This window comes from Gemmobacter lutimaris (assembly GCF_003570715.1).
Classification (GTDB): Bacteria; Pseudomonadota; Alphaproteobacteria; order Rhodobacterales; family Rhodobacteraceae; genus Gemmobacter; species Gemmobacter lutimaris.
Map to the genome: position 1 here is coordinate 166,290 of NZ_QXXQ01000005.1, position 55,386 is coordinate 221,675.

Annotated in this window: 55 protein-coding genes (2 of these 55 running past the window's edge); 28 read left to right on the forward strand and 27 right to left on the reverse strand. The window is 65.0% G+C overall.

Annotated elements, in window-relative coordinates; translation table 11 throughout:
• Positions 1-540 carry the 5' portion of an alpha/beta fold hydrolase gene (locus tag D2N39_RS11105; RefSeq protein ID WP_119134845.1) on the reverse strand. It extends 234 nt beyond the left edge of the window, so only the first 540 of its 774 coding nucleotides appear in the window; it begins with the start codon at positions 538-540; the stop codon falls past the left edge of the window.
• A 120-nt stretch (positions 541-660) separates the two neighbouring features.
• On the opposite strand from D2N39_RS11105, the gene D2N39_RS11110 reads away from it, so the two are divergent.
• Positions 661-1,032 carry a hypothetical protein gene (locus D2N39_RS11110; protein ID WP_119134846.1) on the forward strand — a complete coding sequence of 124 codons (372 nt, stop codon included), beginning with the start codon at positions 661-663 and terminating at the stop codon, positions 1,030-1,032.
• On the opposite strand, the gene D2N39_RS11115 is transcribed toward D2N39_RS11110, so the two are convergent.
• Positions 977-1,873, reverse strand: coding sequence for a DUF817 domain-containing protein (locus D2N39_RS11115; RefSeq protein ID WP_119134847.1), 897 nt, complete (start codon positions 1,871-1,873; stop codon positions 977-979). The two genes, D2N39_RS11110 and D2N39_RS11115, sit on opposite strands and share 56 nt — an antisense overlap.
• A gap of 95 nt (positions 1,874-1,968) precedes the next feature.
• Positions 1,969-3,261 carry a serine hydroxymethyltransferase gene (gene glyA, locus D2N39_RS11120; protein WP_119134848.1) on the reverse strand — a complete coding sequence of 431 codons (1,293 nt, stop codon included), beginning with the start codon at positions 3,259-3,261 and terminating at the stop codon, positions 1,969-1,971.
• Between the two features lie 204 nt (positions 3,262-3,465).
• Here glyA and D2N39_RS11125 point away from each other — a divergent pair, with 204 nt between their 5' ends.
• Positions 3,466-4,221 (forward strand): NAD kinase, encoded by a 756-nt coding sequence (locus D2N39_RS11125; protein WP_119134849.1) that lies wholly within the window; start codon positions 3,466-3,468, stop codon positions 4,219-4,221.
• Positions 4,222-4,312: 91 nt separating this feature from the next.
• Here the strand turns inward: D2N39_RS11125 and prpE are convergent, their stop codons facing one another.
• Together prpE and D2N39_RS11135 are read right to left on the reverse strand one after the other, a co-directional pair.
• Positions 4,313-6,205, reverse strand: a complete 1,893-nt coding sequence (gene prpE, locus D2N39_RS11130; protein WP_119134850.1) for a propionate-CoA ligase PrpE — start codon at positions 6,203-6,205, stop codon at positions 4,313-4,315.
• Between the two features lie 258 nt (positions 6,206-6,463).
• On the reverse strand, positions 6,464-8,743 hold the full coding sequence (locus D2N39_RS11135) for an NADP-dependent malic enzyme (RefSeq protein ID WP_119134851.1): 2,280 nt from the start codon (positions 8,741-8,743) through the stop codon (positions 6,464-6,466).
• A 248-nt stretch (positions 8,744-8,991) separates the two neighbouring features.
• On the opposite strand from D2N39_RS11135, the gene D2N39_RS11140 reads away from it, so the two are divergent.
• The 6 genes from D2N39_RS11140 to D2N39_RS11165 all read left to right on the forward strand — a co-directional run bounded on the left by D2N39_RS11140 (position 8,992) and on the right by D2N39_RS11165 (position 14,902).
• Positions 8,992-9,399 carry a cytidine deaminase gene (locus D2N39_RS11140; RefSeq protein WP_119134852.1) on the forward strand — a complete coding sequence of 136 codons (408 nt, stop codon included), beginning with the start codon at positions 8,992-8,994 and terminating at the stop codon, positions 9,397-9,399.
• Entirely contained in the window at positions 9,396-10,709 is a 1,314-nt protein-coding gene (locus D2N39_RS11145) for a thymidine phosphorylase (protein ID WP_119134853.1), read from the forward strand. The genes D2N39_RS11140 and D2N39_RS11145 overlap by 4 nt, the downstream gene beginning before the upstream one ends.
• Positions 10,706-11,902 carry a phosphopentomutase gene (locus D2N39_RS11150; protein ID WP_119134854.1) on the forward strand — a complete coding sequence of 399 codons (1,197 nt, stop codon included), beginning with the start codon at positions 10,706-10,708 and terminating at the stop codon, positions 11,900-11,902. Before D2N39_RS11145 ends, D2N39_RS11150 begins: the two co-directional genes overlap by 4 nt.
• Entirely contained in the window at positions 11,899-12,888 is a 990-nt protein-coding gene (locus D2N39_RS11155; RefSeq protein WP_119134855.1) for an adenosine deaminase, read from the forward strand. The genes D2N39_RS11150 and D2N39_RS11155 overlap by 4 nt, the downstream gene beginning before the upstream one ends.
• Positions 12,885-13,517 carry a uracil phosphoribosyltransferase gene (gene upp, locus D2N39_RS11160; RefSeq protein WP_119134856.1) on the forward strand — a complete coding sequence of 211 codons (633 nt, stop codon included), beginning with the start codon at positions 12,885-12,887 and terminating at the stop codon, positions 13,515-13,517. Before D2N39_RS11155 ends, upp begins: the two co-directional genes overlap by 4 nt.
• Positions 13,518-13,582: 65 nt before the next feature.
• Positions 13,583-14,902, forward strand: coding sequence for an SPOR domain-containing protein (locus tag D2N39_RS11165; RefSeq protein ID WP_158589807.1), 1,320 nt, complete (start codon positions 13,583-13,585; stop codon positions 14,900-14,902).
• A 93-nt stretch (positions 14,903-14,995) separates the two neighbouring features.
• Here D2N39_RS11165 and D2N39_RS11170 read toward each other — a convergent pair whose 3' ends face one another.
• The 3 genes from D2N39_RS11170 to D2N39_RS11180 all read right to left on the reverse strand — a co-directional run bounded on the left by D2N39_RS11170 (position 14,996) and on the right by D2N39_RS11180 (position 18,229).
• A complete protein-coding gene (locus D2N39_RS11170) occupies positions 14,996-16,021 on the reverse strand; it encodes a hypothetical protein (RefSeq protein WP_119134858.1) in 1,026 nt (341 codons plus the stop codon).
• Positions 16,022-16,088: 67 nt separating this feature from the next.
• A complete protein-coding gene (locus D2N39_RS11175; protein ID WP_119134859.1) occupies positions 16,089-16,583 on the reverse strand; it encodes a GNAT family N-acetyltransferase in 495 nt (164 codons plus the stop codon).
• Entirely contained in the window at positions 16,580-18,229 is a 1,650-nt protein-coding gene (locus D2N39_RS11180) for an AMP-binding protein (protein WP_119134860.1), read from the reverse strand. The genes D2N39_RS11175 and D2N39_RS11180 overlap by 4 nt, the downstream gene beginning before the upstream one ends.
• Before the next feature lie 100 nt (positions 18,230-18,329).
• Here D2N39_RS11180 and D2N39_RS11185 point away from each other — a divergent pair, with 100 nt between their 5' ends.
• Positions 18,330-19,268: a DMT family transporter gene (locus D2N39_RS11185; protein WP_233557119.1), complete on the forward strand. Its 939-nt coding sequence runs from the start codon at positions 18,330-18,332 to the stop codon at positions 19,266-19,268.
• On the opposite strand, the gene D2N39_RS11190 is transcribed toward D2N39_RS11185, so the two are convergent.
• The gene (locus tag D2N39_RS11190) at positions 19,265-19,852 is read right to left on the reverse strand and encodes a thymidine kinase (protein ID WP_119134861.1); all 588 of its coding nucleotides are present in this window, start codon (positions 19,850-19,852) and stop codon (positions 19,265-19,267) included. The genes D2N39_RS11185 and D2N39_RS11190 overlap by 4 nt on opposite strands.
• Positions 19,853-20,343: 491 nt before the next feature.
• Here D2N39_RS11190 and D2N39_RS11195 point away from each other — a divergent pair, with 491 nt between their 5' ends.
• On the forward strand, positions 20,344-20,799 hold the full coding sequence (locus D2N39_RS11195; RefSeq protein ID WP_119134862.1) for a hypothetical protein: 456 nt from the start codon (positions 20,344-20,346) through the stop codon (positions 20,797-20,799).
• A gap of 52 nt (positions 20,800-20,851) precedes the next feature.
• Here D2N39_RS11195 and D2N39_RS11200 read toward each other — a convergent pair whose 3' ends face one another.
• On the reverse strand, positions 20,852-22,222 hold the full coding sequence (locus D2N39_RS11200) for a DEAD/DEAH box helicase (RefSeq protein WP_119134863.1): 1,371 nt from the start codon (positions 22,220-22,222) through the stop codon (positions 20,852-20,854).
• A 248-nt stretch (positions 22,223-22,470) separates the two neighbouring features.
• On the opposite strand from D2N39_RS11200, the gene D2N39_RS11205 reads away from it, so the two are divergent.
• Positions 22,471-23,424 (forward strand): hypothetical protein, encoded by a 954-nt coding sequence (locus D2N39_RS11205; protein WP_119134864.1) that lies wholly within the window; start codon positions 22,471-22,473, stop codon positions 23,422-23,424.
• On the opposite strand, the gene metG is transcribed toward D2N39_RS11205, so the two are convergent.
• From metG to D2N39_RS11220, 3 genes are all read right to left on the reverse strand, one after another.
• On the reverse strand, positions 23,421-25,136 hold the full coding sequence (metG, locus tag D2N39_RS11210) for a methionine--tRNA ligase (RefSeq protein ID WP_119134865.1): 1,716 nt from the start codon (positions 25,134-25,136) through the stop codon (positions 23,421-23,423). The two genes, D2N39_RS11205 and metG, sit on opposite strands and share 4 nt — an antisense overlap.
• 133 nt (positions 25,137-25,269) lie before the next feature.
• Entirely contained in the window at positions 25,270-26,022 is a 753-nt protein-coding gene (locus D2N39_RS11215; protein WP_119134866.1) for an SDR family NAD(P)-dependent oxidoreductase, read from the reverse strand.
• Positions 26,023-26,101: 79 nt separating this feature from the next.
• Entirely contained in the window at positions 26,102-27,322 is a 1,221-nt protein-coding gene (locus tag D2N39_RS11220; protein ID WP_119134995.1) for an MFS transporter, read from the reverse strand.
• Positions 27,323-27,480: 158 nt separating this feature from the next.
• On the opposite strand from D2N39_RS11220, the gene D2N39_RS11225 reads away from it, so the two are divergent.
• Genes D2N39_RS11225 through D2N39_RS11235 form a run of 3 tightly spaced genes read left to right on the forward strand, consistent with a single transcriptional unit; the run spans position 27,481 to position 29,610 of the window.
• Positions 27,481-28,521 (forward strand): aldo/keto reductase, encoded by a 1,041-nt coding sequence (locus D2N39_RS11225; RefSeq protein WP_119134867.1) that lies wholly within the window; start codon positions 27,481-27,483, stop codon positions 28,519-28,521.
• A 58-nt stretch (positions 28,522-28,579) separates the two neighbouring features.
• On the forward strand, positions 28,580-29,107 hold the full coding sequence (locus D2N39_RS11230) for a hypothetical protein (protein WP_119134868.1): 528 nt from the start codon (positions 28,580-28,582) through the stop codon (positions 29,105-29,107).
• On the forward strand, positions 29,095-29,610 hold the full coding sequence (locus D2N39_RS11235; protein WP_119134869.1) for a lipocalin family protein: 516 nt from the start codon (positions 29,095-29,097) through the stop codon (positions 29,608-29,610). The genes D2N39_RS11230 and D2N39_RS11235 overlap by 13 nt, the downstream gene beginning before the upstream one ends.
• Here D2N39_RS11235 and D2N39_RS11240 read toward each other — a convergent pair.
• Entirely contained in the window at positions 29,598-30,461 is an 864-nt protein-coding gene (locus D2N39_RS11240) for a helix-turn-helix domain-containing protein (RefSeq protein ID WP_119134870.1), read from the reverse strand. The two genes, D2N39_RS11235 and D2N39_RS11240, sit on opposite strands and share 13 nt — an antisense overlap.
• Before the next feature lie 98 nt (positions 30,462-30,559).
• Between D2N39_RS11240 and D2N39_RS11245 the strand changes: the two genes are divergently transcribed.
• Positions 30,560-31,459: a fatty acid desaturase gene (locus D2N39_RS11245; RefSeq protein ID WP_119134871.1), complete on the forward strand. Its 900-nt coding sequence runs from the start codon at positions 30,560-30,562 to the stop codon at positions 31,457-31,459.
• Here the strand turns inward: D2N39_RS11245 and D2N39_RS11250 are convergent.
• Together D2N39_RS11250 and D2N39_RS11255 are read right to left on the reverse strand one after the other, a co-directional pair.
• Positions 31,456-32,142 carry an NUDIX hydrolase gene (locus D2N39_RS11250; protein WP_119134872.1) on the reverse strand — a complete coding sequence of 229 codons (687 nt, stop codon included), beginning with the start codon at positions 32,140-32,142 and terminating at the stop codon, positions 31,456-31,458. The two genes, D2N39_RS11245 and D2N39_RS11250, sit on opposite strands and share 4 nt — an antisense overlap.
• Positions 32,120-32,509 carry a DUF983 domain-containing protein gene (locus tag D2N39_RS11255; protein ID WP_119134873.1) on the reverse strand — a complete coding sequence of 130 codons (390 nt, stop codon included), beginning with the start codon at positions 32,507-32,509 and terminating at the stop codon, positions 32,120-32,122. Before D2N39_RS11255 ends, D2N39_RS11250 begins: the two co-directional genes overlap by 23 nt.
• A 233-nt stretch (positions 32,510-32,742) precedes the next feature.
• Here D2N39_RS11255 and D2N39_RS11260 point away from each other — a divergent pair, with 233 nt between their 5' ends.
• The 4 genes from D2N39_RS11260 (at position 32,743) to D2N39_RS11275 (ending at position 34,971) form a co-directional block, all read left to right on the forward strand.
• Positions 32,743-33,393, forward strand: a complete 651-nt coding sequence (locus D2N39_RS11260) for an EF-hand domain-containing protein (protein WP_119134874.1) — start codon at positions 32,743-32,745, stop codon at positions 33,391-33,393.
• Positions 33,394-33,456: 63 nt separating this feature from the next.
• The gene (locus D2N39_RS11265; RefSeq protein ID WP_119134875.1) at positions 33,457-34,062 is read left to right on the forward strand and encodes an RNA polymerase sigma factor; all 606 of its coding nucleotides are present in this window, start codon (positions 33,457-33,459) and stop codon (positions 34,060-34,062) included.
• A complete protein-coding gene (locus D2N39_RS11270; protein ID WP_147373470.1) occupies positions 34,059-34,445 on the forward strand; it encodes a dihydroorotate dehydrogenase in 387 nt (128 codons plus the stop codon). Before D2N39_RS11265 ends, D2N39_RS11270 begins: the two co-directional genes overlap by 4 nt.
• Before the next feature lie 4 nt (positions 34,446-34,449).
• Positions 34,450-34,971, forward strand: coding sequence for a periplasmic heavy metal sensor (locus D2N39_RS11275; protein ID WP_119134877.1), 522 nt, complete (start codon positions 34,450-34,452; stop codon positions 34,969-34,971).
• Positions 34,972-34,991: 20 nt separating this feature from the next.
• Here the strand turns inward: D2N39_RS11275 and D2N39_RS11280 are convergent, their stop codons facing one another.
• Positions 34,992-36,371, reverse strand: coding sequence for a diguanylate cyclase (locus D2N39_RS11280; protein WP_119134996.1), 1,380 nt, complete (start codon positions 36,369-36,371; stop codon positions 34,992-34,994).
• A gap of 132 nt (positions 36,372-36,503) precedes the next feature.
• Here D2N39_RS11280 and D2N39_RS11285 point away from each other — a divergent pair, with 132 nt between their 5' ends.
• From D2N39_RS11285 to D2N39_RS11310, 6 genes are all read left to right on the forward strand, one after another.
• Positions 36,504-36,782 (forward strand): DUF3572 domain-containing protein, encoded by a 279-nt coding sequence (locus tag D2N39_RS11285; RefSeq protein ID WP_119134997.1) that lies wholly within the window; start codon positions 36,504-36,506, stop codon positions 36,780-36,782.
• A gap of 32 nt (positions 36,783-36,814) precedes the next feature.
• Positions 36,815-37,522: an HAD family hydrolase gene (locus D2N39_RS11290; RefSeq protein ID WP_119134998.1), complete on the forward strand. Its 708-nt coding sequence runs from the start codon at positions 36,815-36,817 to the stop codon at positions 37,520-37,522.
• Between the two features lie 97 nt (positions 37,523-37,619).
• Positions 37,620-39,179: a trimethylamine methyltransferase family protein gene (locus tag D2N39_RS11295; RefSeq protein ID WP_119134878.1), complete on the forward strand. Its 1,560-nt coding sequence runs from the start codon at positions 37,620-37,622 to the stop codon at positions 39,177-39,179.
• 58 nt (positions 39,180-39,237) lie between these two features.
• A complete protein-coding gene (locus D2N39_RS11300; protein WP_119134879.1) occupies positions 39,238-40,974 on the forward strand; it encodes a DUF4153 domain-containing protein in 1,737 nt (578 codons plus the stop codon).
• Positions 40,975-41,027: 53 nt separating this feature from the next.
• Complete coding sequence (locus tag D2N39_RS11305) at positions 41,028-41,624, forward strand: heme NO-binding domain-containing protein (RefSeq protein WP_119134880.1); 597 nt, start codon at positions 41,028-41,030, stop codon at positions 41,622-41,624.
• Positions 41,624-42,622, forward strand: a complete 999-nt coding sequence (locus D2N39_RS11310) for a GGDEF domain-containing protein (protein WP_119134881.1) — start codon at positions 41,624-41,626, stop codon at positions 42,620-42,622. The genes D2N39_RS11305 and D2N39_RS11310 overlap by 1 nt, the downstream gene beginning before the upstream one ends.
• Positions 42,623-42,628: 6 nt before the next feature.
• Here the strand turns inward: D2N39_RS11310 and D2N39_RS11315 are convergent, their stop codons facing one another.
• From D2N39_RS11315 to D2N39_RS11335, 5 genes are all read right to left on the reverse strand, one after another.
• Complete coding sequence (locus D2N39_RS11315; RefSeq protein WP_119134882.1) at positions 42,629-43,867, reverse strand: mandelate racemase/muconate lactonizing enzyme family protein; 1,239 nt, start codon at positions 43,865-43,867, stop codon at positions 42,629-42,631.
• A 315-nt stretch (positions 43,868-44,182) separates the two neighbouring features.
• Positions 44,183-44,965, reverse strand: coding sequence for a 3-oxoadipate enol-lactonase (pcaD, locus tag D2N39_RS11320; RefSeq protein WP_119134883.1), 783 nt, complete (start codon positions 44,963-44,965; stop codon positions 44,183-44,185).
• Positions 44,966-44,968: 3 nt separating this feature from the next.
• Positions 44,969-45,946, reverse strand: a complete 978-nt coding sequence (locus tag D2N39_RS11325) for a threonine ammonia-lyase (protein WP_119134884.1) — start codon at positions 45,944-45,946, stop codon at positions 44,969-44,971.
• A complete protein-coding gene (locus D2N39_RS11330; RefSeq protein ID WP_119134885.1) occupies positions 45,943-46,767 on the reverse strand; it encodes an alpha/beta fold hydrolase in 825 nt (274 codons plus the stop codon). Before D2N39_RS11330 ends, D2N39_RS11325 begins: the two co-directional genes overlap by 4 nt.
• On the reverse strand, positions 46,764-47,438 hold the full coding sequence (locus tag D2N39_RS11335) for a haloacid dehalogenase type II (protein WP_119134886.1): 675 nt from the start codon (positions 47,436-47,438) through the stop codon (positions 46,764-46,766). Before D2N39_RS11335 ends, D2N39_RS11330 begins: the two co-directional genes overlap by 4 nt.
• A gap of 127 nt (positions 47,439-47,565) precedes the next feature.
• On the opposite strand from D2N39_RS11335, the gene D2N39_RS11340 reads away from it, so the two are divergent.
• The 3 genes from D2N39_RS11340 to D2N39_RS11350 all read left to right on the forward strand — a co-directional run bounded on the left by D2N39_RS11340 (position 47,566) and on the right by D2N39_RS11350 (position 51,988).
• Positions 47,566-49,347 (forward strand): ABC transporter transmembrane domain-containing protein, encoded by a 1,782-nt coding sequence (locus D2N39_RS11340; RefSeq protein ID WP_199725241.1) that lies wholly within the window; start codon positions 47,566-47,568, stop codon positions 49,345-49,347.
• A 120-nt stretch (positions 49,348-49,467) separates the two neighbouring features.
• Complete coding sequence (gene lysM / locus D2N39_RS11345) at positions 49,468-49,920, forward strand: peptidoglycan-binding protein LysM (RefSeq protein ID WP_119134887.1); 453 nt, start codon at positions 49,468-49,470, stop codon at positions 49,918-49,920.
• 181 nt (positions 49,921-50,101) lie between these two features.
• On the forward strand, positions 50,102-51,988 hold the full coding sequence (locus D2N39_RS11350) for an acyl-CoA synthetase (protein WP_119134888.1): 1,887 nt from the start codon (positions 50,102-50,104) through the stop codon (positions 51,986-51,988).
• Between the two features lie 6 nt (positions 51,989-51,994).
• On the opposite strand, the gene dtd is transcribed toward D2N39_RS11350, so the two are convergent.
• The 5 genes from dtd to D2N39_RS11375 form a co-directional block, all read right to left on the reverse strand.
• Entirely contained in the window at positions 51,995-52,435 is a 441-nt protein-coding gene (gene dtd / locus D2N39_RS11355) for a D-aminoacyl-tRNA deacylase (RefSeq protein WP_119134889.1), read from the reverse strand.
• The gene (locus tag D2N39_RS11360; RefSeq protein ID WP_119134890.1) at positions 52,432-53,355 is read right to left on the reverse strand and encodes a carbohydrate kinase family protein; all 924 of its coding nucleotides are present in this window, start codon (positions 53,353-53,355) and stop codon (positions 52,432-52,434) included. Before D2N39_RS11360 ends, dtd begins: the two co-directional genes overlap by 4 nt.
• Before the next feature lie 205 nt (positions 53,356-53,560).
• Positions 53,561-54,295: a helix-turn-helix domain-containing protein gene (locus D2N39_RS11365; protein ID WP_158589808.1), complete on the reverse strand. Its 735-nt coding sequence runs from the start codon at positions 54,293-54,295 to the stop codon at positions 53,561-53,563.
• A gap of 120 nt (positions 54,296-54,415) precedes the next feature.
• Positions 54,416-54,706, reverse strand: coding sequence for a hypothetical protein (locus tag D2N39_RS11370; RefSeq protein WP_119134892.1), 291 nt, complete (start codon positions 54,704-54,706; stop codon positions 54,416-54,418).
• A gap of 131 nt (positions 54,707-54,837) precedes the next feature.
• Positions 54,838-55,386 carry the 3' end of an SNF2-related protein gene (locus D2N39_RS11375; protein ID WP_199725242.1) on the reverse strand. It continues 966 nt past the right edge of the window, so only the last 549 of its 1,515 coding nucleotides appear in the window; its start codon lies beyond the right edge, outside the window; it ends in the stop codon at positions 54,838-54,840.

Sequence of the window (55,386 nt, forward strand, 5' to 3'; positions counted from 1 at the left end):
AAGAACATCTAGGTTCAACCGCCAGCGCGGTCCGCCTTCGGCCTTCAGGTCCAGGGATTGCAGGAAAAAGGCGCGCAGCGGTGCCTCGGGCACGGTTTCCGCAAGCCTGCGGTCAGCCTCGCCGCGTGTGGCAAGGTCGTTCAGATTCAGCCCACGCATCGCAGTGATGTATTGCGTCTGGTCATGCGCATAGGGCACGGGTGCGATGTCAGCCACTACCAGCCGCCGCACCAGGCCCGGATGGGTCAGCGCCAGCATCATGGATGCCTTGCCCCCCATCGAATGCCCGATCACATCGGCCTGCCCGCCATGCGCCGCGATCACCTCGGCCAGATCGGCGGCCATGTCGGGGTAGCTGTGGGTCGGGAAACGCGGGCTTTCACCATGATTTCGCATATCCACCGCCAGCACCGTGCGCCGTTCCGACAGGCGGCGGGCGATGACGTTCCAGTTCCGCGCCGAGCCGTAAAGCCCGTGCACAATAAGGATGGGCGGCAGGTCCGAGGCGGTTACGGCGGGGTAATGGATCGTGTTCAGCATGGCACAGAAATAACCGAGCCTTCCTGCGGCCGCCAGAGCGGTTGATGCCTTGCGCCTGCAAGCGTAATCTGCCGCGCAAGGGCGGTGCCAGACCGCCGGGCAAGGGCAGACGAGGCACAGATGGGCGCGATTACCATTCAGCAGATGGCAGACCGGGTTGCGGGGCTGATGGAGGACCGGCTGCGCATCAAGGGCAATGGTCTGGCAGAGAAACTGGGCCGCGGCGGGCGTCGCCTGCCGCGCAAGGTCCGGGTCGCTGCGGAGCGGCTGGCCGAGGCGGCGCATATGTCGCAAAACCCGAAGCTTCTGTTGCAGGTGGACGAAGGCGAGGTGGCTGAAGCCTATGACATCTGCCTCCGCCATCTGTCGCCGCTGGGGGCGTCGGCCCGCCGCAAGGGCGCGATGATGTCGATCTTTGCGCAGGTGGCCTTCGGTCTTATCGTTGTGGCCGGGCTGGTTGTGCTGGTTCTGAAGATGCGCGGGCTGATGTAGGGGGCGGCGACTGCGGATACAGGGCGGAGCGGCTGACCAGCGTAACCGTGACGAAAGCGACGTAAAGCAGCAGATACCAAGAGCCCAGCTTCGCAAAGCTGACGATCTGGCCCGCGACCTGGCCGGAATAGAGCCAGGTTCCCGTGGCCGTTCCGATGTTCTCGGCGAGCCAGAGCGCCAGGCTCGACAGAAAAGCCGCCACCGGCAGCGGCATCCACCAGTCGCGGTCCGAGATGCGGAACCAGATTCGCGTGCGCGCAAACAGCAGCACGGATCCAGCGAAAAGCGCGACCCGGATGTCGGGCAGGAAATGATGCGCGAAGAAATTCACATAGATGGCCAGCGCAAACACCACGGTCAGCCAGAACGGCGGATAGGGGGCAAAGCGCATGTCGAACAGCCGGATGACCCGCGCCATGTAGCTGCCGACACTGGCATACATGAACCCGGAAAACAGTGGCACGCCCCAGAGCTTGAACAGGCCTGGCTCGGGGTAGGACCATGATCCGGCGCCGACCTTGAACCATTCCATCGCGGTGCCTGTCAGGTGAAACAGCAGGATGACGCGGGCTTCCTCCCATGTCTCCAGCCCTTTCCACAGAAATATGGCCTGCGTGGCGACGGCAAACAGGAACAGCGCGTCATAGCGATGCAGGGCCCAGTCAGGCGACCAGATCGCACGGGTGGCGAGAATGGCGATCAGCAGCAGGCCGCCAAACAGGCAAGCCCAGCCCTGTTTCAGAACGAACATCACAAGTTCGGCCAGACCGAACGGCAGCCGTGCGCGCGCCCAGTCGCCAAGACGGCGTTCCAGCCGGGTGCTGTGCGGGGCATGGGGCATCGGGATTACTCGGAACGCCGGGTCAGGAGGCAAAACTTTTCAGGAAAGTTTTTGCAAGAAATTCGGGGCCCCGGCGTGCCGGGGCCCCGCGCCGGTCAGAGACCGGGATAGAGCGGGAAGCGGGCGCAGAGTTCGGCGACTTTGGCGCGCACTGCGGCCTCGACCTCGCCATTGCCATCCTCGCCATTCGCGGCAAGACCATCGACCACTTCCACGATCCAATCAGCGATCAGGCGGAATTCGGCCTCGCCGAAGCCGCGGGTGGTGCCCGCCGGGGTGCCCAGACGGACACCCGAGGTCACGGTCGGCTTTTCAGGGTCGAAGGGGATGCCGTTCTTGTTGCAGGTGATATGGGCGCGGCCCAGTGCCTTCTCGGTCGCATTGCCCTTCACGCCTTTCGGGCGCAGGTCCACCAGCATGACGTGGGTGTCGGTGCCGCCGGTCACGATGTCCAGCCCGCCCTTCATCAGCTGGTCGGCCAGCGCCTGCGCGTTGACCACCACCTGCGCGGCATAGGCCTTGAACTCGGGCCGCAGCGCCTCGCCGAAGGCCACCGCCTTGGCTGCGATGACATGCATCAGAGGGCCGCCCTGGATGCCCGGGAAGATGGCCGAATTGACCTTCTTGGCGATATCCTCGTTGTTTGTCAGGATCATGCCGCCACGCGGGCCGCGCAGGGTCTTGTGCGTGGTGGTGGTCGCCACATCGGCATAGGGGAAGGGCGAGGGATGCTGACCGCCAGCCACGAGGCCCGCGAAATGCGCCATGTCCACCATCAGGAAGGCGCCCACCTTGTCGGCGATGGCGCGGAATCGGGCGAAGTCGATCTGGCGCGGCACGGCCGAACCGCCGGCGATGATCAGCTTGGGCTGGTGCTCATCGGCCAGACGCTCGACCTCGTCATAGTCGATGCGGCTGTCCTGCTGGCGCACGCCATATTGGACGGCGTTGAACCATTTGCCCGACTGGTTCGGCGCGGCGCCGTGGGTCAGGTGACCGCCCGAGGCGAGGTTCATGCCCAGAATGGTGTCGCCCGGTTTCAGCAGTGCGTTGAACACGCCCTGGTTGGCCTGCGAGCCCGAATTCGGCTGGACGTTCGCGAAGGTGCAGCCAAACAGCTTGCAGGCGCGCTCGATGGCAAGGTTTTCCGCCACGTCGACGAACTGGCAGCCGCCGTAGTAGCGCTTGCCCGGATAGCCCTCGGCATATTTGTTGGTCATCACCGAGCCCTGCGCCTCCATCACGGCGCGGCTGACAATGTTTTCCGACGCGATCAGTTCGATCTCGTCCCGCTGGCGGCCGAGTTCGTCGGTGATCGAGCCGAACAGCTCGGGGTCGCGGGAGGCGAGGGTTTCGGTGAAGAAACCGGGATCGCGGATGTCGGTCATGGGCGTCTCCTGACAAGGAAGGGCGGATTCGCGGTCATTTAGACCATGCCCCAAGCGACAGGGAAGGGTAGAAACCGACATGGACCCGAATTCAAACGAACAGAATGTCGCCTATCGGAAACTTTTCCGTCGCGCTGCACCGCAGAGGCTTGAGTTTGCGCCTGCCGCCCCGCAAGACTGGCGGAAGGATCGAGGAAGGATGCCATGCGGATCAATTTCCGGGCCAGTACAAGCGCTTCGGCGCTGTCCGCCTATACAGCGCTGAGCGACCGCTATGACGATGCGCCGATCCGGTCTGCGGATGTCATCGTGGCATTGGGGGGCGACGGCTTTATGTTGCAGACCCTGCACGAGACGCAGAGCCTTGGCCTGCCGGTCTATGGCATGAATTGCGGCACCATCGGCTTTCTGATGAACGCCTATTCCGAAGAGGCGCTGGAAGACCGGCTGCGCGCGGCGGAAGAGACGGTGATCAATCCGCTGGCCATGCATGCCGTCACCGCCTCGGGGCGCGAGCATCATGCGCTGGCGATCAACGAGGTGAGCCTGCTGCGCGCGGGGCCGCAGGCCGCCAAGCTGAGGATCAGCGTGGACGGACGCGAGCGGATGGCCGAACTGGTCTGCGACGGGGCGCTGGTCTGCACACCGGCGGGATCGACCGCCTATAATTACTCGGCGCATGGACCGATCCTGCCGATCGGTGCCGATGTGCTGGCGCTGACCGCGATGGCCGCCTTCCGGCCCCGCCGCTGGCGCGGGGCGTTGCTGCCCAAGACGGCGGTGGTGCGGTTCGATGTGCTGGAGGCAGCGAAGCGGCCGGTCATGGCGGATGCCGACAGCCGGTCTTTCCGCGATGTGCTGAGTGTGGAGATCCGGTCGGAGCCAAGCGTCTGTCATCGGCTGCTGTTCGATCCGGGGCATGGGCTGGAAGAGCGGCTGACGCACGAGCAATTCATGTGAAACGGCGGCACTTCTGGCCGCCGTTGCAGGAGTATTTTTGCAAGAAGCAAAGGGCAAGGCGCGCGCCCCGTGGCAGGGGCGCGGCTGCGCGTCAGCCTTTGGCGAGGCCGAGGCTTTGCAGGGCGAGCCTGATCTCGTCAAGGATCGCCGGGTCGTCGATGGTCGCGGGCATCTTGTAATCTTCATTGTCCGCGATCTTGACCATGGTGCCGCGCAGGATCTTGCCCGAGCGGGTCTTGGGCAGGCGATCCACCACGACGGCGCGTTTGAAATCGGCCACCGGGCCGATACGGTCGCGCATCAGTTTGATGCAGCCTTTCACCACCTCGTCATGCGGGGTGTTGGCGCCTTTCTTGAGGCAGAGGAAGCCGAGCGGCGACTGGCCTTTCAACGTGTCGCTGACCCCGATCACCGCGCATTCGGCCACATCCGGATGCGAGGCGAGCACCTCTTCCATGGCGCCGGTCGAGAGGCGGTGGCCCGCGACGTTGATCACGTCATCGGTGCGCGCCATGATGTAGAGATAGCCGTCCTCGTCGATATAGCCCGCATCGCCGGTTTCATAATAGCCGGGGAAATGGCTGAGGTAGCTTTTCTTGAAGCGGTCATCGGCGTTCCACAGCGTCGGCAGGGTGCCGGGGGGCAGCGGCAGTTTCACCGCGATGGCGCCGAGCGTGCCTGCGGAGACCGGGTGGCCGCCTTCGTCCAGTACCTGCACGTCATAGCCCGGCATCGGCACCGAGGGCGAGCCAAGCTTGACGGGAAGTTCCTCGATCCCCAGCGGGTTGGCGGCGATGGCCCAGCCGGTTTCGGTTTGCCACCAGTGGTCGATCACCGGCACGCCGAGGTGCTTTTGCGCCCATTGGATCGTGTCGGGGTCGGCGCGTTCACCGGCAAGGTAGAGGGCCTTGAGGTGCTTGAGGTTATATTCGCCGATGAATTCTCCTTCGGGATCATCGCGGCGGATGGCGCGGAGCGCGGTGGGGGCGGTGAAGAAGCTTTTCACCTTGTTTTCGCTGATGACGCGCCAGAAGGTGCCTGCATCCGGTGTGCCGACGGGTTTGCCCTCGAAGACGACGGTCGTGCAGCCGGCGATCAGCGGGCCGTAGCAGATATAGCTGTGACCGACGACCCAGCCCACATCCGAGGCGGCCCAGAAGACGTCGCCAACGCCCACGTCATAGACGGCGCGCATTGTCCAGTTCAGCGCGACCAGATGGCCTGCGGTGGGGCGCACCACGCCCTTGGGCTGGCCGGTCGTGCCAGAGGTGTAAAGGATATAGGCCGGGTGATCGCCCTCGACCGGCACGCATTCGGCCGGCTCCACCCCGAACTGGAAGGTGTGCCAGGCCACATCGCGGCCCTCGACCAGTTTCGCCACTTCCTGTTCACGCTGGAAGATCACGCAGAAATCCGGCTTGTGCGTGGCCAGTTCGATGGCGCCGTCGAGCAACGGCTTGTAATGTACGATGCGGTTCGGCTCGATCCCGCAGCTTGCCGCGATGATCGCCTTGGGTTTGCAATCGTCGATCCGCACGGCGAGTTCATTGGCGGCAAACCCGCCGAACACGACCGAATGGATGGCGCCAAGACGGGCACAGGCCAGCATTGCCTCCAGCGCTTCGGGGATCATCGGCATGTAGATGATGACGCGGTCGCCCTTTTCCACACCCTTGGCGCGCAGGGCGCCGGCGAGGCTGGCGACGCGGGTTTGCAGCTCCTTGTAGGTGATACCCTTGCGCAGGTGGGTGACGGGGCTGTCATGGATGATGGCCAGCTGATTGCCGCGCCCGGCGAGGACATGGCGGTCCACGGCGTTCCAGCAGGTGTTGACCTGCGCATCGGTGAACCATTCGTACAGGGGCGCGCGGTCGGCATTCAGGGCGCGCGACGGCGGTTTCACCCAGTCGATCGCCCCGGCAGCCTTCATCCAGAAGCCTTCCGGGTCTGCCTTCCAGCTTTGGTAGATTTCCCTGTATGCCATGGTATGCACCCTCCTCCGGTTTGACGGATTGTTACGCGACGTCCGGGTATTGCCGCAACGGTGTTACCGGTCACGACCGCAGGTGCAGGCCAGAAATTTGCAGAAATATGCGATCCAGCATCGGCAAAGTTATGCAAACTCCCTGCAAATGCCTAATTTTGTTGGATCGCAGGGGAAGTTTGCAAATTCTTCAGGGTTTGCAGTTCCAGATGCCGGACTGGGTGAGTCGGCGGCCGCTTGCTTCGGCCGCCATCCCTGTCATCCGTAATGCGCCACCGGTGTTCCGGCGAGGGCTGAAATGTTCAAAAGCCCGCGCGGCGTGATCGAGGGCGTCACGATATGCGCCTTGTTGCCCATGCCCATCAGAATCGGCCCGACCTCCAGCCCGCCCGCCTTCATCCGCAGCATGTTGCGCGCGGCATTGGCCGCATCGGAATAAGCGAAGATCAGGATATTCGCGGTCCCTTCCAGCCGACAACCGGGGAAGATGCGGGCGCGCAGATCGGCGTCCAGCGCGGCGTCAATGCTCATCTCGCCTTCATAGATGAAGCTGCGGGTCTCCGCATCCAGAAGTGCCAGAGCCTCGCGCATCCGGCGGCCCGAATCGCTGTCCAGATTGCCGAAGTTGGAATGCGAGCACAGCGCGACCTTGGGTGTCACGCCAAAGCGTTTGGCATGGCGGACGGCGCCCAGCGCGGTCTGGGCGATCTGTTCAGGGGTGGGGATCGGGTTCACCTGGGTATCGGCGATGAACAGCGGCCCGTCCTCAAGGATCATCAGGCTGAGCGCACCATGTGCCGACAGGTTACCCCGGCCCAGAACCTGCGAGATGTAGTTCAGATGCCAGAGATATTGTCCGAAGGTGCCGCAGATCAGGCTGTCGGCATCGCCACGATGCACCGCGATGGCGCCAATGGCGGTGGTATTGGTGCGCAGGATGGCGCGGGCTAGATCGGGTGTAACGCCGCGCCGGGCCATAAGCTCGTGATAGCTGCCCCAGTAATCGCGGTAACGGGCGTCGCTTTCAGGGTTGATGACCTCGAAATCCCGGTCCGGGCGGATCGGCAGGCCCGCGCGTTCGCAGCGCCGGGCCATGACCTCGGGGCGGCCAATGAGGATCGGCTTGTCGGTCATTTCCTCCAGCATCGCGTTGGTCGCACGCAACACGCGCTCATCCTCGCCCTCGGCAAAGATGATGCGGCGTTCGGCATTGCGCGCGGCCTCGAACACCGGGCGCATGATCAGTGCCGATTTGAAGACCGAGCCGTTCAGCCGTTCACGATAGGCGGCAAGGTCGTCGATGGGGCGGGTGGCGACGCCCGACTCCATCGCGGCTTTCGCCACCGCGCTGGCGACGACGCCGATCAGCCGGGGGTCGAAGGGTTTGGGGATCAGGTAATCCGGCCCGAAACTGAGCTTTTCGCCACGATAGGCGGCGGCGGCTTCGGCGCTGGTGGTGGCGCGGGCCAGTGCCGCGATGCCTTCGATACAGGCAAGTTGCATCGCGTCATTGATCTGCGTCGCGCCAACGTCCAGCGCCCCCCGGAAGATGAAGGGGAAGCACAGCACGTTATTGACCTGATTGGGAAAATCGCTGCGGCCGGTAGCGATGATCGCGCCGGGGGCGACGGCGCGCACCTCGTCGGGCAGGATTTCCGGCGTCGGGTTGGCCAGCGCAAAGATGATCGGGTTTTCCGCCATGCGCGCCACCATTTCAGGTTTCAGCACGCCGGGGCCGGAGAGGCCGAGGAACATGTCGGCGCCGTCGATCACCTCGCCCAGCGTGCGCTTGTCGCTGGCTTGGGCATAGGCGGCCTTTTGCGGGTTCATGTCGATCTCGCGGCCCTCATGGACCAGACCGTGAATGTCGCAAAGCCAGACGTTTTCGCGCTTCACCCCGAGTTTCAGCAGCATGTTCAGACAGGCAATGCCCGCCGCCCCGCCGCCGGTGCTGACGATCTTTATGTCCTCGAAGCGTTTGCCCGCGACATGCAGCGCATTGGTCGCGGCGGCGCCCACCACGATGGCGGTGCCGTGCTGGTCGTCATGGAACACAGGGATGTTCATTCGCTCGCGGCACAGCTTTTCCACTACGAAACAGTCGGGGGCCTTGATGTCCTCAAGGTTGATGGCGCCAAAAGTCGGTTCCAGCGCGCAGACGATATCGGCCAGCTTCACCGGGTCCGGTTCATTTAGTTCAATGTCGAAACAATCAATATTGGCGAATTTCTTGAAAAGGACGGCCTTGCCCTCCATCACCGGCTTGGAGGCCAGCGCGCCGATATTGCCAAGGCCTAGGACGGCAGTGCCATTTGTCACAACGGCTACCAGATTTCCCCTTGTGGTGTAACGGCTTGCGGTGGATGGATCGGCCTTGATCTCAAGGCAGGCTTCGGCCACACCGGGCGAATAGGCGCGCGACAGGTCGCGGCCATTGGCCAGCGGCTTGGTTGCCCGGATCTCCAGCTTTCCCGGTTTGGGGTATTCGTGATAATCCAGCGCGGCCTGACGCGCGCTGTCCTGGCGGGTCTCGTCCATTCCGTCCTCCCGAAATCTGGTTTAGGGTTAAACCAGATTCTCCACTCAATAAAAAGCGGCATTGCGCGCTGCATGGCGCCTATGCGCCGGATGCCGCATCTGCTCCCTCCCCATACTGTGCCGTCAACGCCGGGTCGCCGCAATCGCGGAAAACCGCAAGTGGGCAGGCGCCCGGCCGGGGCGGCGGCTTGCGCGCGACGCGGGGCTGCCGCACAATCCGACCTGTTGGTCAAATTCGTGAGGCACCCATGTCCACCCCCGATCCTGCCCTGCTGCATGCCGCGACGGCGGTGCGCGAGAATGCCTATGCGCCCTATTCGCGCTTCAAGGTGGGCGCGGCACTGCGCGGGGCCTCGGGCGCTGTCTATGCCGGCTGCAATGTGGAAAACGTGGCCTACCCCGAGGGCACCTGTGCCGAGGCGGGCGCCATTGCCGCGATGGTCGCGGCGGGGGAAACCCGGTTCACCGAGGCGCTGGTGATCGCCGACAGCCCGGACCCGGTGCCACCCTGTGGGGGCTGCCGTCAGAAGCTGGCCGAATTTGCGGCGGGCGATGTGCCCGTCACGCTCTGCACCACCGAGGGGGCGCAGATGCGGACCAGCGTGGCCGAGTTGCTGCCCGGTCGTTTCAGTGCCGTGCACATGGACCGCACATGACCGACGCCCGCGCGATCATCGCCACTTTGCGCGACGGCGAGCATCCGGGGGCCGAAGACCTGCGCTGGTTCGCACACGGCCTTGCCTCGGGCGAGGTGACGGATGCACAGGCCGGGGCCTTTGCCATGGCGGTGGTTCTGCGCGGGCTGGGCGAGGCGGGGCGCGTGGCGCTGACGCAGGCGATGCGCGACAGCGGCAAGGTGCTTCGCTGGGATCTGCCCGGCCCGGTGATCGACAAGCATTCTACCGGGGGCATCGGCGATTGCGTATCGCTTCTGCTGGCGCCTGCGTTGGCCGCCTGCGGGGCCTGCGTGCCGATGATCTCGGGCCGTGGCCTTGGCCATACCGGCGGCACATTGGACAAGCTGGAGGCAATACCGGGGTTCCGCACCGGATTGGACGAAGCGGCGCTGCGGCGGCAGCTTGGTCAGGTGCGCTGCGCCATCGTCGCCGCCAGCGCCGACATCGCCCCGGCGGACCGGCGGCTTTACGCGATCCGCGATGTGACCTCGACGGTGGAAAGCATCGACCTCATAACTGCCTCGATCCTGTCGAAGAAGCTGGCGGCGGGGTTGCAGGCGCTGGTGCTGGATGTGAAGGCCGGGTCAGGGGCCTTCATGAAAACCGGGGCCGAGGCGGAGGCTTTGGCCCGCGCGCTGGTCAGCACGGCGAACGGGGCGGGGTGCAAGACTTCCGCCTTGATTACCGACATGACGCAGCCGCTGGCCCCCTCGGCCGGCAATGCGCTGGAGGTGATCGAGGTGATGGAGGTGCTGACCGGCGGCCCGCTGCGCACCCGCCTTGGGGCGCTGACCGCAGCCTTGGGCGGCGAGGTGCTGGCGCTGGCCGGCCTTGCCACCGATGCTGTTGAGGGCGAGGGGCTGGTGGCCGAGGCACTGGAAAGCGGGGCCGCGGCGGAATGTTTTGGCCGGATGATCGCCGCACAGGGTGGGCCTGCCGATTTCGTGGACCGCTGGCCCGACAGGCTGCCCTCCGCCCCCGTCATGCGCCCGGTTCCGGCACCCGAAGCGGGCTTTCTGGCGGCGGTGGATGGGTTCCGTCTGGGCGAGGCCGTGGTGCATCTGGGCGGTGGCCGCTTGCGCGATGGTGACCGGGTGAATCCGGCTGTTGGCCTTGCGGGGCTGCCCGAGATCGGGACCGAGATTTTCCGCGGCCTGCCTCTGGCGGTGGTGCATGCGCAATCCGAGGCTGCGGCAGAGGTGGCTGCGGCGGCGGTTGTTGCCGCTTGTCGGATCAGCGAGGATCGGCCAGAACCGCCGCCCTTGGTATGGAAGAGGATCGCCGCATGAGCCGCGCGTTTCTGGTTGTTATGGATAGTCTGGGCATTGGCGGTGCCCCGGATGCCGCCGCCTTTGGGGACGAGGGCGCGAATACCGTCGCCCATATTGCCGAAGCCTGTGCGGCGGGGCGGGCCGAACAGGGCCGCAGCGGGCCCTTGCGGATGCCGGTGCTGGATGCGCTGGGGCTGGGGGCGGCGCTGCAACTGGCCTCGGACGCGCGGGTGCCGGGGCTGGGCGCGGTGCCGACCGGCCTTTGGGGCGCGGCAACCGAGGTTTCGCATGGCAAGGATACACCCTCCGGCCATTGGGAGCTGGCGGGTGTGCCAGTTCCCTGGGACTGGAGCTATTTTCCCGAAACCGTGCCCGCCTTCCCGCAAGACCTCGTGGCCGAGGTCTGCCGTCTGGCGGGGACTGACGGGATCCTTGGCAATTGCCACGCCTCGGGCACCGAGATCATTGACCGGCTGGGCGCCGAACACATGCGCAGCGGCTGGCCGATCTGCTATACCTCGGCGGACAGCGTGTTCCAGATCGCCGCGCATGAGGAAAGCTTTGGCCTCGACCGGCTGATCGCGCTGTGCGAGGGGCTGGCACCTCTGCTGCATGCCCGGCGTGTGGGGCGCGTAATTGCACGGCCCTTCGTCGGCCAGCCGGGCAGCTTCAGCCGCACGGCCAACCGCCGGGACTTTGCCATCGCGCCGCCCGCGCCCACGCTGCTGGACTGGGTGCAGGATGCCGGGCGCCCGACCCATGCCATCGGCAAGATCGGCGACATCTTCTCGCATCGCGGGATTGGCAAGCTGCACAAGGGCAAGGACGACGCTGCACTTTTCGATCATCTGGATCGGCTGGCGGATGAGGCGGAGCCGGGCAGCTTGATCTTTGCGAACTTTGTCGAGTTCGACAGCCTGTATGGCCACCGCCGCGACGTTTCAGGCTATGCCCGCGCGCTGGAATGGTTCGATGCGCGGGCAGGGGGCTTTCTGGCCCGGTTGCGCCCCGGTGACATGGTGCTGTTCACCGCCGATCACGGCAATGATCCCACATGGCGTGGCACCGAACACACGCGCGAACGGGTGCCTGTGCTGATTGCCGGTCGGGGCGCGGGCAGCCTTGGGCTTTGCGCCTTCGCCGATGTCGCCGCGAGCATTGCCACCCATCTGGACATCCCGGCGCAAGGGCCGGGGCGGAGCTTCCTGTGACGCTGAAAGAGCAACCCAAGATAGAATTGCACCTGCATCTGGAAGGTGCGGCCCCGCCCGCCTTCATCCGGGGGCTGGCGGCAGAAAAGCGCGAGGATATCTCGGGCATCTTCGACGAAGGCGGCGGTTATGCCTGGCGTGATTTCCGGCATTTCCTGCGCGTCTACGAGGCTGCGACCTCGGTTCTGCGCAGCCCCGAGGATTACCGTCGCCTCACGCTGGCCGTGCTGGAAGAAAGCGCCGCCCATGGCGTGATCTATAGCGAAACCTTTCTCAGCCCGGATTTCTGCGGTGGCCGGGATGTGACGGCATGGCGCGATTATCTGGCCGCTATCGAGGATGCGGCGGCAGAGGCCGAGGCGAAAATGGGCATCACGCTGCGCGCCATCATCACGCCGATCCGTCATTTCGGCCCGGAAAAATCGCGGGACGTGGCGATCTGTGCTGCTGAAACCGCCGGGCGTTTCGTCACCGGCTTCGGCATCGCCGGGGATGAAATGATCTGCGAGCCGAAAGATTTCGCATGGGCCTTCGATTGCGCCCGCGAGGCCGGGCTGGGGCTGACGGCGCATGCCGGGGAATGGCGCGGACCACAGCACATCCGCGACACACTGGCGGCGCTGGCACCAAGCCGCATCGGCCACGGTGTGCGGGCTATCGAGGATCTGGCGCTGGTCGATGAACTGGCCGAACGCGGCACGGTGCTGGAGGTTTGCCCAGGCTCGAATATTTCGTTGGGAATCTACCGCGACTGGCGCAAGCACCCGATCGGGCAACTTTATGACCGGGGCGTCAAGGTCACGGTGTCCACCGATGATCCGCCGTTCTTCCACACCACGATGACCCGCGAATGGGACCGGCTTGCCGATGCCTTCGACTGGGATCAGGGCGTGTTCGACACGCTCAACCGCACCGCGCTTGACGCCGCCTTCTGCGACCGCGACACCAAAGAGAAACTTGCCAAGAGACTGGAGCCCCGCGCATGACCGAACATCTGACTGTCGTGAACCACCCGCTGGTGCAGCACAAGCTGACCATCATGCGCGACAAGAATACCTCGACCGCCGGGTTCCGTCGCCTGCTGAAAGAGATCAGCCTGCTGCTGGCCTATGAGGTGACGCGCGAGTTGGACATGACCACCACCCGCATCGAAACGCCGCTTCAGCCGATGGATGCCCCCACGCTGGATGGCAAGAAACTGGCGCTGATTTCCATTTTGCGGGCGGGCAACGGGCTGCTGGACGGTATTCTGGAGCTCATCCCGGCGGCGCGCGTGGGCTTTGTCGGATTGTATCGTGACCCGGAAACGCTGCAACCCGTGCAGTATTACTGCAAGGTGCCGGACCGTCTGGATGAACGCATCTGCATCGTGGTTGATCCCATGCTGGCGACCGGCAATTCCAGCGTCGCGGCGATTGATCTTCTGAAACAATCGGGGGCCAAGAACATCCGATTCCTGTGCCTTCTGGCGGCGCCCGAGGGGGTGCAGCGCATGAGAGAGGCGCATCCCGACGTTCCAATCGTCACAGCTTCGTTGGATAGCCACCTGAACGACCATGGATATATTGTCCCTGGGCTAGGGGATGCGGGCGATCGCATGTTCGGCACAAAATAAGCCATTACCTCTTTACCCGAGAACAATCCTGTTGCATGATTCGCCTACTCTATGAGGGGGTCTTCATGCTTCGCAGGTTTGTCGCCGCTGCGGTTTTTTCAGTGTTGTCTGGTGTAACTGTCGCCCAGGCGCAAACAGTGTCGCAGATCGGCGGGCCGCGTGAATTGCCGCCTCCGGGGTTCAAGGGGCAGATGTATGTCGATAGCAGGGGCTGCGTGTTCCTGCGGGCCGGGCTGAACGGTGTCACCAACTGGGTGCCGCGCGTCAGCAAGGATCGCAGGGCGCTGTGCGGCTACCCTCCGACCATGGCCACGCTGGGCAAGCCCGTGCCGGTGGCACCGCAACAGGAGGCTGCGCCGCGTGTGGCTGTCGCGGCGCCTTCGCCGCGTGCCACCGGGGCACCGATGGCGACCGTGGCCACTGTGACCACCCCGCCGCGCATCCGCGCCACTTCGGCCCGGCCGGTTGATCCGGCGCTGCTGCGCGGTGTGCCCGCGCCGGTCGCCATGGCGCATCCGGTGCCGCCTGCCTCGGTCCTCGTGGCGCAGGCGCCGGTTGCCCGTGCGGCCGCCGCGCCGGTCGCGGTCCAGAGCCTTGGGGCCGTGCCCAGTGGCCGCAAGATTGCCTGCTATGCCTCGGCCCCGGTGCCGAAGCTTTACGCGCTGTCCAATGGCGGCACGGCGGTTCTGTGCACCCGTGGCGATGGATCGCTGAATGGGGCGCATGCGCCGATCTATGCCCGTGTTGCACAGGGGGAAGGCCGCCGCGTTGGTGCGGGCCTTTATGAATCCGCTGGCGCCACGGTGAGCCGCGGGGCGATGACGGTCAATGACATCGGCAGTTCCGACCGCGCCACGGTGATCGTGCGCCGTGCCGATGTGACGGAGGAGTTCCCGGTTCCGAAAGGCTACAAGAGCGCGTGGAAAGACGACCGCCTGAATCCCCATCGCGGGGTTGGCACGGTTTCGGGGCAGGCTGCACAGGACCAGATCTGGACCCGTGACGTTCCGGCGCAACTTGTGGCGGATCAGGCATCGGGCAAGACCCGCCGTCTGGTCGTGGTTTCGACCAAGAACAAGGCGGCCCCTGTGCGCAAGGTTCAGGTTTCCTCCATGGGTGCCACGCGGGCTCCGGCCAAGGTTGCAACGCAGGCGACGGCCGGGCGCATGTTTGTGCAGGTCGGCACCTTTGGCGTGCCCGCGAATGCCGAGGGTGCGAAGGCCCGGCTGCGCGCCGCAGGCCTTCCGGTCGGCACTTCGCGTATCAGCAAGGGCGGCAAAGCGCTTCAGATCGTGCTGGCGGGGCCGTTTGGCGATGCCGGTTCGGCACAGGCAGCCTTGGGGGCTGCACGGCGCGCGGGCTTTGGCGACGCTTTCATCCGGTAATTCTCCGCAGGCAAAAAACGGGCAGAATAACCCTGCGCCCCCACCGTATGCCGGTTGGGGGCGTCTTTCTTGGTGCGGTGCGGTGGGGCTGGGCTATTCGGCGCAGATCGCCTGAAGGCTGATCCAGTCGCCATCCTTCAGCAAAGGGGCGGGCACCTCTGTTGCGAAGGGATCGGCCTCGATCAGCGGCAGCACGCTTTCGCCGCTGGGATCCAGCGCGCGGGCATAGGGGGCAGAGGCGACGCCTGCCTCGGCGAAGCGGGCCAGCAGCCGTTCTTCATCTACCGGCGCGGGCGTTTCGGTCAGTAGCTGACGGCCATAGCCTTCGATCGCGCCCGGTGCCAGCCGGCCGGTGGTCAACAGGCCGAAGGTCGCGCGGACCCCGGCATAGTCCAGCAGGGGCAGCATCGGATCTGTGTCGCTGATGCGCTCGGCTTCGGCGAGGATGAATCCGGCGGCCACCTCAGGGCCGTTCTGGTTCTCGATCAGCGAGCGGTGCAGCGCGATGATGCGACCCGGCAGATGCAGCGACCGCGCCGTGCCGTCGCGCAGCACAACAAGCTGCGGCGGGTTTTCCCCGAACAGGCGCGCTGACAACTTTTCCAGCGCCGACAGGCCCGAGACATCGGAACAGGGCGCCCCCGTGACGCGCGACAGATCGGCCAGGGCGGTGCGACCGATGGATTTGCGCATCGTCGGCGGCACCATGGCGGCGGTATGGTCAATCATTGCGCCGGGCACAAAAACCGCACCTGCCAGCAGAACCAATGCCGTTCCAACCAGAAGCAGCGAGCCGCGCAATCGTCCCGGCCGGGGGCGGGCGGTGGCAAGGGTATGCCGCACCTTCTCCAGCGCGGCGATCATGGTCGGATCATCCAGTTCCAGCGTTTCCAGCGCGTCGCGTCCTGGAGAGAACAGGGCAGGCGTTTCACCCGGATTGAGCCGTTCGACCGCCGGAAGCGACCAATGCGACAGCGCGGCCTCGGTGCGCGGATCGGACAACGTCAGCGAGGCTTCACCGAAAGCCACGATCACCTCGCGCCGCTGCATCTCTGGCGCCTCGCGCCACAGCCCCGGACTTTCGAGCTTCTGATACTGCTTCAGCGCCGTCGTGCGCATTTATGGCCTTCTTGCCGCATTTCAGAGCAGTTTATCGGGATTGTCCCGTGGTCACAACCGCCTCGGTTCAAAGCGGACCGAAGGCAGGGGCAAAGCAGATGTCGCCCGTCGGGGCGGGGGTGGTGAAGGCCCGTGACAGCAGATATTCGGGCGGCACGCCGGGGAGGCGACGGGCAGGGTCTGCCACAAGGCCGAAGCGACCGTAATAGGCCGGACCGCCAAGGATCACGACGCCACCATGTCCCTGTGCCTGCAAAGCTGCCAACGCAGCCCGCATCAATGCCTGACCGATACCCTGCTGCTGGCAGCGCGGCGCGACGGATACGGGCGCTATACAGGCCCAACCCGGCGTGCCGCCGATGGTGACGGGCGAGGCGGCGATATGGCCGGTCAGGCCATGGCCATCCTCGCAGACCAGCGACAGCAGCAGATCGCCCGAAGTCCGCAGCGCCGCCACGATTTCCGCCTCGTTGCCATCGGCATGGGGGGCAGTGGCGAAAGCTTCGGCAATCAACCTGCTGATCGCCGCCGCCTCGTCCGCACCTTCGAGGCGTGGGGTCACGCCGTCACGCCCTGTTGCTGCGCCATCAGCTTGGCCACGGCGCGCAACTCGAACTTCTGGATCTTGCCGGTGGAGGTTTTCGGCAAGTCGCAGAACACCACCGCCTTGGGCGTGGCAAAGCCCGCCAGACGGGCGCGACAGAACTTGATGAGCTCCTCCTCGGTGACCTCGGCGCCGGGTTTCAGCTCGACGAAGGCGCAGGGCACCTCGCCCCATTTTTCATCCGGTTTCGCCACCACGGCGCAGAGGCTGACGGCCGGGTGATGCATCAGCGCGCCCTCGACCTCGACCGAGCTGACATTCTCGCCGCCTGAGATGATGATGTCCTTCGCGCGGTCGGTGATCTTGATATAGCCGTCGGGATGCTGAAGCGCGATGTCACCCGAGCGGAACCAGCCGCCGCGGAAAGCCTCGGCCGTGGCCTGCGGGTTCTTGTAATAGCCTTTCATCACCAGATTGCCGCGCATGGCGATTTCCCCAAGATGGGCAGAATCGCGCGGAACCGGGGCGCCATGGGTGTCGTGCACCTCGGCCGCCTCAAGCATGGCCATGGCGACGCCGGTGCGGGCCTTGAAGGCGGCGCGGTCCTCTCCGGTCTTGCCCTCCCATTCCGGCTGCCAGAGGCATTCGGTAGCGGGGCCGTAGGTCTCGGTCAGGCCATAGACCTGCGTCACGTTGAAGCCCAAGGGCTCGATCGCGGCGAGCGTGGCGGCGGGGGGCGGCGCGCCGGCGGTGAAGACCTCGACCACATGGCCGAAGGGGCGGCGATCTTCGTCCTTCGCATTGATGATGGTGTTCAGCACGATGGGCGCGCCGCCGAAATGGGTGACGCCCTCATCGGCGATGGCGTCATAGATCGCCTTCGCGGTCACGTCGCGGCAGCAGACCAGCGTGCCGCCCATCATCGGCACCAGCCAGGGCTGCACCCAGGCATTGCAATGGAACAGCGGCACGATGGTCAGCACCTTGGGGAAAAGCTGCATCCGCCAGGCGATGACATTGGCCATGGTCGCGAGATAGGCGCCGCGATGGTGATAGACCACGCCCTTCGGCCGCCCGGTGGTGCCGGAAGTATAGTTGATGGCGAGGCTTTCCCATTCATCCTCGGGCAACACCCATTGGAATTCTGGATCGCCTTCGGCCAGCAGTTCCTCGTATTCAAGGTAATGCCCGCCGGGGGTAAAGCCCGCCTCACGGTCGCAGACCTCGACGATCTGGGGGGCGTGGCCCTCCATCTTCTTGATAGCGGCCTCGGCCAGCGGCAGCAGCGCGGTATCGACCAGCACGATCTTCGCGCCGGCATGGCCGAAGATATAGCCCACCGTATCGGCATCCAGCCGGGTGTTGATCGTGTTGATGATCGCGCCGCAGGCCGGCACGCCGAAATGCGCCTCGGCCTGCTGCGGGATATTCGGCAGCAGCGTCGCCACCACATCGCCCGGCGCGACCCCGCGCCGCGCCAGCGCCGAGGCGAGCCGCGTCGCGCGGTCGAGATATTCGGCATAGCTGCGCCGCGTCGATTTCCAGACCAGAGCGGTGCGTCCGGCATGCACGTCGGCGGCGCGCTTCAGATGCGACAGCGGCGTCAGCGCCACATGGTTCGCGGCATTCTTTTCCAGTCCGGTCTCGTCAACCAGCCAACCCATAGCGCGCTCTCCTCCCGAACTGGCGGAACATGTCGTTTTCCGGCGCGCAGTTTGCGGCGGGTTCAGGGCATTGAAAAGAGGGGAAGAAAGGAATTGCGCGATGACCACCGCTAACATGGCTGCGGCAACCGACCGCACGCCCGACCGCACGCTGGCCGCGGCCGGAATGGTGCTGGTCTATGCCACGCTGATCGGCTTCACCGACAATTTCGTGCGCCTGATCGCGGCAGAGGGCGGGTTGTGGCAGTTCCATGCCACACGCTCGTTCATGGCCTGGGCGATCCTGCTGTTGCTGATGGTGCCGCTGCGCCTGCGACTGCGACCGAAGAACCTTCGGGCGGTGGTGGCGCGCTCGGCCATCCATGGCAGCGGCATGGTGATCTATTTCGGCGCGCTGGCTTTCCTGCCGGTGGCACAGGTGGCTGCGGGGCTGTTCACGGCGCCGATCTTCGTGTTGCTGATCTCGCGCTTCATCTATGGCCATCCCATCGGGCCGGTGCGGGTGCTGGCCGTGGCGGTGGGTTTTGCCGGGGTCGTCATGGTGCTGGGCCCCGAGGCCATGCGGGGTGCTTCTGTCGCGGCTTTTCTGCCGGTGCTGGCAGGGGCGCTTTACGCGCTGGGCAATATCGCCACGCGGGAATGGTGCGCCGGTGAAAGCGCCGAGACGCTGCTGGGGGGATTCTTCGCCGCGCTGGGGGTCCTTGGCCTGATCGGCATGGCGGCGCTGACGCTGATCCCCGTCGAAGTGCCCGAAGGCACCGCAGGATTTGTGCTGCGCGGGCCGGTCTGGCCCAGCCAGAGCTTTCTGTTCTGGACCTTCGTGCAGGCGGCCGGCTCGCTTCTGGGTGTTGGCATGATGATCAAGGCTTACCAACTGGCAGAGGCCAGCCGGGTGTCGGTCTTTGAATATGTCATCCTGCCCGCCTCGGCCGGGTGGAGCTGGCTGATCTGGGGCGAAACGCAAAGCCTGCTGGCGCTGACCGGCATGGCGCTGATCGCGGCGGCGGGGATCATGATTGCCTTGCGGGCGCGGCGCTAGCCGCTGCTGTCGCCCATCGCCTCGCGCCAGTGGCGGCGGCACAGGCTCTGATAAGTCTCGTTGCCGCCGATCTGCACCTGATCCCCGTCGCGCAGGGCGCTGCCATCGGGGGCACGGCGCACCACCATGGTTGCCTTCTTGCCACAATGGCAGATGGTGCGCACCTCGCGCATTTCATCGGCCCAGGCCAGAAGTGCGGCCGATCCGGGGAACAGGTTGCCCTGAAAATCCACGCGCAGCCCGTAGCACATCACAGGCACACCCAGATCATCGACCGCGCGGGCGAGTTGCCAGACCTGCGCCTTGGTCAGGAACTGCGCCTCGTCGATGAAAACGCAGGCCACCGGGCCATGTTGCAGCCGCGCCGCGATCCGCACGAACATGTCGTCCTCGGGGCCGAACATGTCGGCAACCTCACCGATGCCGATGCGGCTGGCGATGCGGCCGGTTCCGGCCCGGTCATCCAGCCGCGCGGTCAGCAGATAGGTCTGCATCCCGCCTTCGCGGTAGTTGTGCGAGGCTTGCAGCAACGCGGTCGATTTGCCCGCATTCATGGTGGAATAGTGGAAGTAGAGCTTTGCCATGCCGCCCGATAGCGAAAAGCCCCGCTTGTCACAAGCGGGGCTTCGGCACGGATACAAGCATTCACTCGTCCAAAATCGCATCGGGCGCCAGAAGCGCCGGCACTGGTTAAACAAGGCTCCCCCTGAGGAGGGGCGGGCGGGGGCACGCCGGGAGGTGGATTTGACGCAGCCAGCGCCACACCCGGACGGAACAAGGGCAGGGGGCGGCAGGCCGCCACACTCGTTACGTCACGTCCACGAGGGAGGACGCGCCGACACTCGTTACTGACGGGCCCGCCGCGCAACCACCAGGTTTCCCGGCCGGTTTCCCCGTGGGGCAATGGCACGGCGGACCCCCACCCGCTCCGACGCTGGGGACGCCGGAAGCTCACTCACTAACGTTCCGGGCTTGCCGGAACTGGATTATGAATGACAAAGCCCTGCCGTCCGATTAATGGGAAAAGAAATGGTGATTTCCCCCAAATGGGGGATGTGGAAGGATTTCGGGTTTCATGTCGATCGACTCCTATCTGAAAAAGCATACCGAGGCGCTTGTGAAGGACGTGGGTATCGAGGCAGCCTGTGACCTGACCGGAAAATCGAAGGCGACCATCGGGCGCTACTATTCCGAACAGGATGAGCACAGCGACCGTTTCATGCCGATCGACGTGGTGGCGCAGCTTGAGGCGGCGGCCCGCTATCCGCATGTGACCTCTGCTCTGGCGGAACTGCGCGGTATCACCTTCAGCTATGATGCCGAACGCCGTAACGCGCAGTCGGCAGGCATCAATTCCGATGTGGTGGCGCTGGCGCAAAGGTTCGGGATGCTGATGGCGGAATACAACAATGCCATCGCCGATGGCCGCATCTCGGTGAACGAGGCGAAGCGCCTGCTGCGGGAAACGCTGGCGATCCAGCAGGTCTTGCTGGAGATGAAGCTGAACCTTGAGGAAGAAGCCGGGCATTGAACCCTTGGCACAAAGTAAAAGGCCGGGCAGAACGCCCGGCCTTTTCCTTTTATCAGCCGCGAGCGGGGCGCCGGGGCGGGGCAGAGCCGCCTGCCGCCTTGCGCGCGGGCTTCTGGCCCTGAGGGCGGGCACCACCGGGCTTGCCCGCCGGTTTGCCGCCTTGCGGTTTCGCGCCCTGCGGCTTTTGACCCTGCGGTTTCTGCCCCTGCGGACGCCCGCTGCCGCCGCGGCGCTGCTGGTTCTGCTGCGCCCGCGCGACCTTCAGCGCATTGGCCTCTTTCACCGCATCCATCGCCCAGGGAGCGCCGCCGATCACGGGCACGGTTTTCTTCAGCAGCGTCTCGACCTGCTTCAGCTCATCCATCTCGGCCGGAGCGCAGAAGCTGACGGAACTGCCGCCAGCCCCGGCGCGCGCGGTGCGGCCGATGCGGTGGACGTAGTTTTCCGGCACGTTCGGCATGTCGTAGTTATAGACGTGGCGCACCGTCGGAATGTCGATGCCGCGCGCCGCCACATCGGTGGCAACCAGCACATCCATCGTGCCCTCGCGGAAATCGGCCAGCGCGCGCTCGCGCTGGTTCTGGCTGCGGTTGCCGTGGATCGCTACCGCATTGAAGCCCCAGGTCACCAGCAGCTTCGCCAGCTTGTCGGCGCCGTGCTTGGTGCGGGCAAAGACGATGGCTGCCTCGCCCGGATGCTTTTGCAGATAGCTTTCCAGGAGCTTTGCCTTGTCACCCTGCGGGGTGAAATGCACGCCCTGCACGATCTTTTCCGCCGGTTTGCCGGGGGGCGAGACCTGCACGCGGACCGGATCGCGCAGATAGGTATCGGCGATTTCCTCGATGTCCTTCGGCATGGTGGCGCTGAACAGCAGGGTCTGGCGGCGCAGCGGCAGGAATTTGGCGATCTGGCGCAGCGAATGGATGAAGCCCATGTCCAGCATGTGATCGGCCTCGTCCAGCACCAGATAGCCGCAGCTGTCCAGCCGCACATCGCCGCGCTCCAAGAGGTCGATCAGCCGGCCGGGGGTGGCGATCAGCACATCGGTGCCCTTGGCCAGCCGTTCCGACTGCTTGTTGATCGAGGCGCCGCCCACCACCATGGTCAACTTGACCGGCGTCCCCTTGGTGAAGGCAAAGATGTGGTCATAGATCTGCTGCACCAGCTCGCGCGTAGGGGCAAGGATCAGGGCGCGCACATTGCGCGGCCCCGGCGGGTGGGTGATGTCCAGCAGGCGGTGCAGCAGCGGCAGGCCGAAAGCGGCGGTCTTGCCGGTGCCGGTCTGCGCCAGACCCATCAGGTCGCGCCCCTTCATCACCTGCGGAATGGCCTGCGCCTGAATCGGCGTGGGCGTGGTGAAGCTGGTGCCTTCCAGCGCCTTGAGGAGTTTCGGCGAAAGGCCGAGATCAGCGAAAGTCGTCATATGTCGTTCCAATAGTCTTTGGGATGCCGCAACGGGCATCCGCGAGGGGTGGCGGGTCGCCTCGTGCCGGGGGAACCCCCGTTCACCGTCGAAACCGCGGTGCCCCTGCGTGACTTGTGGGAACCATGGCCGCACCCCGTTCAGGCTCACGCGGCCGGGTGTCGGACAAGGCGCAGATGGGGCAGGGCGGCGCGAATGTCAAGCCTTTGCCGCTTTGCGGGGCGGGACCGTCGCGCTAGAAAAGGACCATGACCGACGCCCGCATCCGCCTGCACCTGCCTGCCCATATGCTCGACAACGGGGCGGCACGGATGCCGCAGTTCTATCGCCGCGCGCTGGAAGGGCTGTCGGGCCTTGGCGTGCGGGTGGAGCTTTGTCACCGCGACATCGACCGCCTGCGCGCTGGCCCCGAAGGCGGGCATCTGGATCTGGTCCATGCGGCGGCGGTGGGGCGGGGGCAGGCGCTGACGCTGGGCACCGCATATCTGGACCGTTTCTTCTATGCCGACCCCGAGGGGATCTTCTTTGAAAGCAGCACGATGCGGGCGCGGTTCCGCCCAGATACCGTGCCCGAGGATCGCGCGGCGGAATTTCTGGCCGATCTGCGCGCGCAATATGTGACGCCACGCCGGTCGCGCCACATCCAGCCCGAGGCGCAGGTGGCCTTCCCCGGCGGGCATATCGCGCTGTTCCTGCAAGACCTGTCCGACCCGGTGGAACGCGCGCGCCACATGACGGCGGCGGAAATGGTCGAGGCGGTGCTGGCGCATCGGGACGGGCGAATGCTGGTGGTGAAGCCGCATCCCCGCAACAGCGGGCCGGAGACCGAGGCGATCCTGCGCCGCCTGACCGGCGTTCCGGGCGTGCAGATCACCGAGGCCAATCTGCACGACATTCTGGCGGGGGCGGCGGTTTCGGTCTCCATTTCCTCCTCCGTCGGGCTGGAGGGGATGCTGCATGGCGTGCCTGCGGTGTTCTTCGGGCAAAGCGACCTGCATCACTGCGCGGTCACGGTGACCCGCCCCGAGGACTGGCCCGCCGCACTGGACGCGGCGCTGGTGACGCGCTGGCCCTTTGCGCAATTCCTGCTGTGGTTCCTGCGCCGCCGCAATATCGACGCGCGCCGCCCCTTCCTGCCGAAACTGGTGGAGCGCATCCGCGCGGCAGGCTGTGACCCAGCCGCGCTGGGTCTCCGCGATTAGCGGGTGCCCGCGAAACGCTGTTGCCAGTCGGCGCGTTCCTCGTCGGTGATCTTGCGGAACAGGTTTTCCGGCACGGTGAAGGCGTGGCCCGCAGGCAGGGCGCGCAGGGCAGCGCCGATGTCGGCGGGCCAAGTCCAGTCGTCCGAGCCCATGGCATCCATCATCGCTTGTGCCGCATCGGGGATGAAGGGTTGCGACAGGATCGCATAGACCCGGATCAGGTTCAGGCTGAGGCGGATCATCGCCTCGGCCCGTGCCGGATCGGTCTTGATCGCGCTCCACGGGGCGGCGGCTTGCAGGTATTCATTGCCGATCACCCAGATCGCCCGCAATTCGGCCGCCGCCTTGCGGACCTCGATCGCGTTCATATGGGCCTCGTAATCGCGGATGCGCGCGCCCAGATCGGCGATCAGCGCGGTTTCCTCGGGGCCGAAGTCGCCGCCTTCCGGCACCGCCTCGCCCAGTTTCGACTTGGCGAATTTGGTGACGCGGCTGACGAAATTGCCCAGAACGTCGGCCAGATCCTTGTTCACGGAAGCCTGGAAATTCTCCCATGTGAATTCGCTGTCGGCGCTTTCGGGCGCGTGGCTGAGCAGCCACCAGCGCCAGTAATCCGAAGGCAGGATCGACAGCGCCTGATCCATGAACACCCCGCGCCCGCGCGAGGTGGAGAACTGGCCGCCATCATAATTCAGGTAATTGAAGGACTTGAGGTAATCGACCAGCTTCCATGGCTCGCCCGACCCCAGAATGGTGGCCGGGAAAGACAGGGTGTGGAAGGGCACGTTGTCCTTGCCCATGAACTGATAATAGGTCACGTCGTCGGCGCCCTTGTCGGTGCGCCACCAGCGTTCCCAGTCGGCGTCGGCCTTGCCATTGGCATCGGCCCATTCGGCGGTGCCGGCGATATATTCGATGGGGGCATCGAACCAGACGTAGAAGACCTTGCCTTCCATCCCCGGCCAGGGCTGATCGCCCTTCATCACCGGGATACCCCAGTGCAGGTCGCGCGTGATGCCACGATCCTGCAAGCCGTCACCATCGTTCAGCCATTTCTTCGCGATGGAGGTGGTCAGCACCGGCCAGTCGGTCTTGCTGTCGATCCAGGCTTCCAGCTTGTCGCGCAGGGCGCGCTGCATCAGGTAAAGGTGCTTGGTTTCCCGCACCTCAAGATTGGTGGAGCCGGAAATCGTGGAATGCGGGTTGATCAGGTCGGTCGGGTCAAGCTGCTTGGTGCAGTTGTCGCACTGGTCGCCCCGCGCGCTGTCATAGCCGCAATTCGGGCAGGTGCCCTCGATATAGCGGTCGGGCAGGAAGCGGTTGTCGTCGATGGAAAAGATCATCTTTTCCGATACTTCGCGGATCAGCCCGTGATCGGCCAGTTGCCCCGCGAAATGCTGGGTCAGCTTGTGGTTCCGTTGGCTGGAGGAGCGGCCGAAATGATCGAAGGACAGCCGGAAGCCACGTGCCAGATCGGCCTGAACCTCGTGCATCTCGGCGCAGTAATCGGCGACCGGCTTGCCGGCCTTGGCGGCGGCCAGTTCGGCCGGGGTGCCATGTTCGTCGGTCGCGCAGATGAACATGACCTCGTTGCCGCGCGCGCGCATGTAGCGGGCGAACAGGTCGGCGGGCAGTTGGCTGCCCACCAGATTGCCCAGATGCTTGATCCCGTTGATATAGGGAATAGCCGAAGTGATGAGAATCCGAGCCATGCCGCGTCCCCTTTTCCATTGCGGCAGCATCCTGTGCCGCGGGCCTTTCCATTGCGGCGCCGCCAAGCGCCACAGGCCTTTCCGTTCCGCCGCTGTTTAGCGCCGCAGACGAGGCGGGAAAAGGGCTTTCGGCCTATTGCGCGCAGTATCCGCCGTCGATCAGGTGATACGATCCGTTGATGAATTTCGCCTGATCCGACAAGAGGAACAGCGTCAGCGCCGCAACCTCGGCCGGTTGTCCCAGCCGCCCGACCGGATGCGCAGCCACCAGCGCCTCTTTCGCGCCCTCGGGCAGGTTGGCCAGCAGGGGCGTGTCAATGAAGGCAGGGCCGACGGCATTCACCCGGATGCCCTTGGCGGCATATTCCAGCGCGGCGGTGCGGGTCAGCCCAAGCAGCGCGTGTTTCGCCGCCACATAGGCGCCCGCATTGGCAAAGCCGACCGAGCCGAGAATCGAGGCCATGTTGACGATGGCGCCGCCGCCGGATTTCAGCATCTCGGGGATGGCGAAGCGCAACCCGTAGAACACGGCGTCAAGGTTCACGCCCATGACCTGCCGCCAGCCCTCCAGCGGATACTCGCCCAAAGGCGCCATCGGCCCACTGATTCCCGCGTTGTTCACAAGCAGGTCCAGCCGGCCACCGGCCACCACTGCCTCGGCCACCAGCCGTTCGACCACAGCCGGGTCCGAGACATCGCCCGCGCCGGGCAGGGCCTGCCCGCCCGCCGCGACGATCCGGTCGGCCACGGCGGCGGCGGTGTCGGGGTGCAGGTCGGCCACAATGACCCGCGCCCCGGCGCGACCCAGTTCCAGCGCGATGGCCTCGCCAATGCCGGAGCCCGCGCCGGTTACAAGGGCCGTCTTGCCGCTAAAGGAAATCTGCATTTCTGCCTCCTGTCACTGATTGCGCGGGCAGTATGGCACAGGCGTCAGGCGAGAGCGTTGATCCGGCGCAAATGGCCGATCACTCTCCCGTGCGGTCGCGTTTCAGAAGACGCCCGATCAGGAACGAGGTGCGCGGTTCATAGGTATAGGCGGTGCGGGTCTTCGACGGGCGCACCCGCATCCGGGCGAAGCCGAAGACGATCAGCCCGGCATGGGCAATCCCGATCATCACGAACATCGCTTCCGGCCCGAAATGTTCAATCACCAGCGAGGCGACATAGGGGCTGGCGATGGCGCCCACCGCGTAAAGGAACATCAGCGCGGCGGAAAGCTCCACCCGTTCCTGCGGCTCGGCGTAGTCATGGGCGTGCGCGGTAGAGATCGAATAGACGGGTAATGTGGCAAAGCCGAACAGCGCGGCGGCAGCAAAGACACCGGAAATGCCGGAGGCCGCCAGCGCGATGGTGGCGCCACAGGCGAAGATACCCGCAACCGAAATCCAGATCAGCACCGACCGGCGGTCATAGCGGTCAGCCAGCCAGCCGACCGGAATTTGCGCCACTGCCCCGCCCAGCACATAGGCCGCCAGAAACAGCGCGATCAGATCGGCACCCAGACCGACCTCCAGCCCGTAGACCGGGCCGACCATGCGGAAGGCCGCGCCTGTCACGCCCGATACCACCACCCCCATGCTGGCCAATGGCGATTTGCGCCATGCAAGACCGGGGCGCAGACGGGGGGCCAGCGGGGTGGGGGGCGCCTCGCTGCGGGTCAGGGTCAGCGGGAAGATGGCACAGCAGCACAGCAGCGCCAGCAGGTTGTAGGAAACGTAGGAGGCAGGCTCCAGCACGCCGATCATAAGCTGCGCGCCAAGGCTGCCCGCGATGTCCACAACCCGGTAAACCCCCATGGCGCGGGCGCGGGTCGCGTTCGTCACCTTGTCCTGCAACCATGCCTCGATGATCGTGTAACAGCCTGCAACACAAAGGCCCGAAGCCATCCGCATCACCGACCAGGCCAGCGGATCAACGATGAGCATATGCGCCAGAATGCCGATGGTCCCCGCCGCCGTGAAGGCCGCGAAGGCGCGCGAATGTCCGACAGACCCCATAAGCCGTGGCGCCCACCAGCAGCCAATGAAGAAGCCGAAGAAATGGGCTGAGCCCAGCAGGCCAAGCTGTTCGGTGGAAAAGCCGAGGCTCGCGCCCGAAATCGCATCCAGCGGCGCGACCCCGCCCGAACCGAGTTGCAGCAGCACGACAGCGAGGAACAGGGCGGCAAAAGAGATCAGCAGGCGCATCGGCTCGTCATTCCGGCAGGGCTTGGCGGGCAGGTTGGCCCGGATTGCGCGCGGATGACAGGGCGAAATGATCACAGTTTGTAACAGCGCGTGAGGTGGCGCAGGTCTTGCCACTGCTGCGATCCGCTCTAAGCTGATGCCCGACAAGGAGAAACGTGATGAAACAGGTTGCACTGGGCCGCAGCGGGCTCATGGTTTCGGAACTCTGCCTCGGCACGATGACCTGGGGCACCCAGAACACCGAGGCCGAGGCTTTTGCCCAGATGGATATGGCGACAGAGCGCGGCGTGACCTTCTGGGACACCGCCGAAATGTATCCGACCAACCCGGTCAGCGCTGAAACCGTCGGCGGGACCGAGACGATCATTGGCAACTGGTTCGCTGTGCGCGGCGGGCGTGACCGGGTGGTTCTGGCCACCAAGATCACCGGCAAGGGCAAGACGGTGCGCGCCGATCAGCCGATCAGCGCCGCCACGCTGCGCACGGCGGTCGAAGGCTCTTTGCGGCGTTTGCAGACCGATTACATCGACCTTTACCAACTGCACTGGCCCAATCGCGGCAGTTATCACTTCCGCCAGATGTGGCGCTATGCGCCGCGCTTCGACGATCCGGCCGCGATCCGCGACAACATGGCCGAGGTGCTGCGCGCCGCCGGCGATCTGGTGGCCGAGGGCAAGATCCGCGCGCTGGGCTTGTCGAACGAAAGCGTCTGGGGCGCGGCCGAATGGCTGCGTCTGGCCGGGGTGGAAAACCTGCCGCGCATGGTCAGCGTGCAGAACGAATATTCGCTGCTCTGCCGCCAGTTCGATACCGACTGGGCCGAGCTTTCAGTGCTGGAGGATATGCCGCTGCTGGCCTATTCGCCGCTGGCGACGGGCCTGCTTTCGGGCAAATATGCGGGCGATGTGGTGCCCGAAGGCACCCGACGCGAACGCACCCCCGATCTTGGCGGACGGGTCACTGCGCAGGTATTCCCGGCCGTCTCTGCCTATCTGGGTCTGGCGCGCGATCATGGGCTGGACCCCTGCCAGATGGCGATCGCCTTCACCCGTCAGCGGCCCTTTGCCTGCATTCCGATCATCGGTGCCACGACACTTGCGCAGCTTGAAAGCAATATCGGCGCCGCAGACCTGATGCTGTCGGACGAGGTGCTGGCCGACATCGACGCACTGCACCGTCTTTACCCCGCGCCTTACTGAACCGCTTGCGCCTCGGGCGCGCTTCGGGCCTATTGGGGCGGGATAGGTGGGGGAAGGTATGCGCCGGATTGCTGCGCTGTTGACGATTGGCCTGCTGGCGGCCTGCCAGTTGCCTGCGGGGCTGGGGGGGAGCAAGACCGCGCCACCGTCTGTGGCCGGTGTGACGGCCACACCGGGCACCATTACGGGCGGGGCGGTGACGACCTCGACACTTGCCCCGTCTGCGGGCGAGGCGAAGCCGCTGACTGCGCCTGAGACTGCCGAAAAACCCGTAGCAGAGCCAAACCCTGCCTCGCCGGTCAAGGCGGCTGACAAGCCTGCGGCGCCCAGGCAGGAACCCGAAATCAAGACGCCCGGTCAGATCAGTTGCGAAAAGGCGGGCGGCACCTGGTCTGCCGCAGGGCTGGCGCAGGCCAGGACCTGCGTGCGCCGCACCCGTGACGCCGGCAAACAATGCAGCCGGGAAAGCGATTGCGAAGGCTTCTGCCTTGCCCGGTCGCGCAGTTGTGCGCCGGTTACGCCGCTTTTCGGCTGTAATCCCATCCTTCAGGCAGATGGGCGAGAGGTCACCTTGTGTCTCGACTGATCCTTGTCGCGCTTTTGGTGCTGACCGCCTGTGTTCGCGCGCCCGAGCCTGCGCACTCTTTCCGCAACCCCGCGACGCCGATCTATTCCAGCGCGGTGCTGGATGCGGCAAGCCTTGCGGGGCGCTGGCAGCAGGTCGGCACCTTCGGGGACAATCCCGAAGGCTGCAAAGGCGGCGCAGTCAGCTTCGGTGTGCCTGTCGGTCAGGCGCTGCCGGTGGAAGCGGACCTGTGCCTTGACGGGCAGCGCGCGCGCTATCGCGGGCAGGCCCGGCTGGTCGCGCCCGGCCGCCTGCAACTCGAAGGTGCCGTAGGTGCGCTGGCCGAGCCTTGGTGGGTGCTCTGGGCCGATGCCGACAGCCGCACGCTGGTCATCGGCACGCCTTCGGGGCGCATGGGCTTCGTGCTGGAACGCGGTGGCGTGACCTCGCCAGACCGGCTGAAGGCCGCGCGCGAGATCCTCGACTGGAACGGTTATCGCCTGGCCGGGCTTCAGATGTTCTGAACCCGTGCCCGCAGATCGCGCATATGCGCGGCGAAATCGCGGGCGCCCAGCATCGCCTCGCGCACCAGCCAGTCGAAATGCGCGCTGATCGTCTCGACCCGTGCACGGTCGCGGAAGGCGATGTAGTGGCGACCCAGATAGACCACGGCCAGCAGCGGGCCGAACACCGTCACCGGGGCCGAAAACACCCGCCGCGCATCGAACAGATACAGCCGCAGAGAAGGGTAAAGCTGATCCGCCAGCGCCTCGAACCGCTCGATCTGGCCCAGCCGCACATCAACGGGCAGCCCAGAGTAATAGCCGGTGCCGGTGGCAAAGGCCTCCATCTCGTGCAGGGGCAGGGCGATTTCGTAGTCCGATTGCGCCGTGCGCAGCCATGCCAGCTGGTCTTCGAAGGCGCCGATCGCCTGTTCGGCGGTGCGGCCCAGTTGCGGGCGATATTCCCATTCCACCAGCGCGCGGGTCTTCAGCATGTCGGGCAGCGTCGCCGGGACATGCCGGATCTTGTAGCCCGCCGCCTCGCGGTGCCAGCCGAAGATCGCCTCGTCGAATAGGGCGCGCGGCGCCTCGCGCATGGTCAGTTGCGTGGCCAGCAGGTCGGCCAGCGGCTCGGGCCGCTCGGTCAGCCCCAGAAGCCAGTCGGCGCTGATCCCCAGCGCCTGCGCGCAATCGGCGGCAAGCTGGGCATTGGGCAGTCGCACCCCATCGGCCAGAAGTTGCGAAATGGTGGAACGGTCCGCCCCGGTCGCACGCGCCAGCGCGGCCTGCGTCATCTGACGCGCGGACATGGCCTCGGCCAGTCGGGTGCGGAACAGGGCTGCGCGGTCGCGTTTGTCGATCTTTTCCATCATTGGTGAATATAATCAATGATGATGACTTTGTCATGCGCATCTTCCGCATTCTCGCAGGTCGTGCCCGGTGCTAAGCCATTGAAAAAACCGGAGCCGCCATGCGCCACACCCCCCGCACCGTTGAATGGATGACCCTGTCGCTGCTGGCGGCGACCTATGTGCTTTGGGCGCTGGGCACGACCTGGGCCTATGATCTGTCGCCCGTGCTGGGTGTGGTGCTGACCGGACTTGCCGTCGCTCAGTTTTCTTCGCTGCAACATGAGATGCTGCATGGACATCCCTTCCGTTCACGGCTGGCCAACGAGGCGCTGGCCTTCCCGGCGCTGAACCTGACCGTGCCCTATGGCCGCTTCCGCGACACCCATCTGGCGCATCACCACGACCCGATCCTGACTGACCCCTATGATGACCCTGAATCGAACTATTTCGACCCGGCGGTCTGGGCGCGACTGTCCCGCCCGGCGCGCTGGCTGCTGGAGGTGAACAACACCCTCGCTGGGCGGGTGCTGCTGGGGCCGCTGATCGGCAATCTGCTGTGGCTGCGCGCCGAGGCCGGGCTCGCGTTGCGTGGCGACCGGGTGGTGATCCGCGACTGGCTGCTGCATCTGGCGGGGCTGGTGCCGGTGATCTGGTGGATCTGGGCTGCCCCGATGACGGGCTGGGCCTATCTGGTGGCGGCCTATATCGGCCACGCCCTGCTGAAGATCCGCACCTTTCTGGAACATCGGGCGCATGAGGCTGCCCGCGCGCGCACGGTGATCATCGAAGATCGCGGCCCGCTGGCGCTGCTGTTTCTGAACAACAACCTGCATGTGGTGCATCACATGCACCCGAATGTGCCGTGGTATGATCTGCCTGCGCTTTATCGCGCGCACCGCGATCACTATCAGCGCCGAAACGACGGCTATGTCTACCGCAGCTACGCCGAGGTATTCCGCCGTTACCTCCTGACAGCGAAAGACCCGGTGCCCCATCCGCTTTGGCCGTTCCGGCGTTAGGTGATCCGCCGGAAGGTGGGCCGGGTGCCTGAATTGTCGAAGAACGGCACACCAGGTTGCTGCCCGCCGCGCATCAGAAGGGCGACTTCGGACAGGACGACCTCGGTGATAAAAGGCAGGTCCAGCCGCCGCACCTCGGTCAGCGAGATCCAGTGCAGATGCGAAAGCTCGTCACAGGCGGCCGAGAAATCCTCGACGTCGCCCTGAACGGCGTCTGCATCGGCAAGGAAGAAGCGCGCGTCAAAGCGGCGGGGGCGGCCGGGCGGGGTTACGGCCCGAAAGATGAAGCGAAGCCCCGAGGCATCGGGGCAAAGCCCGCGTGCCGCGAATGCCTCCCAGTCCGGGGGGGCGTCAGTCCAGATGCCGGGGCGGCCAAGGGCAAGCCCGGTTTCTTCAAACAACTCGCGGATAGCGGCTGCGGCCAGCGTTTCGGGCGTGATGCCGGTGCCATCAAGCCTTGCCCGGCAGGGCTCGGCCAGCGCGGCTGCCAGCGGCACGGCGGCATCGGTGCGGTCCACCGCGCCGCCCGGAAAGACGTATTTCGACGGCATGAAGGCGGCGCCTGCCCCACGCTGGCCCATCAGCACCTCGGGGCCATTGGTGCCCGCGCGCGTCAGAACAATGGTCGCAGCCGGACGAACCGGAACATCGGCGGCCCGGTCAGTCACTTGCGCCGAATCCATGCATGCGCCGCGACCATTGCAGCGCAACGAAGGCGCCCTTGACGCGAGGTAACAGCCAGAGCGTCATCGCAACCGCAAGGACCGAGAAGATCGACACAAGGATCAGCGGATCGGGCCGCCATTGCACAAAGGCCCATAGCAGCGCCGGCCCCATGATATGCCCGACGATCAGAATGGTGATATAGGCTGGCCCGTCATCGGCGCGCTGGTGATGCAGCGCCTCGTGGCAGACGGGGCAGCTTTCACGCACCGTCAGATAGCCGCGCAGCACCGGCCCCGCCCCGCAATTTGGGCAGCGCCGACGCCAGCCGCGCACGAGTGCGGGCCACAGCGGGCGGTCGTCTTCGGTCTGCGCCAAAGTGGTCATCGGTCAACCTCGGGTCATGATCTGGGTCTGGGATCGGCGCAGCATAGGCGGGTGCAGGGGGCGGGGGCAAGGCCCGCTCCAAACATGCGCCGGAAAGTCGCATTTAACGCGGCTCACGCCTCTGTGACGGAAAGTGAGCGGTTGAGGCGACGGAAACCCCGCGCCTAGTCGTTTGACTGGCATGACGGTGGCGCCATGCAGAGGCGGCCCACCCGACAGACAGGAGATTGAAGATGCAGAAACGCACCCTTGTTTATACCGCTACCCTTGCCGCGATCCTCGCCGGGGGGCTTGGCTCTGCCGCGATGGCCGACCGTATGCGCGATCATGGTGGCATGGGGCCGATGGGCATGATGATGCAGGATGGGCCGATGTTCGACTTCGACAAGGTCGATACCGACAAGGACGGCAAGATCACCCCCGAGGAATTCGCCGCCGCCCGCGCCGCCCGCATTGCGGAGCTGGATGCCGACAAGGATGGCAAGATCAGCACTGACGAGCTGGTGGCCATGCGGATGCGCGGAGCGGAAGACCGCATCCGCGCGCAGGTCGGCCAGATGATGCAGCGTATGGATGCGGACGGCGACGGCGTGCTGACGGCGGCCGAGGTGCTGGCGATGCCGGGGCCGGGGCCGCAGATGCTCGCCCGCGTCGATACCGATGGTGATGGCGCAGTGAGCAAGGCCGAGGCCGAGGCGGCGCGTGACCGCATGATGGCCCGGATGGGCGATCACGGGCAGGGCCGCAGCCATCGTGACCACGGCAAGGGCGGTCACGGCAAGGATGGGCATGGCAAGGGGGGCCATGGACAGAAGGGCCAGGGCGGCATGGGGCAAGGTGGCAAGCCGATGATGCCGCCGCCCGAGGAAGGCGCTGGCAATTAACGAGTGAGCATTGGGGACGCGGCAATTGCCGCGTCTCCGTTTCGCGGATAACACCCGTTCAGGATGCCGATGCCTCTTGATGCCACCTCAGACCTGCCCGATGCGGATCTGCTTGCCCGGTATGCGGCAGGCGACCGGGCGGCTGCGCGGGCGCTGACCCTGCGGTTCACCCCGCGCGTCCTTGGCTATGCCACCCGCCTTCTGGGAGATCGGGCCGAAGCCGAGGATGTGACGCAGGAGGCGATGCTGCGGCTCTGGCGCATCGCCCCTGACTGGCGGCCGGACGAGGCGAAGGTGGGCACATGGCTCTATCGGGTGGTCACCAATCTGGTGACAGATCGCTTGCGGGCGCGGGCGCGCAGGCCGGTGGATCTGCCGGATACCGTGCCGGAAGTAGCGGATGATGCCCCCGGCGCGGCTGCGGCAATGATGCAGCGCGACCGGATGGCCGCGCTGGATCTGGCCTTGGCATCCCTGCCCGAGCGGCAGCGTCAGGCGGTGGTGCTGCGCCATCTGGAAGGGCTTGCGAACCCCGAGATTGCCGCAATCATGGGCATCGGGGTCGAGGCGGTGGAAAGTCTGACCGCGCGGGGCAAACGCACCCTCGCGGCAGCATTGTCAGGCCAGCGGACCGCGCTGGGCTATGAGGATGAGGAGACCGGGACATGAGTGTCAGGCTTCGGGAAGATGCGGATATGATGGCCGAAGGGCTGGACAGCCTGTTTGACGCGGCGCGAGCCGCGACGCCGCCCGATGCCTCTGGCCTGATGGCGCGGGTTCTGGCGGATGCCTATGTGGAACAGGATGCGCGCGCTGCGCAGGTCATGCCTTCTGCACCGGCGCGCAAGGGCTGGCGCACGGCGCTGGTGGCGCTGCTGTCACCCGGCAATGGCCGGGCGGCGGCCGGGCTGTTGGCCGCGACACTGGCGGGGGTCTGGATCGGCTTCGTGCAGCCCGCGCCGGTCGCGGGTGTGTCGCAGGCGCTTGAACCCGTGTCGGTGGATGTGGTCGAACTGATCCCCGACCTTGATACCTGGCTGGCGGAGGGCTGAGCCGATGACGACGACCCCTGACGCGGCACCGTCCGAAACCCGCCGCACACGGCGCTGGAAACTTGCCTTCTTCGCGTCCCTGGCGGTCAACCTGATGGTTGCGGGCATCGTGGGCGGGGCTCTGCTGAAAGACCCGCATGATCGGCGCGCAGAGGTGCGCGACCTTGGATTTGGCCCGTTCACCGATGCGCTGAGCGATGCGGACCGCAATGCGTTGCGCAAATCATTCCGCGAACGCAGGCCGGATTTTCGTGCCGCCCGTGTGCAGATGCGGGCTGACATGTCCGAAATGCTGTCGGCATTGCGGGCCGAGCCTTTTGATCCCGTCCGCCTGTCGCAGGCCTTTGATACCCAGCAGGCGCGTCTGGCAGATCATCTGAAGCTTGGTCAGGATCTGATGCGCGACCGGCTTGCCGCCATGACCGATGCAGAACGCCATGCCTTTGCCGACCGGCTGGAACAACGGATCACGCGGTTGCGCCCGCCGCGCGACGAGCGCAAGGGCGGGCAAGACGACAACCACTGATCCCGCCAGCCCCGGCTGGATCACGCGGCATTGCAGCTTTGGATCACCTGATTGCGGCCGCGCGATTTGGCACAAAGCAGTGCCCGATCCGCAAGGCCCACCAGATCGGCGGCGGGAATGGTGTCTGACGCCGCGAGTTGCACCGCCAGTCCGATGGAAATGGTGACCTGCAACGCCTGCCCCCCTGACAGAATGATCGGCGGTTTCTCGATCGCGTGGCGCAACCGCTCGGCGGTCTGGCAGGCTTCTGCGGTTCCGGTCTCGGGCAGGGCTACCAGAAATTCTTCGCCGCCGATACGGGCCACAAGATCGGATGGGCGCAGGTTGGCGGACAACCGCTTCGCCACCTCGACGAGAACGGTATCGCCCGCGGCATGGCCCCATTGGTCATTTACGGTCTTGAAGCGGTCGAGGTCGATGACCATGACCGCAAATGCGGTGCCGCCGCTATGGGCGCGCTCGGCAATGGCGGCAAGGCGGGGCTGGGCATAGCGGCGATTGTAAAGCCCGGTCAGAGGATCGGTGACCGCGAGGCGCAGGCCATCCTGCACCGAATCGCGCAGCCGGTCGCCGTTGCGCTTGCGCCGCAGCAGGGATTGCAGCCTGAAGGCGAGTTCTTCGCCCGGAAGGTCGAAGGGCAGGGCGGCATTTGCGCCCATGTCGTAGGCGATGGCCATTTCGGCAGGGCGCATCCTTTCACCGATCAGAACCATGGCGCTATGCCGCGCGCTGCGGCGTGTCCGCAGGTCGGACATTAGGCGCAAACCGCCCCCCGCGCCGCCGATGTCGGTGTCCAGCACAAACGCATCGGCGGCCAACCCCTCTGCCGTGGCATTCAGCACCTCGTCTCGGCCCATGCACCGCACCTCGGCCCCCGACCGGCCTGCAAGTTGCCTGCGCAGGCGCAGGGCCTGTTCGGGGCGTTCGGTGACAATGATGACAAGTCCCTGCCGGTCAAAACCTGCGGGGGCCTCGGCCAGACCCAGCACCTGCAGGGCCTGTTCACGGTGGCCCAGTTCCTCTGCCGTTTCGCGCAGGCGCAGAAGATTGCGCAACCGTGCCATCAGAACCTGATCGTCCAGCGGCTTGGTCAGGCAATCTTCTGCCCCCGCCCGCAGCGCAGCCATGCGCAGCCCGGAATCGGCTGCCGCCGCCAGCATCAGCACCGGAATATCCACCGTGGCCGGATCCCTGCGCAAACCTTCCAGCACCGCAAGGCCGGTCATGTCGCCCAGATCGGCATCCAGAAGGATTGCATCGGGTTTCGCCTCGCGGGCTAGGGCGAGGCAGCTTTGCCCATCACCGGCCAGCAGAGGCTGGTAGCAGGCCGCCGCCAGCTTCACCTTGAAGACGATGCGATTGGTGGCCACGTCATCCGCGATGAGAATTTTGCCGACCATTGCCTTCTCCGCCGCCGTCATCGTTCCCTGATCGACAGTGTTCCGCGAGATGGTTAAGAAATCATTGCCAGATGTTCACTCTTTTGGGGCAAAGCACGAAATGTCGCATCTTGAAATGGAGTTTTTCCGGTGATCGCGCGCGAGGCCGCCGAAACTCTGGCCATCCGCGCGCTGGGCTGGCTGGTGTCGCAGGAAGAGTTGTTGCCGGGTTTTCTGGCCGCGACAGGCAGCGCCCCGGCAGATCTGCCCGCGAGGGTTGCCGACCCCGAATTTCTGGCGGCGGTCATGGATTTTCTGCTGGCCGAAGATGCGATGGTCGTGGCTTTCTGCGAGTCGGCTGGGCTGCCATATGAGGCCCCCATGCAGGCGCGGGCGGCCTTGCCGGGCGGCGATCTGCCCCACTGGACTTGATGGCGCTGGTTGCGCAGGGAGAAGGCGATTACATGATCGACGCGCTCATCTTTGACAAGGACGGCACGCTGTTCGATTTCCGGCAAAGCTGGGGGGCTTGGGCGGCGCGGCTTCTGGCCGAACTGGAGCCCGATGCCGACCGCCGCGCGGTCTTGGCGCAGGCCATCGGTTTTGATGCGGCCCGGATGGATTTCGCGCCAGACAGCCCGGTCATTGCGGCCACTGCGCCCGAAATCGCCGAAGCGATGCTGCCGCATCTGGCGCCCGAGGCCGCAGGCAGCCTTGTGGACCGGATGAACCTTCTGGCAGCGGAGGCCCCGACGGTCGAGGCGGTGCCGCTGGTGCCGCTGTTCACTTCGCTGAAGGCGCGCGGGTTGAAGATCGGGCTGGCGACCAATGACACCGAAACCCCGGCACGGACACATCTGCGCAATCACGGTGTGCTGGACCTGTTCGATTTCGTGGCCGGATATGATTCCGGCTATGGTGGCAAACCTGCTCCGGGGCAGCTGCTGGCCTTTGCGCAACATCTGGGGCTGCATCCGGCGCGCATCGCCATGGTGGGCGACAGTCGGCATGACATGGAGGCCGGGCGGGCGGCGGGCATGACTTGCATCGCCGTTCTGACGGGCATCGCCCTGCATGACGAACTTGCACCGCATGCCGATCTGGTGCTGGATCATATCGGTGCGCTTCCGGGCTGGCTGGACAGCCTTCCGGTGGAGACGCCGGGGCGGTAGCCAAAAAACGACACAAACCTGTCGCGTGCGTTGTCCGCCTGGGGCTTCGCTTTCGGCCATTCTGGCACGAAGCGGAATCTCAGCATGGAGAACGGGCATGAGCGACGATCAGGGCCGCAAACGCAGCCGCGCCGGTGGCCGGGCGGGCAATCAGGCGCGTGCCGGTACCGCCGTGATCGACCAGATGCCCTGGCGTATCCCGGTGCTGCCTGACGCCCCGGTAGAGCCGCTGGACGCCGAAGGTGTGCAGCGTGTGCATAGCACCGCCATGCGCATCCTGAAGGAAATCGGCATCGAGATGCTGAACCCCGAAGCCTGCGAGATCCTGAAACAGGCGGGGTGCAAGGTTTCGGGCACCAATGTGAAGATGGACGAGGATTTCGTGATGGAGATGGTGCGCAAGGCGCCGTCGCAATTCACCATCACGCCGCGGAACCCGGAACGCGAGATCATCCTTGGCGGGCGACACATGGTGTTCGTCAATGTCTCGTCCCCGCCGAATGCCTGGGATCTGGAACGCGGCAAGCGATCCGGCGATTTCGAGACGTTCAAGGAATTCATGAAGCTGACGCAGTACTTCAACTGCATCCATATCGCCGGCGGCTACCCGGTGGAGCCGATCGACATTCACCCTTCGGTGCGGCATCTGGACTGCCTGTTCGAAAAGCTGACGCTCACCGACAAGGTGTGCCACGCCTACAGCCTTGGCGCCGAGCGGGTCGAGGATGTGATGGAGATGGTGCGCCTTGCCGGCGGGCTCAGCCATGATGAGTTCGAGGCCAAGCCGCGGATGTATACCAACATCAATTCGGTCTCGCCCCTGAAACACGATTATCCGATGCTGGATGGTGCGATGCGGCTGGCGCGGCGGCGGCAACCGGTGGTGGTGACGCCCTTCACGCTGGCGGGCGCCATGGCGCCGGTCACCATGTCAGGCGCGGTGGCGCTGTCGCTGGCCGAGGCGCTGTCTGCCATTGCGCTGCTGCAATACATCAGCCCCGGCTGCCCGGTGGCTATCGGCACCTTCACGTCGAACGTCGATATGAAATCCGGCGCCCCGGCCTTTGGCACGCCGGAATACATGCGGGCGACACAGATGACCGGGCAGCTTGTGCGCTTCTACGGCGTGCCGCAGCGGTCTTCCGGCGTCTGTGCGGCCAATGTGCCGGATGGCCAGAGCATGTGGGAAACCTGCAATTCGCTTTGGGCTGCCGTGCAGGCCGGGTCCAACATGGTCTATCATGCGGCCGGTTGGCTGGAGGGCGGGCTGATCGCCAGCCCCGAGAAATTCGTGATGGATTGCGAGGTGCTGCAAATGATTCAGCGCTACTGCGAGCCGCAGACCTTTGCCACCGGCGACGACGATCTGGCCTTTGACGCGATCCGCGAAGTGGGCGCTGGCGGGCATTACTTTGGCTGCCAGCATACTCAGGACCGTTATCAGACCGCCTTCTATTCTCCCTTCCTTGCCGACTGGCGCAATTACGAGGCGTGGCATCAGGATGGTGCGGTCTGGACGGCGGAACGTGCGCACCGGATGTATAAACAGATCCTCGCCGATTTCACCCCGCCCCCCATTGAGGGCGACCGTCTGGAGGCGCTGACCCGCTTCGTGGCGCAGCGCAAGCAGGAAGGCGGGGCGCCCACTGATTTCTGACCGCCTTTCCCTTGCCCCCGGGGCGGGATAACCTGCGCCGGAACGGCAGGAGGCAGGCATGGACCGGCAGATTTCGCAACGCATCGCCATGGCGGCGACCGGGGGGGTGGCAGGGCTGGCCTTCTTTGTGCTGGGCCAGATCCATGATTATCAGCTGCTGCCCGAACGCGCGGCACTGGCGCTGACCGGCTTTACGCTCGTATTCTTCGTTGCCGTTCTGGGCATGGCCGGACCGCTGTCCTTGCGCCGCGCGCTGCTGACCGCGTTGCCGCTGGCGCTGAGTGTCGGTCTTGGCCTTGCATGGGTCAGCCTGCGCTTCGTCTCGCTGGACCAGATGTTTGGCACGCCCACCGTGATCCTTTCCGCGCTTGCGCTGACCTTCCTGCCGCAACCCTTTCTGGTGGCAGCGCAGCAAAGCCACTGGCGCGACTATCGCCTGCTGTTTACCGAAGCCTGGACCATCGTGATCCGCTACGCGGCGGCCTGGCTGTTCGTCGGCATCGTCTGGGCTGTGCTGTTCCTGTCGGATGCACTGCTGAAGACCGTGGGTATCGGCCTGCTGGGCGATCTGATCAGCGCACCGCTGTTCAGCCCGATCATCACGGGTATCGCGCTGGGCCTTGGCATCGCCGTTATCGACGAGATGTCGGACGTGATGTCACCTTACCTGATCCTGCGGTTGTTGCGGTTGCTGCTGCCGGTATTGCTGCTGGTGGTTCTGCTGTTCCTTGTGGTGCTGCCGGTGCAGGGGCTGGACGGGCTGTTCGGCTCGCTTTCGGCGGCGGCGACGCTGCTGACCATTGCGGCTACCGGGGCAACGCTGGTGACCTCGGCCGTCGATCAGTCGGACGACGAGGCCGCGCGCGCCGCGCCGGTGCGGCTGGCCGCGCGGGCGATGGCTGTGCTGATCCTCGCGCCTGCCGTGCTGGGGGCATGGGCGATCTGGCTGCGTGTCGGGCAATATGGCTGGACCCCCGAACGGGTGCTGGCTGCTGTGATCGCGGGCTTCGGGTTGGGCTACGGTCTGCTTTATGCTCTGGCCGCCCTGCGTCCGGGCAACTGGATGGCCCGGTTGCGGCAGGCCAATATCGTGATGGCACTTGTGCTGATCGCGGTGGCGGCGGCGCTTCTGACCCCGATCCTCAACCCCGAGCGTATCGCCGTCCAAAGCCAGCTTGCCCGGCTGGACACAGGCCGCGTTGCCGTGGCCCGTTTCGATCTGGAGGCGATGCAAGGCTGGGGACGGTCCGGCCGCGACGCGGTTGAGGCATTGCGCCAGCGCGCGACCGAGCCGGGGCAGGAGGCGCTGGCCGAGCTGTTTGTGCGCAAGCCACTGGCAGCCCCGGCATCGCCCGAGGATGCGGCGGCGCTGCGCAAGGAGATTGCGACCCTCATGCCGGTCCGGCCTGCGACGGCCGCGGCGCTGCGTGATCGCGTTCTGGCGGATCTGGCGGCGCCCGAACTGGCGGACTGGCGGCAGACCTGTCTGCATGAATTGCCGGGCGGCGGTGCGCCGGGATGCCTGATGATTGTGGGCGATTTCTGGCCACATGCACCGGGGGACGAGGCGCTTGTCTTGCTGTTGCGCGATGGCGGCGCGCTGGATGTGACTGGTTTTGGCTGGCGCGATGGCTTGTCCGAGCGGCGGTATGTCAGCCCGCTGGAAGGTCGCCTGCCGGAAGGGGCCGAGGCCGTGGCATTGCTGCGCCGCTTTGCCGAAACCCAGCCCGAGATCGTGCCGGTGCCGCTGAACGCCCTGCGTCTTGGGGATGCCGTGCTGCCGCTGCTGCCCTAAGGGCTTTGTTAAGGCCCGTGCCCTAGCCTTGCGGGAATCCGAGGGGGTTTCCGATGCACGGTCTGATCAACAGGGCGATCCAGTGCTTTCTGCGCGATACCTATGGCGCGCCGGTCTGGGCGACCGTCGCGCAGGAGGCGGAGCCGGGGCTTGAAGGGTTTGAGCCGATGCTCGTTTATGACCCCGATCTGACCGACCGGGTGATCGACGCCGCTGCACGGCTTCTGGCCCGGCCGCGCGATAGCGTGCTGGAGGATCTGGGCATTTATCTGGTGTCGCATCCCAATGTGCAGGCGCTGCGGCGGCTCTTGCGCTTCGGCGGGGTCACTTTCGTCGATTTTCTGCAATCATTGGAAGAATTGCCCGGTCGCGCCCGGCTGGCGGTACCCGACATTGATCTGCCCGTGCTGGAACTGCAGGATCATTCCGCCACCGAATTCACCCTGACCTGCCGCTCGCCGATCCGGGGGGCGGGGCATGTGGTGGTCGGCCTGTTGCGGGCGATGGCGGATGACTACGGCGCGCTGTGCCTTGTCGATCATGGCGGGTGTGCGGGCGACTGCGAAAGGATCGAGATAACGCTTGCGAAAACCGGGTTCAGCGCCGGTCGGCAGTTCGATCTGGCGCGCGTCATGCCGGGAGGGGCGTAATGCGTCCCGCTAGTTTCGACGCATCGGCCCTTGGTCTTCTGTTGCCGCTGCATCTGTATGTCGCGGCAGACGGACGCTTGCGCGGTTTTGGCCCGACGGCAGCCAAACTTCTGAGCCAGACCTGCGGGGGCGCCAGTTTCTTTGACGTGTTCGAGATCAGGCGCCCGTCCGGTATCCTTGACATCGCAGGGTTGCAGCGCGTCACCGGGCAGCGACTTGTCCTTTCTGCGCGGGCGGTCCCGATGACGCCGTTTCGTGCCATAGCCGTGCCGCTGGCCGTGGGGCAGGGACTGCTGGTCAACCTGTCCTTCGGGATCGACATCATGGATGCCGTGCGCCGCCATGCCCTGACCAGCGCCGATTTCGCGCCAACCGAACTGGCCATGGAACTGCTTTATGTGGTCGAGGCCAAATCTGCCGTCACGGATGAATTGCGGGGTTTGACCCTGCGCCTGCAGGGGGCGAAGACCGTGGCGGAGGAGCAGGCGGCAACCGATGCGCTGACCGGCCTGCGTAATCGCCGCGCGTTCGAGCTTGCCTTGCAGCGCACGATTGATGCGGGTCAAACGTTTGGATTGATGCACCTTGATCTGGATTTCTTCAAACAGGTAAACGACAGCCTTGGCCATGCGGCGGGCGATCATGTGCTGCGCATGGTCGCGCGCGTCCTGACAACGGAAACCCGGAGCGGTGACACGTTGGCGCGGATCGGCGGAGACGAATTCATGCTCCTCCTGCCCGGAGCTACCGATCCGACGCGACTGGTGGATATCGCTCACCGGATCATTTCCCGCATTTCTGACCCGATCGCATACGAGGGGCAGATCTGCCGGGTGGCTGCCTCGGTCGGCATAACAATGTCGGGCTTTTATCACCCGCCGGAGGCTGCGACAGTCATGCAGGATTCCGATCTTGCGCTTTATGCCGCGAAACACGCGGGCCGGGGGTGCGCACGGATGCACCGGCCCGACAGCGCAACACTGGATGTCGGGCCATGACGCGCCTCAGATCGGGGTGGACGGCGCCCCCCCTTCGAAATGGTTCGGACGGCTGTAGTCGCAGGGGGCTTCCTGCATCTGAAGGTGCAGTTGCGTTCCGGTATAGGGATGCGCGCGCGCCACCGCTTCGTCAAAATCAATACCAAGGCCCGGCGCCTCGGGCGGCAGGATATAGCCGTCTTCCCAGCGGATCGAATTCCGGATCAGTTTCTGGTGGAAGGCCCCACCCGTTTCAATGGTTTCGGCAATCAGCAGATTGGGGATCGAAGCCGCCAGATGCACATTCGCCGCCCATTCCACCGGCCCTGCATAAAGATGAGGCGCCATCTGGGCATTGAACACCTCGGCCATGGCGGCGATCTTCTTCGCTTCCCAGATGCCACCGACCCGTCCCAGCGCGGGTTGCAGGATTTTGACACCGCCTGCCCGCAGCAGGGTGCCGAATTCGGCCTTGGTGGTCATCCGCTCGCCCGTCGCCAGCGGCACACGCACCGATTTCGCCACTTCGGCGAATTCCAGCAGATTGTCGGGCGGGATCGGCTCTTCATACCACAGCGGGTTGTATGGTTCGAGCTCGCGCCCCAGACGGATCGCGCCGGGGGTGCTGAACTGGCCATGGGTGCCGAACAGCAGGTCTACCCGGTCGCCCACCGCCGCGCGGATGGCGCGACAGAAGACGACGGAACGGGTGATGTCGGACATGGCGGGTTCGTGCCCGCCGCGAATGGTATAGGGACCAGCCGGGTCGAACTTCACCGCTGTAAAGCCAAGATCCATGAAACGCACGGCCGCTTCGGCCGCCATCTCGGGCGAGACCCAGAATTCGGCGCTTTCCCGGCCGGGTTCGGGGTAAAGATAGGTATAGGAACGGATGCGTTCATTGATCCGCCCCCCCAGAAGTGCCCAGACGGGGCGGTTGCGCGCCTTGCCAAGGATGTCCCAGCAAGCGATCTCCAGCCCTGAAAAGGCGCCCATTACCGTGGGATCGGGCCGTTGGGTGAAGCCCGAGGAATAGGCGCGGCGGAACATCAGCTCGATGTTTTCCGGGTTTTCGCCCTGCATGTGGCGTTCGAACACATCTTCGATCACCGCCTGCATGGCCTTCGGGCCGACGGTCGAGGCATAGCATTCGCCATACCCCGTGATGCCGTCATCGGTCGTCAGCTTCGGGAAAATCCAGTATCGCCCGCCCCAGCCCGGTGCGGGCGGAGCGACGATGAAGAGTTCCAGATCCTTCAGCTTCATGTGCTGTCTCCCCTGTCGCTGAGGCGGGGCCAGTCGATTTCCGTCGCCCGCTCCCGCTGTGTTCAGGAGAAAGGCTAAGCCCGCAATGGACTTGAGGCCAGTGATTGCGCGACAAGGGTGGCCTGTGTGCGACAATTTCCGTCGCAAATGCGGCGCCTGCGTCGCGGTGGAGATTTGTGCCTGCAAACCGATCTGGATGTCGTGAAAGGACAAGGTTGTCACAAGCGAAAGATCGCACGGATCAGGAATGCTTATGTTATTTCAATATATCAGCCGTCTTCTTTCGCACGGACCATAATTGCCGGATTGTTCGATTTACACATGACCTATGCGGCGCAAGAAGCCGGAAAGCGCCTCGGCAAATGCTTCGGGAGCATCGACTGGCGGCAGATGGCCTGAACCGCGCAGCAGGCGAAACTCGGCTCCGGCGATCAGTTCGGCGGTTTCGCGCACCAGATCAGGCGGGGTCGATCCGTCCTCGCTGCCGGAAAGGACCAGCGTTGGCAGGGTCAGGCTGGCGGTCGGGGTATAGAAATCTGTCCCGCCAATCGCGGCGCAGGCGCCGACATAGCCATCAGGCTGACAGGCCATCACCCGTTCGCGCCATGGCAGATGACGATCCTCTGCGCGGAAACGGCGGCTGAACCAGCGCTCCATCGTGGCATCGGCCACGGCTTCCATCCCGGTATCGGCTACGGATTGCGCACGGGCCTGCCACTGGCTTTCGATACCGATGCGCGCGGCGGTATTCGACAGGACCATGCCGCGCACCAGATCCAGCCGCTTGACGGCCAGCCCCTGCGCCACAAGCCCGCCCATCGACAAGCCGACGAAAACGCAATCCTTCACCCCCAGATGATCCAGCAGGCGTTCCGCATCGCGCACCAGCGCGCCCATTGTGTAGGGTGGTGCGGGCACGTCCGACCCGCCATGGCCGCGATGGTCATAGCGGATCAGCCGGAGGCCAGGGGGCAACAGCGGCAGCACCGCGTCCCACATCGTCAGGTCAAGGCCAAGCGCGTGGGAAAAGACAACAGGCGCACCAGAACCTTCATCGCGGTAGTTCAGGCGCAGGTCGGGCAGAAAGGCCAGCGGCATGGCTCAGCCCCCGAAGCGCGACAGCGCCGAAGCGAAAAGGCCAGCGTCGATATTCCCGCCCGAGGCGATGACGATCACATCGTCGCCCTCGATCTGGTCGGGGCGGAACAGCGCGGCGGCAAGCGCCACGGCACCGCCGGGTTCCAGCACGATCTTCAGACGCGTGAAGGCCAGTGCGACGGCCTGCAACGCCTCGTCATCCGTCACGGCAAAGCCGGGGCCGCAGAGGCGGCGGTTGATCGGGAAGGTCAGCGCGCCGGGGGCGGGGGTGACGATGGCATCGCAAAGCGAGCCTGCCAGCCGGGCGTTGCGGCAGACCTCGCCACTGGCAAGGCTGCGGGCGGTGTCGTCAAAGCCTTCAGGTTCTGCCGGGCGAGGGCGCAGGCCGGGCGCGCGGCTTTCCAGCGCAAGCCCGACGCCGGCTGTCAGCCCGCCACCGCCGCAGGGAATGATGACATCCGCCTGCCGGATGCGGTGTTCGGTCGCCTGTTCCGCGATCTCAAGCCCACAGGTGCCTTGCCCGGCGATGACCTCGACCTCGTCATAGGGTTTGATCAGCGTCAGGCTGCGCTCGGCGGCGATACGGGCGCCGATGGCATCACGATTTTCACGCTCGCGGTCATAAAGCACAACCTCGGCACCAAGATCGCGGGTATTGGCGATCTTCAGCCGGGGCGCGTCGCCGGGCATCACAATGACACAAGGCGCGCCGTGGCGTTGCGCAGCCAGTGCCACGCCCTGCGCATGATTGCCCGAGGAATAGGCGATGACGCCCTTTTCGCGCTGGTTCGGTGTCAGGGCCGATACCGCCGACCAGCCGCCGCGAAACTTGAAAGAACCGGTATGTTGCAGGCATTCGGCCTTCACCCAGACCCGGCGCCCGGCAATGTCGTTCAGGAAGGCAGACCCCAGCAGCGGCGTGCGCAGCGCGTGGCCCGCCAGACGGGCGGCCGCGGCTTCGATATGGGCGATGTCGGTCATGCCATGCTCCTGATCCAGCGATGCAGAGCATCGACGGATTCGGTTTCGTCAAGGAAGGGGATATGGGCGCGGTCCGGCACATCGGCAAAGATCATGTCGGGGCGGCGTCGGCGCATCTCGGTCGCGGTCGCTTCGGACAGCAGATCGGAATTGGCCCCCCGGATCAACGCGACCGGCAGGTCCGCCAGCGCGTCGAACAGCGGCCAGGCTTCCGGCAGATCGCCCTTGAAGGCGGCAAGGAAAGCATCGCGCAGCGCCGGATCATAGGTGATGCCAAGCCCGCGTTCAGTGGGCTTGTAATGCAGCCGCGCTTCCTCCAGCCAGCGGGTTGCGGGCACATTGGCAAAGCCCGGCATGTTGCGGGGCAGGGCCTCGGCCAGTGCTTCGTGGCTTTTGGCGCGGGGGTTGTGGCCGATGTAGTCGAAAATCCGCTCCAGCCCCGGACGTTCGATCACCGGGCCGATGTCGTTCAGCGCGGCGCCCAGCAACCGGTCCTTCGCGGTGGCAGCGAGGAACATGGCGATCAGCCCGCCGCGCGAGGTGCCCAGAACGGCGGCTTTGTCGATTTTCAGATGATCCAGCAGGCGCAGCGCATCCTGCGCCTCTTGGGGCACGGTGTAGGTATCGGCGCCGGTCCATTCGCTGGCGCCGCGCCCCCGGTAATCCATGCGGATCAGCCGGACGGGTGGCATATGCGGGATCATGTAATCGAAATCGCCCATTGTGCGGGTCAGGCCGGGCAGGCACAGCACAGGCAGCCCCGCGCCTTCGTCCTTGTAGGCAAGGCGGGCGCCATCGGCAGCAGCGAAGAATTCGGTCATGGCAGAAGGTCCGTCAGTGAAGAAAGGTCTCGGGCAATATGGTCTGGCCGTCCCGGCAGGCGGTCAACCGGCGCGCCCATGCGGTTGACCCAGAGCGTGCGGAAGCCGAAAGCACTGGCCCCCGCCACGTCCCAGCCGTTCGAGGACACGAACAGAACATCAGCCGGGGCCACATCGAAACGCGCGGTCACCAGCGCATAGACCGCCGGGTCGGGCTTGTAGATGCCCAGATCCTCGACCGACAGCACGGCGTCGAGCATGGAGGCAACGCCCGCCGCACGGGTGGCAGAGGCCAGCATGGCGGGCGTTCCGTTCGACAGGATCGCCCGTGGCAGGCCGCGCGCCTGCACGGCGGCCAGCATCGCGGGCACCTCCGGGTAGGCGGGCAGTTCGTCGTAAAGCGCCAGCAAGCGGGTGCGCAGGGCCACGTCCTCCAGTCCCGCCGCTTCCATCGCCCAATCCAGTGCCTCGGCGGTGACGGTGGCGAAATCGGCATGGTCGCGCATCAGGCTGCGCAGCCATGTATATTCAAGCTGTTTGCGGCGCCAGTCATCGGCCAGTCGGGGCCAGAGGCCTGCCAGTCGGCTGTCGCTGGCGGCTGCCACCCGCGCGGCACCCGCGACGTCAAACAGCGTGCCATAGGCATCGAAAACCACCACTGAAACCTGCATTGCGCACCTCCGGGGCGCAAACTGGCACAGGGACGGCCCGGGCGAAAGGGGGGCAGCGGCGGATCGTCGCGCTTGCCCCGCGCCGGTCCAGCCCCTAAACCCGTCGGCGCGAGACAGGAGAAGCGCGATGGCCCGTGGCACCCAACCCCTTCCCGACCGCGCCACATCGAAACGTGTGGGCGCGCTTTCCGGGCTGAAACCTTTTCTTGCGCCGTATCGCCTGATGGTGATCGGCGCGCTGGCGGCGCTGACGCTGACCGCCACGGTCAGCCTGATCCTGCCACTGGCGGTGCGCCGGGTGGTCGATAATTTCAACTCCGCCGCCGGGTTGCTGGACCAGTATTTCGGGGCGGCTCTGCTGATCGCCGCCACGCTCGCGCTGGGCACCGGGGCGCGCTACTATCTTGTCACCCGGTTGGGTGAGCGGGTGGTGGCGGACATCCGCCGCGCGCTGTTCAACCGCGTCTCGGGCCTGTCGCCCGCCTTCTTTGAACGCATCCTGACCGGCGAGGTGCTGTCGCGGCTGACCACCGATACGACGCTGATCCTGTCTGTGATCGGGTCTTCCGTTTCGGTCGCGCTGCGCAATGTGCTGCTGCTGCTGGGGGGCCTTGGCTTCCTGTTCTGGACCTCGCCGAAGCTGACCGGCCTTGTTCTGCTGGTGGTGCCGGTGGTGGTGGTGCCGATCGTGGTGATGGGGCGCAAGCTGCGCAAGCTCAGCCGCGACAATCAGGACTGGATCGCCGCTTCGTCGGGATCGGCCTCCGAGGCCTTGCAGGCAGTTCAGACTGTGCAGGCCTATACGCATGAGGGTCGCACCCGCGCCGCATTCGCCGATGTGACCGAGAAATCCTATGCCTCGGCACAGGCGCGGATCGGCACGCGGGCGGTGATGACGGTCATCGTGATCTTCCTCGTCTTTGCCGGGATCGTCGGTGTGCTGTGGATCGGTGCGCGCGACGTGCGCGAAGGTGCGATGACGGCGGGCGAGCTGGTGCAGTTTGTCATCTATGCGGTGATGGTGGCGGGGGCCGTGGGCGCGCTTTCGGAAATCTGGGGCGAGTTGCAGCGCGCGGCCGGTGCGACCGAGCGTCTGGTCGAACTGTTGCATGCTGAAGATACGGTGCAAGACCCGCCCGCGCCCAAGGCGTTGCCGCGCCCGGTGAAGGGTGAAATCGCCTTTGAAGGCGTGCGCTTCCATTATCCCACCCGGCCCGAAACCTCGGCCTTGAACGGCGTGGACCTGCTTGTCCGCGCGGGCGAGACGGTGGCGCTGGTCGGTCCTTCGGGGGCGGGCAAGACCACGATCCTGCAACTTCTGCAACGGTTCTACGATCCGCAGGAAGGCCGGGTGACGCTGGACGGGATCGACCTGCGCGACATGGCGCGCGGCGACTTCCGTCAGGCCATGGCGCTGGTGCCGCAAGACCCGGTGATCTTCGCGACCTCCGCACGCGACAATATCCGCTTCGGCCGCCCCGAGGCGAGCGATGCCGAGGTGGAGGCCGCCGCCCGCGCCGCCGCTGCGCATGATTTTCTGACCGCGCTTCCCGAAGGCTATGACACTTTCCTCGGTGAACGGGGCGTCATGCTGTCGGGCGGACAGAAGCAGCGGGTGGCCATCGCCCGCGCCATCCTGCGCGATGCGCCGGTGCTGCTGCTGGACGAGGCGACCTCGGCACTGGATGCGGAAAGCGAACGCGCGGTGCAGGCGGCGGTGGACCGACTGGCCGAGGGGCGCACCACGCTGGTGGTGGCGCACCGTCTGGCCACCGTGAAACGTGCCGACCGGATCGTTGTCTTTGAAAGTGGCCAGATTGTCTCGCAGGGCAGCCACGAGGAACTGGTGGCCGAGGGCGGGCTTTACGCGCGCCTCGCGCGGCTGCAATTCACTGACGGCGCGGCCTGATCCCGCCGGCAGGGGGAATTTTGCCGCAGAATGTTCACTGGAACCGCACAGCAATGCGGGGCATTCTTTGCCTGTAAGGGCCGGGCATGTTGCCGCGGCCGGTGATGATGGGAGAATGTCATGGGTCTTTGGTCCTTCGTGAAGGATGCCGGCGCGTCTCTGTTCGGCTCGGAAGCCGAGGCCGCCGAGGCACCGGAAGCTGCCGCCGCCAAGGAAGAGGCGCTGAAGAAAGAGGTTGCGAAGCTGGGCCTTGATGCCAAGGATGTGCAGATCAAGGTCGAGGGCGACAAGGTCAAGCTGACCGGCAAGGCCTCAACCCCGGAAGCGCAGGAAAAGATCATCCTCGCCGTGGGCAATGTCGATGGTGTGGCCGAGGTCGAGGCCGAGGATCACCCCGATGCCCCCGCCCCTGTGTTCCACACCGTCAAGAAAGGGGATACCCTTTCGGCCGTCGCCAAGGCGACACTTGGCAATGCCAACCGATATATGGAAATCTTCGAGGCGAACAAACCGATGCTGAGCCACCCGGACAAGATCTATCCGGGTCAGATGCTGCGCATTCCGCAGAAGTGATCGTGGCGCGGGCGGCCGCTGCGCCGCCCGCTTCTGACGCTGCGTCGGGCCGGGCAGGACGTAGCGTTGCCAGATGCCGCCTTTGCTTGCGGCATGGCCCGGAAATCCGCATTCTGGGTCGCAGGAGACCGCCCGGTCGTCGCATCACGCGCGGAACCGGCGGCAGGGGAGGAATTGACGGATGGGAAGCTTTGCCAATGTCGCCGACATCAAGGCGATCGAGGCCGAAATGGGCTGGGCCGAACGTGACATGGCCCGTAGCATTCACGACTTCATCGGCCGCGCGGCCAAGGCTCACGGAGCCCGCCCCGCTGTAACCTACATGCTGACTTCCGGTCCTGCCGATCCTTCGGAAACCCTGACTTGGGCTGAACTTTTCGGCAAGGTCACGCAGGCCGCCAACCTGTTTAGCAGTCTGGGTGTCGGCGAAAAGGATGTGGTGGCCTTCGTGCTCCCCAACAGCTCGGAAACCGTGCAGGTGCTGCTGGGCGGCATGGTTGCGGGAATCGTGAACCCGATCAATCCGCTGCTGGAACCCGAACAGATCAGCGCGATCCTGCGCGAGACCAATGCCAAGGTCGTCGTCACCCTGCGCGCCTTCCCCAAGACCGACCTGTCAGCCAAGGTGGCCGAGGCGGTGAAATACGCGCCTTCGGTCAAGACGGTGCTGGAAATTGATCTGCTGCGCTACCTGAAGCCGCCGAAGAAATGGATTGCGCATTTCCTGCGCCCCAAATCGCCGGTCGGGCATCATGCCAATGTCAAAAGTTTCCATGCCGAGATACGCAAACATCCGGCTGACCGGCTGACCTTTGCCGATACGCGCGAGGATCGTGTGGCCGCCTATTTCCACACCGGCGGCACCACCGGCATGCCGAAGGTGGCGCAGCACAAAGTCTCCGGCATGGTCTATAACGGCTGGCTGGGGCACCGGCTGCTGTTCCGCGAAACCGATACGGTGATGTGCCCGCTTCCGCTGTTCCATGTCTTCGCGGTCTATCCGATCCTGATGTCCATGATCGCCTCGGGCGCGCATGTGATCTTTCCGACGCCGGCCGGTTATCGCGGCGAGGGCGTGTTTGACAACCTGTGGAAGCTGCTTGCGCGCTGGAAGGTGACATACCTGATCACCGTGCCCACCGCGCTGGCCGCGCTGATGCAGCGCCCGCTTGATGCCGATGTCAGCACGCTGCGCGGCGCCTTCTCCGGTTCGGCGCCCCTGCCGATCGAGTTGTTCAACCGCTTCGAAAAGGCGACCGGCGTGCAGATCATCGAAGGTTACGGCCTGACGGAGTGCACCTGCCTTGTATCTTGCAACCCGCCCTCGGGGGCGAAGAAGACCGGCTCTGTCGGCATTCCGTTCCCCTATACCCATGTCCGCATCCTGCACACCGATGGTAATGGCGGCTTCCGCGAATGCGGTGTCGATGAGGTGGGCGAGATCTGCGTGGCAAACCCCGGTGTCTTCGAGGGGTCTACCTATACCGAGGTGGACAAGAACCGCTCGCTCTTCGCCGAGGGCCGTTATCTGCGCACCGGCGATCTGGGGCGGCTGGACGCCGAAGGCTATCTGTTCATCACCGGGCGGGCGAAGGATCTGATCATCCGGGGCGGTCACAACATAGACCCGGCGCTGATCGAGGAAACCCTGATGCGGCACGAGGCGGTGGCCTTCGTCGGCGCCATAGGCCAGCCCGATGCCCATGCGGGCGAGTTGCCCTGTGCCTATGTCGAACTGGTGAAGGGCGCGACCGTGACCGAGGCGGAGCTTGCGGCCTTTGCCAAGGAGCATATCCCCGAACGCGCCGCTGTGCCGAAACACGTCGAAATCCTCACCGAACTGCCCAAGACTGCCGTGGGCAAGGTGTTCAAACCCGACCTGCGCCGCATGGCAATCCGCCGGGTTCTGGATGCCGCGCTCGCCGCCGAAGGTCTGGAAGCGCGCGTGGTCGAGGTGGTCGAGGACAAAAAGCGTGGCCTCACCGCAAAACTCGCGCCGAAGGCCGAGGCAGATCGCGTGGCGCATGTGCTGGGCAATTTCGCAACCGCCTGGGACTGGCTGGGCTGAACCAGGTTAGCTGTCGGTGTCGATCCAGATCGTCACCGGCCCCTGATTGACCAGCTCCACATCCATATCGGCGCCGAAGATGCCATTGGCGGTGGGTAGCCCCTCCGCCTGCATCCGCGCGGTGAAATAGTCATACAGCCGCTGTCCTTCGGACGGGGGCGCGGCGGTCGAAAATCCGGGACGGTTGCCGCGCAGATCGGCCGCCAGCGTGAACTGGCTGACGATCAGGCAGGCACCGCCGATGTCGCGCACCGACAGGTTCATCTTGTCCTTGTCATCGCGAAAGATGCGCAGCTTGGCGATCTTTGCCGCCAGCTTGTCGGCCTCGGCTTCGGTATCGCCCTGCATGGCGCAGACGAGGATCATCAGCCCCGTCCCGATCTCGCCTGTCACCGCGCCATCCACCGTGACGCGGGCGCGCGAAACTCTCTGGACGATGGCCCTCAAAGCTCGGACCGCCAGGGCGGATTGGCGCCCGCGCGCGACACGGTCACGGCCGCCGCGCGCGTGCCAAGGCTCAGCGCCGCGTCCAGCACCGTATCGGGCAGGGTGGTCAAAGCCTGCTTCGTCAGCACACCTGCTTCGTCCAGCGCCGCCAGAACGCCCGCGTTGAACGTATCGCCTGCGCCTACCGTATCAGCCACAGTCACCTTGGTCGCCGCGACGAAGCGATCCTGCGTTGCCGTGACCGCCCGTGCACCCGCCGCGCCCTCGGTGATGAACACCAGCTTCGGGCCCTGCGCGACAATCCCCCGCGCCAGCGCCGAAACCTCACCCGGACCCAGCAGCCAGTGCAGATCCTCGTCCGACAGTTTCACGATATCGGCCCGCGCGATCATCCGCTCGATCCGCGCGCGATAGTCCGCTTCTTTCCCGGCAATGAAACCGGGCCGGATATTGGGGTCGATCATCGTCACCCGTGCGGGAGCCTCACGCGCCTGCAACGCCTCGTAGGTGCTGGCGGCGGGATTGTTCACCAGACTGATACCGCCGAAGAACAGCGCGCCCACATCGGCCGGCAATTCGGGCAGTTGATCAACCGAAAGCATCCGCCCCGCCGTGCCCTCATCGTAAAAGGCATAGGTCGCCTGACCGTTCACCAGCTTGACGAAAGCCACCGTCGTCGGCCGTTCAGAACGCGCCAGAAATCGCGTATCCACTTTCGAGGCTTCCAGCGTCTCGGCCAGAATCTCGCCCAGCATGTCGGTCGAGACGCCTGAAAAGAAGGCCGAAGGTGCGCCCAGCCGGCCCAGCGCGATGGCGGTATTGAATACCGCCCCCCCGGCATAAGGTGCGAAACAGGGTTCGCCCGCCGTGCTTTCGCGCGGCAACATGTCGATCAGCGCCTCGCCACAGCTCAGAATCATCGCAACCTCCCGAAGTTTCGGCGCTTATATCCGAAAAAACAATGTTAGCGCAAACATTGCCCTTGTTCCTTGCAAAATACTCCCGGAGGGGGAGCCCGGAACGGGCGGGGGAGGCAGGCAGTAAACAAGGAACGACATAATTTCAATTCTCTAGATGTGTTCCCATGGATTTATACGCCAAATATACGCCGTGCCGCATTGGGCTTCAGGTGAGGTCGTCAAGGCGTCGGATTTTCGCAACCGGCTCAAGGATCGTGCTGTATTCCCCTTGGGCGTCGCGGGTCACGATCAGTTCGTAGAAGTCACCGCGATAGTCGCCGCAGTTCTTGATCTGGTCGTGACCCAGCTTCAAGAGGTCGGCTTGTGTCATATCCGCGCCGGGGATCACACCGATGACCATAGACGCCTCTGGCCGGTTGTTGGGCGTGAACCGGAACTTTCCACCGCCGAGGTCGTGGGCAAGCCGCACTTCGAGGGTGAGAAGGTGGCCGTTCACGATTGCGGTAAACTCGAACTCGGACGCGGGTTCGGTGTTCGTGGCGACATGCCCACCAGCGACTTGGATCATGCCGCTCACGAGGTTCACAGCCCCGTTCGCGGCGCGGAAGCGGCCACCCTTTTCAGCAGTCGGAATGTCGGGCTTGAGGCCGAGCGACAGCCAGCCTTCGTCAATGCCCAGAATGTCGGCCAAGGCCCGCATCGTTCGGGGATTGGGGCGCGTCTCGCCAGAGAACCACTTCCGAGCGGCTTCGGCCGACACGGAAATCCCGTGCCGCTCCGCAAGCGTGTCATACACCCACTTCTGCTTGCCGCGTGGCAAGTCGGTCGGGCAATGAGGGTTGGCTTGGCACGCTTCTTCAAGGCGGTGCGCAAAGGCGGCATCACGAATGACGCCCCGCTTGGTGTTCGGGGCATCGCGGGTTGTGGCAGTCGTTTTCATCGAGATACCTATGCAATTTCCAAGCCGGTAAGGCCACATTTCAACTTACTATTGAATGTGTGAATTACAAGGGTGTCATTCAACTATCTGTGGATAGCGCCACTTTTGGGCTTGACTATCTCAAGCGTGCGTTGCCTCGCCAAGCCATTTCAACCACTTAGACACATCACTGAACCGCATGAGATGCGGCGGCTTCAACGTAGCAACACCTTCGGGCACCTCTCTGCCGAACGCAACGATGAATTTCGATCCGGTTGATCCGCTATAAATGAAGGTGTTCACAGCGTCATCTTCCAGCCAGTTCAGGCCAGATACCGACCATGGCAGTTCGGAATCAGCAGCGTCAAATTTGGGGTTCTTGGACTCGCTTTGGTCAATACTGCGGACACTACCGTCCCGAATCCAAGCCATGAGCAGCGTCCTCCCAAGGTCAAAAGCAATGACGTTAAGCTAGTCTTGATGGGCTGGCGTTTCAAGGCGTCGAGGTTGAAATGTTCTCGTTTTGTTTCAGTGTTCGTGTATTGGATAAAATGCTGTAATTACTATGAAATTTCGATATATGTCGCTTCAAAAATCCGATGCTGAACCGCGTCCTTGTCACATAGAATAGGCAGAATACGTTCGTCGTGAGTGCCTTCCGCCACGATTCTATGGCTGAACACCACTTCGTGCTTCTGGCCCGAACGCCACAGGCGCTTGTTGAACTGCTGGAACAGTTCGAGGTCGGAGTTCAGGCCATACCAGACCGAGATGTTCGAACCCTTTTGGATGTTCAGCCCGTGACCGGCCGATGCCGGGTGAGCCAAGATCATGTCAATCTCGGATCGGTTCCAGGCGTGCATCACCCCGCGAACGTCCTTCGCTTCGTTCAGCACAACGGCTTTGGGGAACCTCTTGCGAATCCGTTCCAGATCGAAGCGGAAGCTGTATGCCACGAGCAACGGCATACCGTTGGCCTCGGCGTGCAGCCCCTCCAAGGCGTCAATTTTGCAATCGTGAATCCAGACGTGGTTGCCGTCCTCCTGGTAGGCCGAGCCGTTGGCGAATTGCAGCAGCTTGTTGGTGAGAACCGCCGCGTTCACCGCGTCAAT

Bases quoted from the DNA above. Each gene is read 5' to 3' on its own strand.
- D2N39_RS11110 (WP_119134846.1), top strand. From the start codon at position 661: ATGGGCGCGATTACCATTCAGCAGATGGCAGACCGGGTTGCGGGGCTG.
- D2N39_RS11115 (WP_119134847.1), bottom strand. From the start codon at position 1,873: ATGCCCCATGCCCCGCACAGCACCCGGCTGGAACGCCGTCTTGGCGAC.
- glyA (WP_119134848.1), bottom strand. From the start codon at position 3,261: ATGACCGACATCCGCGATCCCGGTTTCTTCACCGAAACCCTCGCCTCC.
- D2N39_RS11125 (WP_119134849.1), top strand. From the start codon at position 3,466: ATGCGGATCAATTTCCGGGCCAGTACAAGCGCTTCGGCGCTGTCCGCC.
- prpE (WP_119134850.1), bottom strand. From the start codon at position 6,205: ATGGCATACAGGGAAATCTACCAAAGCTGGAAGGCAGACCCGGAAGGC.
- D2N39_RS11135 (WP_119134851.1), bottom strand. From the start codon at position 8,743: ATGGACGAGACCCGCCAGGACAGCGCGCGTCAGGCCGCGCTGGATTAT.
- D2N39_RS11140 (WP_119134852.1), top strand. From the start codon at position 8,992: ATGTCCACCCCCGATCCTGCCCTGCTGCATGCCGCGACGGCGGTGCGC.
- D2N39_RS11145 (WP_119134853.1), top strand. From the start codon at position 9,396: ATGACCGACGCCCGCGCGATCATCGCCACTTTGCGCGACGGCGAGCAT.
- D2N39_RS11150 (WP_119134854.1), top strand. From the start codon at position 10,706: ATGAGCCGCGCGTTTCTGGTTGTTATGGATAGTCTGGGCATTGGCGGT.
- upp (WP_119134856.1), top strand. From the start codon at position 12,885: ATGACCGAACATCTGACTGTCGTGAACCACCCGCTGGTGCAGCACAAG.
- D2N39_RS11165 (WP_158589807.1), top strand. From the start codon at position 13,583: ATGCTTCGCAGGTTTGTCGCCGCTGCGGTTTTTTCAGTGTTGTCTGGT.
- D2N39_RS11170 (WP_119134858.1), bottom strand. From the start codon at position 16,021: ATGCGCACGACGGCGCTGAAGCAGTATCAGAAGCTCGAAAGTCCGGGG.
- D2N39_RS11180 (WP_119134860.1), bottom strand. From the start codon at position 18,229: ATGGGTTGGCTGGTTGACGAGACCGGACTGGAAAAGAATGCCGCGAAC.
- D2N39_RS11185 (WP_233557119.1), top strand. From the start codon at position 18,330: ATGACCACCGCTAACATGGCTGCGGCAACCGACCGCACGCCCGACCGC.
- D2N39_RS11190 (WP_119134861.1), bottom strand. From the start codon at position 19,852: ATGGCAAAGCTCTACTTCCACTATTCCACCATGAATGCGGGCAAATCG.
- D2N39_RS11195 (WP_119134862.1), top strand. From the start codon at position 20,344: ATGTCGATCGACTCCTATCTGAAAAAGCATACCGAGGCGCTTGTGAAG.
- D2N39_RS11200 (WP_119134863.1), bottom strand. From the start codon at position 22,222: ATGACGACTTTCGCTGATCTCGGCCTTTCGCCGAAACTCCTCAAGGCG.
- D2N39_RS11205 (WP_119134864.1), top strand. From the start codon at position 22,471: ATGACCGACGCCCGCATCCGCCTGCACCTGCCTGCCCATATGCTCGAC.
- metG (WP_119134865.1), bottom strand. From the start codon at position 25,136: ATGGCTCGGATTCTCATCACTTCGGCTATTCCCTATATCAACGGGATC.
- D2N39_RS11215 (WP_119134866.1), bottom strand. From the start codon at position 26,022: ATGCAGATTTCCTTTAGCGGCAAGACGGCCCTTGTAACCGGCGCGGGC.
- D2N39_RS11220 (WP_119134995.1), bottom strand. From the start codon at position 27,322: ATGCGCCTGCTGATCTCTTTTGCCGCCCTGTTCCTCGCTGTCGTGCTG.
- D2N39_RS11225 (WP_119134867.1), top strand. From the start codon at position 27,481: ATGAAACAGGTTGCACTGGGCCGCAGCGGGCTCATGGTTTCGGAACTC.
- D2N39_RS11230 (WP_119134868.1), top strand. From the start codon at position 28,580: ATGCGCCGGATTGCTGCGCTGTTGACGATTGGCCTGCTGGCGGCCTGC.
- D2N39_RS11240 (WP_119134870.1), bottom strand. From the start codon at position 30,461: ATGATGGAAAAGATCGACAAACGCGACCGCGCAGCCCTGTTCCGCACC.
- D2N39_RS11245 (WP_119134871.1), top strand. From the start codon at position 30,560: ATGCGCCACACCCCCCGCACCGTTGAATGGATGACCCTGTCGCTGCTG.
- D2N39_RS11250 (WP_119134872.1), bottom strand. From the start codon at position 32,142: ATGGATTCGGCGCAAGTGACTGACCGGGCCGCCGATGTTCCGGTTCGT.
- D2N39_RS11255 (WP_119134873.1), bottom strand. From the start codon at position 32,509: ATGACCACTTTGGCGCAGACCGAAGACGACCGCCCGCTGTGGCCCGCA.
- D2N39_RS11260 (WP_119134874.1), top strand. From the start codon at position 32,743: ATGCAGAAACGCACCCTTGTTTATACCGCTACCCTTGCCGCGATCCTC.
- D2N39_RS11265 (WP_119134875.1), top strand. From the start codon at position 33,457: ATGCCGATGCCTCTTGATGCCACCTCAGACCTGCCCGATGCGGATCTG.
- D2N39_RS11270 (WP_147373470.1), top strand. From the start codon at position 34,059: ATGAGTGTCAGGCTTCGGGAAGATGCGGATATGATGGCCGAAGGGCTG.
- D2N39_RS11275 (WP_119134877.1), top strand. From the start codon at position 34,450: ATGACGACGACCCCTGACGCGGCACCGTCCGAAACCCGCCGCACACGG.
- D2N39_RS11280 (WP_119134996.1), bottom strand. From the start codon at position 36,371: ATGGTCGGCAAAATTCTCATCGCGGATGACGTGGCCACCAATCGCATC.
- D2N39_RS11290 (WP_119134998.1), top strand. From the start codon at position 36,815: ATGATCGACGCGCTCATCTTTGACAAGGACGGCACGCTGTTCGATTTC.
- D2N39_RS11295 (WP_119134878.1), top strand. From the start codon at position 37,620: ATGAGCGACGATCAGGGCCGCAAACGCAGCCGCGCCGGTGGCCGGGCG.
- D2N39_RS11300 (WP_119134879.1), top strand. From the start codon at position 39,238: ATGGACCGGCAGATTTCGCAACGCATCGCCATGGCGGCGACCGGGGGG.
- D2N39_RS11305 (WP_119134880.1), top strand. From the start codon at position 41,028: ATGCACGGTCTGATCAACAGGGCGATCCAGTGCTTTCTGCGCGATACC.
- D2N39_RS11310 (WP_119134881.1), top strand. From the start codon at position 41,624: ATGCGTCCCGCTAGTTTCGACGCATCGGCCCTTGGTCTTCTGTTGCCG.
- D2N39_RS11315 (WP_119134882.1), bottom strand. From the start codon at position 43,867: ATGAAGCTGAAGGATCTGGAACTCTTCATCGTCGCTCCGCCCGCACCG.
- pcaD (WP_119134883.1), bottom strand. From the start codon at position 44,965: ATGCCGCTGGCCTTTCTGCCCGACCTGCGCCTGAACTACCGCGATGAA.
- D2N39_RS11325 (WP_119134884.1), bottom strand. From the start codon at position 45,946: ATGACCGACATCGCCCATATCGAAGCCGCGGCCGCCCGTCTGGCGGGC.
- D2N39_RS11330 (WP_119134885.1), bottom strand. From the start codon at position 46,767: ATGACCGAATTCTTCGCTGCTGCCGATGGCGCCCGCCTTGCCTACAAG.
- D2N39_RS11335 (WP_119134886.1), bottom strand. From the start codon at position 47,438: ATGCAGGTTTCAGTGGTGGTTTTCGATGCCTATGGCACGCTGTTTGAC.
- D2N39_RS11340 (WP_199725241.1), top strand. From the start codon at position 47,566: ATGGCCCGTGGCACCCAACCCCTTCCCGACCGCGCCACATCGAAACGT.
- lysM (WP_119134887.1), top strand. From the start codon at position 49,468: ATGGGTCTTTGGTCCTTCGTGAAGGATGCCGGCGCGTCTCTGTTCGGC.
- D2N39_RS11350 (WP_119134888.1), top strand. From the start codon at position 50,102: ATGGGAAGCTTTGCCAATGTCGCCGACATCAAGGCGATCGAGGCCGAA.
- D2N39_RS11360 (WP_119134890.1), bottom strand. From the start codon at position 53,355: ATGATTCTGAGCTGTGGCGAGGCGCTGATCGACATGTTGCCGCGCGAA.
- D2N39_RS11365 (WP_158589808.1), bottom strand. From the start codon at position 54,295: ATGAAAACGACTGCCACAACCCGCGATGCCCCGAACACCAAGCGGGGC.
- D2N39_RS11370 (WP_119134892.1), bottom strand. From the start codon at position 54,706: ATGGCTTGGATTCGGGACGGTAGTGTCCGCAGTATTGACCAAAGCGAG.